This window comes from Jiangella muralis, from assembly GCF_001270745.1.
Taxonomy (GTDB): Bacteria; Actinomycetota; Actinomycetes; order Jiangellales; family Jiangellaceae; genus Jiangella; species Jiangella muralis.
Genome location: NZ_LFXL01000031.1, coordinates 114491 through 160775, shown reverse-complemented (window position 1 = coordinate 160775; position 46285 = coordinate 114491). Strand labels below are relative to the sequence as shown.

General features: G+C 72.2%; 47 protein-coding genes and 1 pseudogene (1 of these 48 only partly in view). 38 read left to right on the top strand and 10 right to left on the bottom strand.

Annotated features, from left to right (window positions below; genetic code table 11):
• Nucleotides 1-143: 143 nt before the first annotated feature.
• From ACW62_RS25090 to ACW62_RS25015, 16 genes and pseudogenes are all read left to right on the top strand, one after another.
• Nucleotides 144-788, top strand: coding sequence for a winged helix-turn-helix domain-containing protein (locus ACW62_RS25090; RefSeq protein WP_053206831.1), 645 nt, complete (start codon nucleotides 144-146; stop codon nucleotides 786-788).
• A 9-nt stretch (nucleotides 789-797) separates the two neighbouring features.
• Nucleotides 798-1025 carry a hypothetical protein gene (locus ACW62_RS25085; protein WP_053206830.1) on the top strand — a complete coding sequence of 76 codons (228 nt, stop codon included), beginning with the start codon at nucleotides 798-800 and terminating at the stop codon, nucleotides 1023-1025.
• Between the two features lie 4 nt (nucleotides 1026-1029).
• Nucleotides 1030-2250: an MFS transporter gene (locus ACW62_RS25080; RefSeq protein ID WP_053206829.1), complete on the top strand. Its 1221-nt coding sequence runs from the start codon at nucleotides 1030-1032 to the stop codon at nucleotides 2248-2250.
• A 165-nt stretch (nucleotides 2251-2415) separates the two neighbouring features.
• Nucleotides 2416-2958, top strand: a pseudogene (gene rpsP, locus ACW62_RS25075) (30S ribosomal protein S16); the annotation flags it as partial.
• Between the two features lie 128 nt (nucleotides 2959-3086).
• On the top strand, nucleotides 3087-3326 hold the full coding sequence (locus tag ACW62_RS25070; RefSeq protein WP_053206828.1) for an RNA-binding protein: 240 nt from the start codon (nucleotides 3087-3089) through the stop codon (nucleotides 3324-3326).
• Nucleotides 3327-3333: 7 nt separating this feature from the next.
• On the top strand, nucleotides 3334-3843 hold the full coding sequence (gene rimM / locus ACW62_RS25065; RefSeq protein WP_053206827.1) for a ribosome maturation factor RimM: 510 nt from the start codon (nucleotides 3334-3336) through the stop codon (nucleotides 3841-3843).
• An 8-nt stretch (nucleotides 3844-3851) separates the two neighbouring features.
• Nucleotides 3852-4634 (top strand): tRNA (guanosine(37)-N1)-methyltransferase TrmD, encoded by a 783-nt coding sequence (trmD, locus tag ACW62_RS25060; protein ID WP_053206826.1) that lies wholly within the window; start codon nucleotides 3852-3854, stop codon nucleotides 4632-4634.
• A gap of 130 nt (nucleotides 4635-4764) precedes the next feature.
• Complete coding sequence (gene rplS / locus ACW62_RS25055) at nucleotides 4765-5115, top strand: 50S ribosomal protein L19 (RefSeq protein ID WP_205629580.1); 351 nt, start codon at nucleotides 4765-4767, stop codon at nucleotides 5113-5115.
• A 134-nt stretch (nucleotides 5116-5249) separates the two neighbouring features.
• On the top strand, nucleotides 5250-5987 hold the full coding sequence (lepB, locus tag ACW62_RS25050) for a signal peptidase I (RefSeq protein WP_053206825.1): 738 nt from the start codon (nucleotides 5250-5252) through the stop codon (nucleotides 5985-5987).
• 6 nt (nucleotides 5988-5993) lie between these two features.
• Entirely contained in the window at nucleotides 5994-6683 is a 690-nt protein-coding gene (locus tag ACW62_RS25045) for a ribonuclease HII (RefSeq protein WP_053206824.1), read from the top strand.
• On the top strand, nucleotides 6680-6988 hold the full coding sequence (locus ACW62_RS25040; RefSeq protein ID WP_046772400.1) for a DUF2469 domain-containing protein: 309 nt from the start codon (nucleotides 6680-6682) through the stop codon (nucleotides 6986-6988). Before ACW62_RS25045 ends, ACW62_RS25040 begins: the two co-directional genes overlap by 4 nt.
• A 297-nt stretch (nucleotides 6989-7285) precedes the next feature.
• A complete protein-coding gene (locus tag ACW62_RS25035) occupies nucleotides 7286-7642 on the top strand; it encodes a YraN family protein (RefSeq protein ID WP_053206823.1) in 357 nt (118 codons plus the stop codon).
• 23 nt (nucleotides 7643-7665) lie between these two features.
• Nucleotides 7666-9171, top strand: coding sequence for a YifB family Mg chelatase-like AAA ATPase (locus tag ACW62_RS25030; protein ID WP_240477411.1), 1506 nt, complete (start codon nucleotides 7666-7668; stop codon nucleotides 9169-9171).
• The gene (dprA, locus tag ACW62_RS25025) at nucleotides 9168-10343 is read left to right on the top strand and encodes a DNA-processing protein DprA (protein ID WP_053206821.1); all 1176 of its coding nucleotides are present in this window, start codon (nucleotides 9168-9170) and stop codon (nucleotides 10341-10343) included. Before ACW62_RS25030 ends, dprA begins: the two co-directional genes overlap by 4 nt.
• A 78-nt stretch (nucleotides 10344-10421) precedes the next feature.
• Nucleotides 10422-10628 carry a dodecin family protein gene (locus ACW62_RS25020; protein WP_053206820.1) on the top strand — a complete coding sequence of 69 codons (207 nt, stop codon included), beginning with the start codon at nucleotides 10422-10424 and terminating at the stop codon, nucleotides 10626-10628.
• A gap of 252 nt (nucleotides 10629-10880) precedes the next feature.
• A complete protein-coding gene (locus tag ACW62_RS25015) occupies nucleotides 10881-11810 on the top strand; it encodes a tyrosine recombinase XerC (RefSeq protein WP_053206819.1) in 930 nt (309 codons plus the stop codon).
• A gap of 393 nt (nucleotides 11811-12203) precedes the next feature.
• Here the strand turns inward: ACW62_RS25015 and ACW62_RS25010 are convergent, their stop codons facing one another.
• The 4 genes from ACW62_RS25010 to ACW62_RS33390 form a co-directional block, all read right to left on the bottom strand.
• Nucleotides 12204-13496 carry a pyridoxal phosphate-dependent aminotransferase gene (locus ACW62_RS25010; RefSeq protein WP_083460143.1) on the bottom strand — a complete coding sequence of 431 codons (1293 nt, stop codon included), beginning with the start codon at nucleotides 13494-13496 and terminating at the stop codon, nucleotides 12204-12206.
• Nucleotides 13497-13650: 154 nt separating this feature from the next.
• Nucleotides 13651-13923, bottom strand: a complete 273-nt coding sequence (locus tag ACW62_RS25005; RefSeq protein ID WP_053206855.1) for a hypothetical protein — start codon at nucleotides 13921-13923, stop codon at nucleotides 13651-13653.
• A 5-nt stretch (nucleotides 13924-13928) separates the two neighbouring features.
• A complete protein-coding gene (locus tag ACW62_RS34325; protein ID WP_157574961.1) occupies nucleotides 13929-14156 on the bottom strand; it encodes a hypothetical protein in 228 nt (75 codons plus the stop codon).
• Complete coding sequence (locus ACW62_RS33390) at nucleotides 14153-15304, bottom strand: peptidoglycan DD-metalloendopeptidase family protein (RefSeq protein WP_083460142.1); 1152 nt, start codon at nucleotides 15302-15304, stop codon at nucleotides 14153-14155. Before ACW62_RS33390 ends, ACW62_RS34325 begins: the two co-directional genes overlap by 4 nt.
• Nucleotides 15305-15574: 270 nt before the next feature.
• On the opposite strand from ACW62_RS33390, the gene ACW62_RS24995 reads away from it, so the two are divergent.
• The 12 genes from ACW62_RS24995 to ACW62_RS33385 all read left to right on the top strand — a co-directional run bounded on the left by ACW62_RS24995 (nucleotide 15575) and on the right by ACW62_RS33385 (nucleotide 28671).
• Nucleotides 15575-17149, top strand: a complete 1575-nt coding sequence (locus tag ACW62_RS24995; RefSeq protein WP_053206817.1) for an ABC transporter substrate-binding protein — start codon at nucleotides 15575-15577, stop codon at nucleotides 17147-17149.
• Nucleotides 17146-18099 carry an ABC transporter permease gene (locus tag ACW62_RS24990; protein WP_053206816.1) on the top strand — a complete coding sequence of 318 codons (954 nt, stop codon included), beginning with the start codon at nucleotides 17146-17148 and terminating at the stop codon, nucleotides 18097-18099. The genes ACW62_RS24995 and ACW62_RS24990 overlap by 4 nt, the downstream gene beginning before the upstream one ends.
• Nucleotides 18096-18959, top strand: coding sequence for an ABC transporter permease (locus tag ACW62_RS24985; RefSeq protein ID WP_053206815.1), 864 nt, complete (start codon nucleotides 18096-18098; stop codon nucleotides 18957-18959). Before ACW62_RS24990 ends, ACW62_RS24985 begins: the two co-directional genes overlap by 4 nt.
• Nucleotides 18956-19966: an ABC transporter ATP-binding protein gene (locus ACW62_RS24980; protein ID WP_053206814.1), complete on the top strand. Its 1011-nt coding sequence runs from the start codon at nucleotides 18956-18958 to the stop codon at nucleotides 19964-19966. The genes ACW62_RS24985 and ACW62_RS24980 overlap by 4 nt, the downstream gene beginning before the upstream one ends.
• Complete coding sequence (locus ACW62_RS24975; protein ID WP_053206813.1) at nucleotides 19959-20915, top strand: ABC transporter ATP-binding protein; 957 nt, start codon at nucleotides 19959-19961, stop codon at nucleotides 20913-20915. The genes ACW62_RS24980 and ACW62_RS24975 overlap by 8 nt, the downstream gene beginning before the upstream one ends.
• Nucleotides 20916-21259: 344 nt before the next feature.
• Complete coding sequence (rpsB, locus tag ACW62_RS24970) at nucleotides 21260-22333, top strand: 30S ribosomal protein S2 (RefSeq protein ID WP_053206812.1); 1074 nt, start codon at nucleotides 21260-21262, stop codon at nucleotides 22331-22333.
• An 82-nt stretch (nucleotides 22334-22415) separates the two neighbouring features.
• Nucleotides 22416-23240 carry a translation elongation factor Ts gene (gene tsf, locus ACW62_RS24965; RefSeq protein ID WP_053206811.1) on the top strand — a complete coding sequence of 275 codons (825 nt, stop codon included), beginning with the start codon at nucleotides 22416-22418 and terminating at the stop codon, nucleotides 23238-23240.
• A 52-nt stretch (nucleotides 23241-23292) separates the two neighbouring features.
• Nucleotides 23293-24093, top strand: coding sequence for a UMP kinase (pyrH, locus tag ACW62_RS24960; protein WP_083460141.1), 801 nt, complete (start codon nucleotides 23293-23295; stop codon nucleotides 24091-24093).
• A gap of 65 nt (nucleotides 24094-24158) precedes the next feature.
• A complete protein-coding gene (frr, locus tag ACW62_RS24955; protein ID WP_053206853.1) occupies nucleotides 24159-24716 on the top strand; it encodes a ribosome recycling factor in 558 nt (185 codons plus the stop codon).
• A gap of 26 nt (nucleotides 24717-24742) precedes the next feature.
• Nucleotides 24743-25588, top strand: coding sequence for a phosphatidate cytidylyltransferase (locus ACW62_RS24950; protein ID WP_053206852.1), 846 nt, complete (start codon nucleotides 24743-24745; stop codon nucleotides 25586-25588).
• A gap of 717 nt (nucleotides 25589-26305) precedes the next feature.
• Nucleotides 26306-27427 carry a dual-specificity RNA methyltransferase RlmN gene (rlmN, locus tag ACW62_RS24945; RefSeq protein ID WP_053206851.1) on the top strand — a complete coding sequence of 374 codons (1122 nt, stop codon included), beginning with the start codon at nucleotides 26306-26308 and terminating at the stop codon, nucleotides 27425-27427.
• Between the two features lie 128 nt (nucleotides 27428-27555).
• Nucleotides 27556-28671: a DivIVA domain-containing protein gene (locus ACW62_RS33385; RefSeq protein WP_276202970.1), complete on the top strand. Its 1116-nt coding sequence runs from the start codon at nucleotides 27556-27558 to the stop codon at nucleotides 28669-28671.
• On the opposite strand, the gene ACW62_RS24935 is transcribed toward ACW62_RS33385, so the two are convergent.
• Entirely contained in the window at nucleotides 28668-29402 is a 735-nt protein-coding gene (locus ACW62_RS24935; RefSeq protein ID WP_053206810.1) for an SDR family oxidoreductase, read from the bottom strand. The genes ACW62_RS33385 and ACW62_RS24935 overlap by 4 nt on opposite strands.
• Nucleotides 29403-29432: 30 nt before the next feature.
• Here ACW62_RS24935 and ACW62_RS24930 point away from each other — a divergent pair, with 30 nt between their 5' ends.
• The 9 genes from ACW62_RS24930 to ACW62_RS24890 all read left to right on the top strand — a co-directional run bounded on the left by ACW62_RS24930 (nucleotide 29433) and on the right by ACW62_RS24890 (nucleotide 39490).
• Nucleotides 29433-29975: a MarR family winged helix-turn-helix transcriptional regulator gene (locus tag ACW62_RS24930; protein WP_240477410.1), complete on the top strand. Its 543-nt coding sequence runs from the start codon at nucleotides 29433-29435 to the stop codon at nucleotides 29973-29975.
• 6 nt (nucleotides 29976-29981) lie between these two features.
• A complete protein-coding gene (locus tag ACW62_RS24925) occupies nucleotides 29982-30818 on the top strand; it encodes a M55 family metallopeptidase (protein ID WP_053206808.1) in 837 nt (278 codons plus the stop codon).
• Nucleotides 30811-32097: a M20/M25/M40 family metallo-hydrolase gene (locus tag ACW62_RS24920; protein WP_053206807.1), complete on the top strand. Its 1287-nt coding sequence runs from the start codon at nucleotides 30811-30813 to the stop codon at nucleotides 32095-32097. Before ACW62_RS24925 ends, ACW62_RS24920 begins: the two co-directional genes overlap by 8 nt.
• Nucleotides 32098-32123: 26 nt before the next feature.
• Nucleotides 32124-34046 carry a dipeptidyl-peptidase 5 gene (locus ACW62_RS24915; protein ID WP_205629578.1) on the top strand — a complete coding sequence of 641 codons (1923 nt, stop codon included), beginning with the start codon at nucleotides 32124-32126 and terminating at the stop codon, nucleotides 34044-34046.
• Nucleotides 34043-34984, top strand: coding sequence for a S66 peptidase family protein (locus tag ACW62_RS24910; protein WP_053206805.1), 942 nt, complete (start codon nucleotides 34043-34045; stop codon nucleotides 34982-34984). The genes ACW62_RS24915 and ACW62_RS24910 overlap by 4 nt, the downstream gene beginning before the upstream one ends.
• Before the next feature lie 30 nt (nucleotides 34985-35014).
• Nucleotides 35015-35314: a PIN domain-containing protein gene (locus ACW62_RS24905; RefSeq protein WP_205629577.1), complete on the top strand. Its 300-nt coding sequence runs from the start codon at nucleotides 35015-35017 to the stop codon at nucleotides 35312-35314.
• 36 nt (nucleotides 35315-35350) lie between these two features.
• Nucleotides 35351-36076 carry a ZIP family metal transporter gene (locus ACW62_RS24900; RefSeq protein WP_053206803.1) on the top strand — a complete coding sequence of 242 codons (726 nt, stop codon included), beginning with the start codon at nucleotides 35351-35353 and terminating at the stop codon, nucleotides 36074-36076.
• 376 nt (nucleotides 36077-36452) lie between these two features.
• Nucleotides 36453-38672, top strand: a complete 2220-nt coding sequence (locus ACW62_RS24895; protein ID WP_053206802.1) for an MMPL family transporter — start codon at nucleotides 36453-36455, stop codon at nucleotides 38670-38672.
• 212 nt (nucleotides 38673-38884) lie between these two features.
• Nucleotides 38885-39490 (top strand): TetR/AcrR family transcriptional regulator, encoded by a 606-nt coding sequence (locus ACW62_RS24890; protein ID WP_053206801.1) that lies wholly within the window; start codon nucleotides 38885-38887, stop codon nucleotides 39488-39490.
• Here ACW62_RS24890 and ACW62_RS24885 read toward each other — a convergent pair.
• Genes ACW62_RS24885 through ACW62_RS24865 form a run of 5 tightly spaced genes read right to left on the bottom strand, consistent with a single transcriptional unit; the run spans nucleotide 39459 to nucleotide 45324 of the window.
• Entirely contained in the window at nucleotides 39459-40475 is a 1017-nt protein-coding gene (locus tag ACW62_RS24885) for an ABC transporter ATP-binding protein (protein ID WP_053206800.1), read from the bottom strand. The genes ACW62_RS24890 and ACW62_RS24885 overlap by 32 nt on opposite strands.
• The gene (locus ACW62_RS24880) at nucleotides 40472-41470 is read right to left on the bottom strand and encodes an ABC transporter ATP-binding protein (protein WP_053206799.1); all 999 of its coding nucleotides are present in this window, start codon (nucleotides 41468-41470) and stop codon (nucleotides 40472-40474) included. Before ACW62_RS24880 ends, ACW62_RS24885 begins: the two co-directional genes overlap by 4 nt.
• Entirely contained in the window at nucleotides 41470-42354 is an 885-nt protein-coding gene (locus tag ACW62_RS24875) for an ABC transporter permease (protein ID WP_053206798.1), read from the bottom strand. Before ACW62_RS24875 ends, ACW62_RS24880 begins: the two co-directional genes overlap by 1 nt.
• Nucleotides 42351-43385 carry an ABC transporter permease gene (locus ACW62_RS24870; protein ID WP_053206797.1) on the bottom strand — a complete coding sequence of 345 codons (1035 nt, stop codon included), beginning with the start codon at nucleotides 43383-43385 and terminating at the stop codon, nucleotides 42351-42353. The genes ACW62_RS24875 and ACW62_RS24870 overlap by 4 nt, the downstream gene beginning before the upstream one ends.
• A 7-nt stretch (nucleotides 43386-43392) precedes the next feature.
• Nucleotides 43393-45324, bottom strand: coding sequence for an ABC transporter substrate-binding protein (locus ACW62_RS24865; protein WP_053206796.1), 1932 nt, complete (start codon nucleotides 45322-45324; stop codon nucleotides 43393-43395).
• 402 nt (nucleotides 45325-45726) lie between these two features.
• Here ACW62_RS24865 and dxr point away from each other — a divergent pair, with 402 nt between their 5' ends.
• Nucleotides 45727-46285: the start of a 1-deoxy-D-xylulose-5-phosphate reductoisomerase gene (gene dxr, locus ACW62_RS24860; protein WP_053206795.1), read on the top strand. It continues 647 nt past the right edge of the window; only the first 559 of its 1206 coding nucleotides appear in the window; its start codon is at nucleotides 45727-45729; its stop codon lies off the right edge, out of view.

Here is a 46285-nt window from a genome sequence, read left to right as displayed (position 1 = left end):
CTTGACAGAGAGATCATCAACCTTTTGCGACGTCATAGCGTCGCAAAAGGTTGATGATCATGGGGTTGGTCGGCCAACCTTGAGCAAGACTTCTTGCTCAACAACCCTTGCTAAAGAACTCTTTAGCAAGGTACCTTTACCTCATGCCCAGCGAACACCCGCAGAAGGTCACCGACCCGCAGTCGATGCGGGCTCTCGCGCACCCGCTCCGCCTCCAGCTCATGGATCTCCTGGGCATCGAGCCGGAGCTGACCGCCACCGAGTGCGCCGAACGCACCGGCGAGAGCGTCGCCAGCTGCTCGTTCCACCTGCGCATGCTGGCGAAGTACGGCTACGTCGAGCTGGGGGAGCCGCGCGGGCGGGAGAAGCCGTGGCAGCTGGTGAGCCGCAACCGCACCGTCGGGCCTGACGTCGAGAACCCCGAGTCGGTGCGGGAGGCGTCGGCGTTCGCGCGGATCGTCGTCGAGCGCGAGGCCGACCGCCTGCTGCGCACCATCGGCCGGGCGGCGGATCTCGGGCCCGGGTGGGGCCAGTCCATGGTGATCAACACGTCCAGCTTCTGGCTGACCCGCGACGAGCTCGAGGAGGCCATCGAGCGGCTCGGCGGGTTCGTCGACGACATCGTGGCGCGGTACGGGCAGCGCCGCGACGATCCCGCGTCCCGGCCCGACGACGCCCGCGTCGTGCACTTCCTCGGCGCCCTGAGCCCCGACCCCGACCTCGACTCCCACCGCACAGCACCCGCCGCAGCCGACGCCGCGGCCGACACCGCCCCTGACGAGCAGTAGGAGACCGCCATGTTCATCGAGCCCAGCCTCCACCACGACACGCACGCCGAGCGCCGCACGTCCGCCGCCCGCTACCGGGCCCGCCGCGACCTCGTCCGGGCGCGCCGGTTACGCCGCTGGGCCGACCGGTCCGCCCGGCTCGCCGCCCGCCTCGATCGCGAGGCCAGCTCCGCGCGCGGTGGAGCCGACGCGGCGGGCGCGCCGTCCGCCGTCATCCGGCTGATCAGCGCGGCCTGAGCCGGTGCCGTCCGCGCTGGCGCACCGGCCGTTCCGCCGGCTCACCGTCGCCTGGACGTTCAGCAATTTCGGCGACAGCGCGCTGTACCTGACGGTCGCGATCTGGGCCAAGGATCTCACCGGCAGCAACGCCGCCGCGGGCATGGTGTTCCTGATGCTCGGCCTTCCGGTGTTCCTGGCGCCGCTGGCCGGGCAGCTGGCCGACCGCCTGTCGCGCCGGCGGCTGGTCGCGGGCGTCAACGTGGTCGCGGCGGCCGGGGTGCTGGCGCTGCTGGCCGTCGACGACGCCGCCGACCTGTGGCTGATCTACCTGGTGACGTTCGGGTACGGCTGGGTCGGCTACGTCACCAGCGCGGCGCAGTCCGGGCTGCTCAAGGACATGCTCGACGACGACGACCTGGCCGGCGCGAACGGGCTGCTCACCACGCTCGACCAGGGGCTGCGGCTGCTCACACCGCTGGCCGGCGCCGGCGTCTACGCGCTCTACGGGGGCGGCGCGGTGGCCGTCCTGACGGCGTCCATGCTGGTCATCGCCGCGCTGGTGGTCCTGACGGTGCGCGTCGACGAGAGTGCGCCGACGCCCGCCGCCGAGCGCGAGGGCTTCCGGCGCGAGCTGACCGCCGGGTTCCGGCACCTGCGCGCCACGCCGCAGCTGGCCGACCTGATGCTGCTGCTGGCCATCGCGGTCGCGATCACCGGCATCGCGAACTCCACGACGTTCGCCATCGTCGAGGCGCTGGGCCTGCCGAGCGAGTTCTTCGGCGTCCTCGCCAGCATCCAGGGCGGCGGCTCGATCGTCGGCGGGCTGACGGTGGCGCTGCTGATCAGGCGGACGGGGGAGCGGACGGCGGTGGGCGTCGGGCTCGCGGCGGTCGCCGCCGGGCTGGCCGCCGCGCTGGCGCCGTCGGTCGCCGTCGTGGTGGCCGGGGCGGTCGTGCTCGGGCTGGGCGTGGTGTGGGCGGTCGTCGGCATGGTGACGCTGCGGCAGCGGCTCACCCCCACCCGGCTGCAGGGCCGCACGTCCGCCGCGACGAACATGGTGCTGAACGGGCCGCAGGTCGCGGGCACTGCCGCGGGAGCCGCGCTGATCTCCGTCGTCGACTTCCGCCTGCTCGTCGCCGCCATGGCTGCCACGGTCCTGACCTGCGGCGTCGTCCTCCTCGCCCGCCGCGTCGCCGCGCCCGCCGCCGTCACAGACGAGCAGCCGGCCGCCCAGACGGTGTAGGAGTTGGGTCCGCGCGCCACGATCTGGCACAATGGCCTGCTGAACCGGCGGACGTGCGGCCCTCTCACCCTCGAACACCGGATCCATCGAACCGTCGTGGCCGGTGCCCCACTCAGGTGACGGCGGCTCACCCGTGCGTGAACATTCCAAGGAGACTCCACCCCAGTGGCTGTCAAGATCAAGCTGAAGCGGATGGGCAAGATCCGCGCGCCGCACTACCGCATCATCGTGGCCGACTCGCGCACCAAGCGCGACGGCCGGGCCATCGAGGAGATCGGCCTGTACAACCCGAAGCTCGAGCCGAGCCTCATCCAGGTCGACTCCGAGCGCGCGCAGTACTGGCTGGGCGTCGGCGCGCAGCCGACCGAGCCGGTGCTGGCGATCCTCAAGGTCACGGGCGACTGGCAGAAGCACAAGGGCCTCCCGGGCGCCGAGGGCACGCTGAAGGTCGCCGAGCCGAAGGCCGAGAAGCGGGCCGCGTTCGACGCCGCGCTGGCCGAGGTGCACGGCGAGCCGAAGTCCGAGGCCACCACGGCGAAGAAGAGGCCGGCCAAGAAGTCCGCCGCCAAGAAGTCCGAGGCCAAGGCCGACGCGAAGGCCGACGAGCCCAAGGCGCCGAAGGCCGACGAGCCGAAGGCGGACGAGCCGAAGGCCGACGCGAAGGCGGAGGAGCCCAAGGCGGACGAGGTCAAGGCCGACGAGGCCAAGGCCGAGGCGCCGAAGGCCGACGAGCCGAAGGCCGACGAGCCGAAGGCCGACGAGCCGAAGGCTGACGAGGCGCCCGAGGCCAAGGCCGACGACGCGCCGGCCGCCGAGGCGAAGGCTGACGAGTCCTGATGCTGGCCGAGGCGCTGGAGCACCTGGTCGCCGGGGTGGTCGACCACCCCGACGACGTCAGCGTGCGCACGCGTCAGCTCCGCCGCGGCCGGCTGCTCGAGGTCCGGGTCCACCCCGACGACCTCGGCAAGGTCATCGGCCGCGGCGGCCGCACGGCCACGTCGTTCCGCACGGTCGTCGCGGCGCTGTCGTCCGACGGCGGCGTCCGCATCGACTTCGTCGACGTCGACGGGCGCTGACCCCGCGGTGATCGTCACCGTCGGGCGCATCGGGCGCGCGCACGGCGTCCGCGGCGAGGTTTCCGTGGACGTCCGCACGGACACCCCCGACGAGCGGTTCGCCGACGGCGCCGTCCTCGCCACCGATCCCGCCCAGCGGGGCCCGCTGACTGTTCTCGGGTCCCGCTGGCACAGCGGGCGGTTGCTGGTGACGTTCGACGCCGTCCCCGACCGCACCGTCGCCGAAGGGCTGCGCGGCACGCTGCTGCTGGCCGAGATCCCCAACGGCGCCACCACCGACGACCCGGACGAGTTCTTCGACCATCAGTTGGTCGGGCTGGCCGTCGTCGGCGTCGACGGCGCCGAGCTGGGCGTCGTCCGCGAGATCATCCACGGACCCGGCCAGGACCTCATCTCCATCGGACGGCCCGGCGGCGGCGAGGCGCTGGTGCCGTTCGTCACCGAGATCGTGCCGGAGGTCGACGTCGCGGCGTCCCGGCTGGTCGTCGACCCGCCGCCCGGACTGTTCGAGGACTGATTGTTCGCATGCGGATCGACGTCGTCACGATCTTCCCGGACTATCTGACGCCACTGGACCTCTCCCTGGTCGGGAAGGCCCGAGAAGCCGGCGTCCTGGACCTGCGCGTCCACGACCTGCGCGATTGGGCCACCGACCGCCACCGCACCGTCGACGACACCCCGTACGGCGGCGGCGCCGGCATGGTGATGAAGCCCGACGTGTGGGGCGCGGCGCTCGACGACGTCATCGGCTCCGGCGCGTCCGGTCGCGTGCCGCGGCTGCTGGTGCCGACGCCGTCCGGCCGGCCGTTCACCCAGGACATCGCGCACGAGCTGGCCGGTGAGCCGTGGCTGGTGTTCGCCTGCGGGCGGTACGAGGGCATCGACGCGCGCCTCGTCGAGGACGCCGCCACCCGGCTGCCCGTCACCGAGCTGTCGCTGGGCGACTACGTGCTCAACGGCGGCGAGGTCGCCGCGCTGGTCGTCGTCGAGGCGGTCGCGCGGCTGCTGCCCGGCGTCGTCGGCAACCCGGAGTCGCTGGTCGAGGAGTCGCACGGCGCCGACGGCCTGCTCGAATACCCCGTCTACACCAAGCCGCCGACGTGGCGCGGGCTGGACGTCCCCGAGGTGCTGCTCTCCGGCCACCACGGCAACGTCGCCCGGTGGCGGCGCGACCAGGCGCTGCGCCGCACCGCCGAGCGCCGTCCGGACCTCGTCGCCCGGCTCGACCCCGCCGTGCTGGACGCCCGCGACCGCGAGGTTCTCGACGCGGCCGGGTTTCCGGTTCCGCCGCCGTCTGTGGCAGACTGACCCGCTGGTGCCCGGCTCGCGACGCCCCTGCCACAGGGGGAGCGCCGACGCGAAGGTCCGGGCACGTCGACCCTGACAACACTTGAATCCGCAGGCGACCTGTGGCGCCCCGCGAGAGAGCGAACCCATCATGCACCTGCTCGACTCCGTCGACTCCGCGCAGCTGCGCGACGACATCCCCGCCTTCCGCGCCGGCGACAACCTCAAGGTCCACGTCCGCGTCGTCGAGGGCAACCGCTCCCGTATCCAGATCTTCCAGGGCGTCGTCATCCGCCGCCAGGGCTCGGGCATCCGCGAGACGTTCACCGTCCGCAAGGTGAGCTTCGGCGTCGGCGTCGAGCGCACGTTCCCGGTGCACACCCCCGTCATCGAGAGGATCGAGCTGGTCACCCGCGGCGACGTCCGCCGGGCGAAGCTCTACTACCTGCGCAACCTGCGTGGCAAGGCCGCCAAGATCCGCGAGAAGCGCGAGACGGTCTGACGCTCCCCTGACGGGAACCCGGTGGCACGGCACCGCCACCGGGTAGCGTGCCCGAGGCACGTATTGTTGCTCACGTGCCACCGGAAGCGTTCGACTCTTCGCCGGGCTCGCCCCGGAAACCCCAGGGAGATGCCGTGACCGAGGAGAACGTGCCTCGGGAAGGCGACGGGAGCCCGCGTCGCGGCGGCGACGACACCGAGACGCCCGGCGGCGGCACTCGGAACGGGTTGGCCGCCTTCTTCAAGGAGACCGCCATCGTGGTGGCGCTCTCCTTGCTCATCGCCACGGTCGTGCGGATCTTCCTCGTGCAGGCGTTCCTCATCCCGTCCGGGTCGATGGAAGACACCCTGCTGGTGGGCGACCGCGTGCTGGTGTCGAAGATCAGCCTGCAGTTCGGCGACATCCACCGCGGCGACGTCGTCGTGTTCGAGGACCCCGACCGCTGGCTGGGCGACCAAGCGCCGTCCGGCGGCACCGGCGTCGGCGGCGCCATCAAGGACGTCTTCGAGTTCGTCGGCGTGCTGCCCGACGACTCCGAGGAGCACCTGATCAAGCGCGTCATCGGCGTCGGCGGCGACACCGTGGCCTGCTGCGACGACGCCGGGCAGCTCACCGTCAACGGCACCGCCATCGACGAGACGTCGTACCTGTACCCGGGCGACTCCCCGTCGCTGAACGAGTTCGAGCGCACGGTCCCCGACGGCGAGCTGTTCGTCATGGGCGACCACCGCTCCAACTCCGGCGACTCCCGCATCCACGGCACGTTCTCCGCCGACCTCGTCGTCGGGCGGGCGTTCGCCATCGCCTGGCCGTTCAGCCGCTGGGGCGGCCTCGGCAGCAACGGCGTGTTCGACGACGTCCCCGAATCCTGATCCGTCATGCCCACACTCGCCCGACGACGCATCCTGGTCCGGCGCGACGCCGGACTGTACGCCTATGAGCGGACGCTGGCCCGGTCCGGGTTCGCGCCGGTCGCGGGCGCCGACGAGGCCGGACGGGGCGCCTGCGCCGGCCCGCTCGTCGTCGGCGCCGCCGTCCTCGCGCCGGGCAAGCGGGGCGAGGTGCCCGGCCTGGCCGACTCCAAGCTGCTGACGCCGGCGGCCCGCGAACGTGCCTACGACCACGTCCTCGCCCGCGCCGTCGCCTGGTCCGTCATCATCGTCCCGCCCGACGAGGTCGACCGCGTCGGGCTGCACCGCAGCAACATCATCGCCATGCGCCGGGCCCTCGCCCGCCTCGACCCCGCGCCGTCGTACGTTCTCACCGACGGCTTCCCGGTCACCGGACTCGGCGTGCCCGGGCTCGCAATGTGGAAGGGTGACCAAGTGGCGGCCTGCATCGCCGCGGCGTCCGTCATCGCCAAGGTCACCCGCGACCGGATCATGTGTGACCTGCACGAACAGTGGCCCGCCTACGGGTTCGACGCACACAAGGGCTACGTGACCGACGATCATCAGCAGGCGTTGACCGCGAACGGGCCCAGCCCCGTTCACCGTCGGTCCTACGCCAACGTCGCGCGCGTGGTATCCCTTGGAGACGAAGGCTGGAAAGGGGAACCCGACCTATGAGTGCTGAGGATCTCGAGAAGTACGAGACCGAGATGGAGCTTTCCCTCTACCGCGAGTACCGCGACGTGGTCGGCCTGTTCTCGTACGTGGTGGAGACCGAACGCCGCTTCTACCTCACCAACAACGTCGACTTCCAGGTACGCGGCGAAGGCGGCGACGTCTACTTCGAGGTCACCATGAGCGACGCCTGGGTCTGGGACATGTACCGCCCGGCCCGCTTCGTCAAGAACGTCAAGGTCGTCACGTTCAAGGACGTGAACGTCGAGGAGCTGGCGAAGAGCGACCTGGAGATCCCCAAGACCTGACGAGCCGCGCCGCCCTGGTCGTCCTGCCGGCCGGCCCGTTCCGGGGCGAGCGCTCGGGCCTGGGCGACGCCGTGCTTCCGTGGCGAACGCTCGGCCCGAGCGGCCCCGTGGTTGCCCGGGCGGCGCCGTGCTTCCGTGGGGTCGCCAGCACGACACCGTGCCTCCACATGGCCGCGGCGCCGTCGCGGTAGCCGCTCGTCCACAGCCTCACCCGATTCCTCCGGTTATCCACATTCGGCGATTTCGGGGTCGAACCGGCCGCCCGATCCGGCGAGGCTCGTGGCGGAGGTGAGGCCGGTGCGACTCAAGGACAGCGTCGGCGTCTACGGCGAACGGGTCGCCGTGGCGTATCTGCAAGAGACCGGGTTCGTCGTGCTGGCGCGCAACTGGCGCTGCGACATCGGCGAGATCGACATCGTCGCGCTCGACGGCGCCACCGTCGTCGTGTGCGAGGTCAAGACACGTAGTGCTCTGGGGTTCGGCTCGGGGCTCGAGGCCGTCACGCCGCGGAAGCTGGCCAGGCTCCATCGCCTCGCCCGCCGCTGGCGCGACGAGACCGGGCGCGCGACCACCGACCTGCGGGTGGACGTCATAGCGGTGCACTGCCGTCCAGCTGGCGAGCCACAGGTCGTCCACGTGCGAGGTGCGCAATGACACGGCCGTCCCGTTGTCGGAGCGTGGCGATCGTCGGCGTGCGCGGCACCATCGTCGACATCGAGGTGCACCTCGGCGGCATGCCCGGGTTCTCGCTGGTCGGGCTGCCGGACGCGTCGTTGTACGAGTCGCGCGACCGCGTCCGCGCCGCCGTCCTGTCCAGCCGCGAGACGTGGCCGTTGCAGCGCATCACCGTCAGCCTGTCGCCGGCGGCATTGCCCAAACGCGGCAGCCACTTCGACCTCGGCGTCGCCGTGGCCATCCTCGCCGCGGCCGAACGGGTGCCGCTCGCCGCGGCCGACGGCGTGCTGTTCCTCGGCGAACTGGCGCTCGACGGGCGCCTGCACCCGGTCCGTGGCGTGCTGCCCGCCGTCCTGGCCGCCGAGCGGGCCGGCCTGACCCACGCCGTCGTTCCCGAGCCCAACGCAGCTGAGGCGCGGCTGATCCCGGGCATGCGCGTGTTCGGCGCCCGGTCGCTGCGGCAGGTGCTCGCCTATCTTCGCGGCGTCGAGATTCCCGACGAGCCGCTCGACGAGCTCGACGGGAGCGTCAACATCCTGGCGCCGCTCGACGACGACACGCTCGACCTCGCCGACGTTGCCGGCCAGGACACCGCGAAGCGCGCGGTCGAGATCGCCGCCGCAGGCCATCACCACCTGCTGCTCTCCGGTACGCCGGGCTCCGGCAAGACCATGCTGGCGCGGCGGCTGCCGTCGCTGCTGCCCGACCTGTCCATCGACGAATCGCTGGAGGTCACGTCCATCCACTCGATCGCGGGTGTGCTGCCACCCGGCCGTCCGCTGGTCGTCCGGCCGCCGTTCGTCGACCCGCACCACACCGCGTCGCCGGTCGCGATCGTCGGTGGCGGCCAGCGGATCCCGCATCCCGGCGCGGCCAGCCTGGCGCATCGCGGCACGCTGTTCCTCGACGAGGTCCCGGAGTTCCAGGCGCGCGTGCTCGACGCCCTGCGCCAGCCGCTCGAGAGCGGCGTCCTCACGCTGTCCCGCTCGGAGGCGACGGCGATGTTCCCGGCGCGCTTCCTGCTGGTCATGGCGCAGAATCCGTGCCCGTGCGGCAACCACGGCAGCACCGTCCGCGAGTGCACCTGCAGGCCCGACGCCGTCCGCCGGTACGGCCGGCGATTGTCCGGCCCGGTCCGCGACCGCATCGACCTCCGCGTCGGCGTCGAACCGCCCACCATGGCCGAGCTCGACACCGACGCCGAGCCCAGCAAGGTCGTCGCCGATCGCGTGGCCGAGGCCCGCGCGCGTCAGGAGCGGCGGCTGCGCGGCACACCGTGGCGCTGCAACGGCGAGTTGCCCGGCCCCTACCTGCGGCGCGAGCTGAAACTCTCCGGCGACGTCACCGCTCCGGCGTTCGCCGGGGTCCGCAACGGCAGCCTGACCCTGCGCGGCGTCGACCGTGTCTTGCGGGTCGCCTGGACCATCGCGGACCTCGCCGGCCGCGACCGTCCGACCGCCGACGACGTGGGCGCGGCGCTGCTGTTCCGGCTGGGGGAGGCGGTATGAGCCCCGAACAGCTGCACGTTGCCAAGTCGTCCGCCGAACGGGCTGCCCGGGCCGCGCTGTCCGCGGTCACCGAGCCGGGCGACGTACGCATCGCCCTCCGTGTGCGCGACGACGGCGCCGAGGCGACGTGGCAGGCCGTCCTCGGCGGCGACGACTCCCTCGACCTGTCCCGGATGTTGCGGCGGCGGGCCGAGTATGTCGACGGCGCGGAGGTGCTGGAACGGGCCGATGACCTCGACATCCGCTACCTGTGTCCGGGCGAGCCGGGGTGGCCGCCGCCGCTGGACGACATGACGTCCACGCTCGACTACGCCGACCGCGTCCCGCCGCCGCTGGGGCTGTGGCTGTTCGGCGACGGCGACCTCGCGGCGCTGGCCGAGTCGGCGGTCGCGATGGTCGGATCGCGGGCCTGCTCGCGCTACGGCGGGCGGGTCGCGTCCGACCTGGCGACGGACCTCGCGCTGGCCGGCCGGACGGTGGTGTCCGGCGCCGCGTACGGCATCGACGCCGCCGCGCACCGGGGCGCCCTCGGCGTCGGCGGCCCGACGATCGCCGTCCTCGCCTGCGGCGTCGACGTGCCGTATCCGCGCATCCACGCCCAGCTGCTCGAACGCATCGCGGCCGACGGGCTGATCATCAGCGAGGTGCCGCCGGGCAGCCGGCCGATGCGCGCGTGGTTCCTCGCCCGCAACCGCATCATCGCCGCGCTGAGCGCCGGCACGGTCGTCGTCGAGGCGGCGCCGCGGTCCGGTGCGCTCAGCACGGCCGGGTGGGCACAGAAGCTCAGCCGCGAGACGCTCGTCGTGCCCGGGCCCGTCACGTCGGCGCTCTCCGCGGGCTGTCACCGGCTGGTCCGCGACGGCGCCGGCACGCTGGTCACCGGCGTGGCGGACGTCCTCGAGGCGATCGGCCGCATCGGCGAGCACATGTCGCCCGATCCCGAGCGCGAGTCCCGGCCCATCGACGACCTCCTGCCCGCGCACGCGATGGTCCGCGAGTGGATGCAGGCCGGCGCCGTCGAGACCGCCGCAGTTCTCGCCCGCCGCACCGGTCTGCCCGCCCGGACGGTCGCGACGGCGCTGCGCGAGCTGGCCGCCGTCGGCTGGGTGACCCGCGAGGAGGGTGGCTGGCGGCTCGGTTCGACGATCAGTCCGCCGGAAACCCGCACATGACCAGCCTGGAAGGGGTATGCATGGACGCAATGGGCGCCACGCCATCGGGCGGCGCCGGCAGGGAGAGGGGAACCGCTCATGGGCTCTGTCGCACGTATCACCAATATCAGCGCTCGCTCCGAGACGAGCTTCGACGACGCGGTGCGCCTGGGCATCGCGCGCGCCAACCAGACGCTGCGCAACGTCTCCGGCGCCTGGGTCAAGGACCAGAAGGTCGAGATCCGCGACGGCGAGATCGTCGCGTACCAGGTGGCCTTGGAAGTCACCTTCGTCCTCGACGACTGACACCGCTGCTCGCCCGGCGGTGTCGGCTGACGCTGGTCGGCACCGCCGCTGACAACTACCCCGCTACCCCGTTACCCCGTGGCCGGCCGCGGTGCGCGGTTCGCCGGTGAGGTCACGGTCGGCCGGTGAGGTCAGTCGGCCGCCGTTCCGGGTGGTGGTCCGCTGGTGAGGTCACGGTCAGCCGGCAGGGTGGGCCGGCAGCCGTCCGCGTGGCGGCGCCGTCCGAACGCGTCGGCGGGTGATCCTTGAGGCATGGACGCCGACGTGGAGCTGCCCGAGGCGCTGGCCGGCGCGATCGTGGAGTTCGCGCGGCATCTGGAGTCGGAGCGCGATCGGTCCGAACACACGATCCGCGCCTACACCGGCGACATCGCGGCGTTGATGGAGCACCTGGCGAAGCTGGGGCGCAGCGAGGTCGGCCAACTCGATCTCGCCGCGCTGCGCAGCTGGCTTGCGCGGCAGAGCACGCTGGGCAGGTCGCGCGCCACGATCGCCCGGCGGGCGTCGGCGGCGCGGGTGTTCACGGCGTGGGCGCACCGCAGCGGGCTGCTCGGCGAAGACGTCGGCGCGGCGCTCGCGACACCGAAGGCGCGCCGCGCGCTGCCCGAGGTGCTGCGCGCAGGCGAGGCTTCGACGCTGATGGACGCGGCTGCCGACGACGCCTCGGACGGCGATCCGGTGAACCTGCGCGACCACGCGCTGCTGGAACTGCTGTACGCCACCGGCATCCGGGTCGGCGAGCTGGTCGGCCTGGACGTCGACGACCTCGACGACGGCCGTCGGGTCGTGCGCGTTCTCGGCAAGGGGCGCAAGGAGCGGACGGTGCCCTACGGCGTGCCCGCGGCCGAGGCACTCGACGCGTGGTTGCGTGCGGGCCGGCCGGAGCTGGCCACGCCCGCCGCGGGCCCCGCCTTGTTCGTCGGCGTCCGTGGTGGCCGGCTCGACCAGCGCACTGCCCGCACCATCGTGCACCGTCGGCTGCGAGCGGTGCCCGGCGCGCCCGACCTCGGCCCGCACGGGCTCCGCCACACCGCCGCGACGCATCTCCTCGAAGGCGGCGCCGATCTGCGCAGCGTCCAGGAACTGCTCGGCCACGCTTCCCTCGGCACGACGCAGATCTACACCCACGTCTCGGTCGACCGATTGCGCAAGGCGTACAAGCAGGCTCATCCGCGCGCCTGACCCCGCCGACGGCTCAACGACGCGCTGGCAGACACCCGGGACGGCGACGGCGCTGCGGGGGCGGCGGACGCCCGGGACGGCGACGGCTCGCTCCGGAGCGGTCGGCTCCCAAGGCACCGGGCGACTCAACCCTCACTCGCCGGTGGACGCCCGGGACGGCGGCGGCTCGCGCCCCGGAGCGGCCGGCTCCCAAGACGCCGGCGACTCACCCCAACCCGCCGGCAGACGACCGCGACCGCGACGGCCCGCCCACCCAGCCGACCTGGCGTCGGCTGAGCGTGGCACCGGTTGAGCGTGGCACCGGTTCATCGCGACGTCGGCCGGGTCGAGGTCGCCTGACCGGGGCGTCGGCCGGTCGAAGCGTTGGCTGGTCGAGGCGTCGGCCGATCGGAGTCAGCAGGCCCAGCCGCGAGCCTGGACCGGGTCGGCGTGGCGAGCGAGGTCGGTCAAGATCTCGTCGAGGCGATCGAGGTGCGCCCGGATCCAGGGCAACCGCGTCGGGTCGTCGGCGGCGAGGGCGGCGTAGCGCTGCACGTCGGTGTCGCCGTACAGCAGGCTGGTCGCCAGCCGGAGCCGCAGCGCGTCGTGGCCGCCCTCGAAGTCGGCCGCGGGCAGGCCGCCGAGCCCGTACGCGTCGAGCAGGTGCGCCGCCAGTTGCCGGCCGGTCGTGATGCCGTGCTCGCGCTCGAGGTAGCCGCTCCAACCGCCGAAGTCGGGGTAGAGGTAGAAGCCGGCCCGCGGAGTCGGGAAGTCGGCGCCCGCGCGCCGCAGCCGGTCGGCCACGGCCCGAACCACGGCGCCGTGCAGGCGGCGGCTGCGCTCGACCCGTTCGGTCAGCTCCTCGGGCTCGCCGAACGCGTACGCGGCGGCGTACTGAACCGGCGCCGCTGGGCTGGACCACACCTCGCTCGCAACGCCCAGCAGGTCCGACAGCAGCGACCGGCCGAGCGGGCCGTCCGGCAAGCGCATGACGCCGAGGCGCCAGCCGCAGAGGGCGAGGCTCTTCGAGAGGCTGGTCGTGACGATCGTCCGCTCTGGCGCGAACTCGGCCGGGCTGTGCACGAACGTGCTGGGATCGTGGACGAGGTCGCGGTAGATCTCGTTGGAGACGATGGCGAGGTCCAACTCGCGAGCCACGTCGGTGAGCCGCTCGACGGCGTTGCGCGACGCGACGTCGCCAGTGGGGTTGTCCGGAGTCGTGACGACAACGCTGCGGACGGTGCGCCCGGCCGCCCGTGCCGCGCGCACCGCATCGGCGACGAGATCGGGCTGCGGTACACCGCCCTGGCCCGGCACCGTCGGCACGTGGATGGGGCGGTGGCCGGTCAGCCGCGCCTGCGCCCGGTAGCTCACCCAGCCCGGCGACGGCGCGACGATGTCGCCGCCGAGGGCGAGCAGCAGTCCGTAGAGCAGCGGCTTGCTGCCGGGGCCTGCCACGACCAGCTCCGGGTCCGTCGGCAGACCGCGGCGCGCCCAGTAGCCGGCGGCCGCCTCGCGCAGCTCGGCCGTCCCCGCGACCGGCCCGTAGGCGTTGCGGCTGCTCCCGATCGCCAGCGCCTCGCGCAGCGCCGGGTGGACCGGCAACCCGGCCTCGCCGAATCCGAGCGGCAGGACGGGCAGGCCGTGGCGCCGCTTCTGCGCCAGGGCTTCGTTGAGGGCGAGGGTCGGGGACACAGGGACGGACATGGCGGACGTCAGCTCCGGACGCGAGAGTCGCGGACGCAGTCGTGCCCCGCGAAGATCGTTGGATCTCTCCAGAGTGCCCAGCAGCGACCCGCCGCACAACCGATTCGGCTCGATACGTCCGAACGTGACGGCGCCGAAACGCCGGTGACACGGCTCAGGCGGCGATGAGCTTGCTGTAGCGCTGACGAGCGGCCTCACCAGACGTGCCCAGATACGACCCGATCAGCCACCAGGGCAGCCCGACGCTCCGGGCCTCGGTCACGGCTTCGACGATGTCGCGATCGGCCCGGGCGCGCGCCTGAACCGCTTGGTACATGGCGGCCAGCGACCGCGCGTCCTTGAAGTCGCTCGGATCGGGCTCGCGCTCCTCGACGCGGCGCGCGAGTTCATCGGCGTGGTCCAGGGCTTCCTGGAGGGACATGGGCATGGGCATCACCACAGGTGCTTCGGTCGGGCGGCCATCGCGTGGATGATCACTGGTCCGCTGGTGGTTCGGAGGATGGCCAGCTCCAGCAGCTGTGCTGACCCGTCAGGCCCGATCAGCAGGAAGATCTGCTCGTCCTGCTCTTCGAAGCTGATCGCGCAGCGGTAGGCGTGGAGCATGTCGTCGTCGGCGATCCCGTGTTTGCGGGCGCTGGGTGCGATGAATGGGTCTGTCAACGACGGTACCCTTCGCGAAGGGCCTTCGCAAGGTAACTTGTCGCGGCGGTCGAGGCCGTGGGAAGCCAGGGCACGGGGTCGGTGACCCGGCCGGCGGCGTAGAGCATGAAGTGCAGGTGGCAGCCGGTCGAGAGTCCGGTGGTGCCGGCGCGCCCGATGACCTGGCCGGCCCGGACCGACTGGCCGGCGGTCACCGAGAACGCGGACAGATGGCTGTAGGACGTGCTGAGCGGGGCGCCGTGGATGCGGCCGTGGTCGACGGTGAGTTGCAGTCCGTACGCCCCCCGCTCCCCGGCGTCGGTCACCCGCCCGGCGGCGGCCGCGCGGATCGGCGCCCCGCACGCAGCGGCCAGATCGGTACCGTCGTGCAACTTGTGCTCGCCGGTGATCGGGTGCACCCGCATGCCGTACGGCGACGTGATGCGAGGCGCCGCGACCGGCCAGGCCAGCCCGCCCGACTGGGGTGGCTGCGACGGTGGCGGCGGTGGGTCGCCCGTGAGGGTGCGCGGGCCGAGCGGGAGCAGCCGCACCGATCCGCCGCCGACCAGTGCGAGCGGATCGGTGTACCGCTCGCCCTCCCGTGCGCCCCAGTGGAGGCAGGCGGCGGGCGCGCAGTGGCTGCCGGCCGACTCGAGGACGCCGACCGGCCGGCCCGCGCCCACCTCGTCGCCGACGCCGACGGTCGGCGTGACGGGTTCGTAGGTGGTGCGCAGCCCGCCATGATCGATGACGACGACCCCCCGACCGGCGATCGGGCCGGCGTACGTGACCGTGCCGGGGCCGGCCGCGCGCACCTCGGCGCCGGCGGTCGCGGCGAGGTCGACGCCGCGGTGACCGGCGGACCAGGCGTGCTCCGGCGGATCGAACCCGTTGACGACCTCGGCTGGACCGCCCGGCGGGCCGACGGGATGGACCCAGCCGGCGGCCGGCGGGATCGAGGAGCGTGGGGCAGCGGCGGGCCATGGGTCGCCGGCGGCCGCGGCCACGGCTGGAGCGGCGGCCGGGGCGCCAGCGGCCGGTGGGGCGGCGAGGGGTGGGCTGGGCGCAGCCGGCGGGGAGGCGGCCGATGGAGGGCCGCCAGCGGCCGCCGGGGCGGCGGCGGGCACGAGGGCGGCGAGGGCGAGGACTGCGGCGAGAAGTGGGGTCATGTCTGCGAGCCAACGCGGCGAGCCGGGGCGGCGCAGCGGGGCGGAGCGGATTTGGGGACAACTCGGCGAACTGGACGGGGCTGTGGATAACGGAGCGCCAGCGACACGCCGGGCGATCCGCTCACAGGTGCATCACGAAGTCGCAACGAAGGCGGGGCGGCGCGGGGCTCGACTGGACGACCCCACCCCCCGGGCCGGAAGGGTCGAGGGTGAGACCGGTGTGACGAGACCGACGTGAGCGATGCGAGAAGAACGGGTATGGGTGCTGCTATGAATCGTGGAAAGGTCCGTGGTCATGCGGTCGCTCTCGCGGTGATCGCGCTGGTCAGCGCGGGATGCGGCGGCGGGGACGACGTCAACGTCGACGATCCGGGGGGCGACGGCGAGAGCGCCGGGAGTGGCGCGGGCGACAACCAGGGCGGCGACGGCGGCACCCTCATCGCCGCCATCTCGGCGCAGCCGGACCAGTTCGACCCGCACAAGACCCAGGCCTACGCCAGCTTCCAGATCCTCGAGAACGTCTACGACACCCTCGTCGTGCCCGACGCGGAGGGGGAGTTCCAGCCCAGCCTCGCGACCGAGTGGACGACCAGCGAGGACGGCCTGACGTGGACCTTCACCCTCCGCGAGGGGGTCACGTTCCACGACGGCAGCAGCTTCGACTCCGCGGACGTCGTCTACTCGTACAACCGCATCATCGACGAGCAGCTGGCCAACGCCTACCGGTTCGCCAGCGTCGCGAGCGTCGAGGCGACCGACCCGCAGACGGTGACGATCACGCTGACCGCGCCGACCCCGGCGCTGCTGGACAACATCGGCGGCTTCAAGGGCATGTCGATCATCCCGGAGGGCGCGGCGGAGGCGACCGACCTCGCGACCACGGCGGTCGGCACCGGCCCGTTCACGCTGGAGGACACCGGCGCCAACGGCGTCACCCTCGCCCGCTACGACGACTACTGGGGCGACCCCGCGCTGGTCGACAGTGTGGAGTTCCAGTACGTCAGCGAGCCGGCGGCGGCCCTGACGGCGCTGCGTTCGGGCGACGTCCACTGGACGGACAACGTGCCGCCGCAGGACATCGAGGGCCTCGAAGGCGACGACGAGGTGGAGCTGGGCGTCACGCCGAGCGTCGATTACTGGTACCTCGCGATGAACCAGACGAAGCCGCCGTTCGACAACCGCGACTTCCGCCGCGGCGTCGCGTTCGGCATCGACCGTGACGAAGTGACGGAGGCGGCCCGGTTCGGCGCGGCGACGACGAACCAGGCGGCGATCCCGGAGCAGAGCCGCTGGTACCACGAGTACGCCCCGTTCGAGCACGACCCGGACCAGGCGGCCGAGCTCATCGGGGCCAACGCCGCGGCCACGCCGCAGCCGATGGCGCTCATGGTCACCGACGAATACCCCGAGACCGTCCAGGCCGCCCAGGTGATCCAGGCGCAGCTGGCCGAGGTCGGCGTCGAGGTCGGCATCGAGCAGGAGGCGTTCGCCACCTGGCTGGACCGCCAGGCCGCCGGCGACTACGACGCGTTCCTGCTCGGCTGGCTGGGCAACCTGGACCCGTTCGGCTTCTACCACGCCCAGCACGTCTGCGAGGGCACCTCGAACTTCCAGGGCTACTGCAACCCCGAGGTCGACACGCTGCTCCAAAGCGCGGCGGCCGAGACCGACCAGGACGCCCGCAAGACGCTCTACGACCAGGCGGCCGAGCTGATCGTCGACGACGTCAGCTACCTGTACCTGTACAACCCGGACGTCGTGCAGGCGTGGGCGCCGGGGATGGAGGGCTACGAGATCCGCGCGGACAAGGCGATCAACTTCGAGACCGTGAGGCTGCCGGAGTGACTCGCTACGCCCTGCGGCGGCTGGCTCAGTCGATCGCGGTGCTGCTCGGCGTCAGCGTGCTGGCCTTCGCGATCATGCAGCTGGTGCCGGGCGACCCGATCCGTGCCGCCCTGGGCCAGCAGGCCGACCCGGCGACGTACGAGGCGCTGCGCGAGCGCGCGGGCCTCGACGACCCGGTGCCGGTGCAGTTCGTGACGTGGATCGGCAACGCGGCGGTCGGCGACTTCGGGGTCAGCTTCCGTTCCGGCGAGACGGTGCTGTCGCTGATCCTGGAGCGCCTCCCGGCCACGCTGAGCCTAGCCGTCGCGGCGATCATCGTGGCGCTGCTGATCGCGATCCCGCTGGGCACGCTGTCGGCGCTCAACCCGCGCAAGCCGGTCGACTGGTTCGCCAGCCTGTCCAGCCAGGCCGGGCTGAGCGTGCCCGACTTCTGGCTCGGCATCATGCTGATCCTGGTGTTCGCCGGGACGCTGGGCTGGCTGCCGTCGTCGGGCTACGTCCCGCTGACGGAGGACCCGGTCGAGTGGGCCCGGCACCTGATCCTGCCTGCCATCGCGGCTGGCGTGTCCAGCGGCGCGATCCTCACCCGGTTCGTCCGCTCGTCGGTCCTGGAGTCACTCGGCCAGGACCACGTGCGGACCGCCCGGGCGAAGGGAATGCGCGCCCGCGACGTGCTGACGTGGCACGTGCTGCGCAACGCGCTGGTGCCGCTGGTGACGGTGGGCGGCGTGCAGCTGGCCTACCTGCTGTCCGGCGTCGTGGTGGTCGAGTACGTGTTCGCCTGGCCGGGGCTCGGTCAGCTGGCCTTCCAGGCGGTCGAGTCGCGCGACTACCCGGTGCTGCAGGGCACGGTGCTGCTGTTCGCCGTCATCTTCCTGCTGGTCAACCTGGTCGTGGACCTTGCGTACGCACGGCTGGACCCGCGCATCACGTATCGGAGCGCGCGATGAGAGCCGCCGAAACCGTCAAACTGCTGTTCCGCGGCCCGACGGCGATCGTGGCGGCCGCGGTGCTGGTCGTCCTGATCGTGACGGCGTTCCTCGGCGAGCAACTCGCCCCGTACGACGCCACCGCGACCGACGTCAGCAACCGGCTGCAGAGCCCGAGCGCCGACCACTGGTTCGGCACCGACGAGCTCGGCCGCGACGTGCTGTCGCGGGTGATCCTGGGCGCGGAGGTGTCGCTGCGGGTCGGCGCCGTCGCCGTCGGGATCTCGCTGGTCGCGGGCGTGCTGATCGGCCTGCTGGCCGGCTACTACGGCCGCTGGGTCGACGACGTGCTGATGCGGATCTCGGACGTGCTGTTCGCGTTCCCGGCGATGCTGATGGCGATCGCCGTGCTGGCGATCCTCGGCCCCGGCTCGACGAACGCGATGATCGCCATCGGCATCGTCTACACCCCGATCTTCGCCCGCATCACCCGGGCCAGCGTGCTCAGCGTCCGCGAGGAGGTCTACGTGAAGGCGGCCCGCTCGGCCGGCGCCGGCGACCTGCGCATCATCGGCCGGCACGTGCTGCCGAACGTGACGGCGCCGATCATCGTCCAGACGTCGATCAGCCTGGCGTTCGCGATCCTGTCCGAGGCGGCGCTGAGCTTCGTCGGCCTCGGCACCCAGCCGCCGGACCCGTCGTGGGGGCGCATGCTGGCCGAGGGCCGCGGCTTCGTGGAACAGGCCTGGTGGATGGCGGTCTTCCCGGGCCTGGCGATCTTCGTGACGGTGCTCGCGTTCAACGTGCTGGGCGACGCGCTGCGCGACGTGCTGGACCCGCGGCAACGTCAGGCGATGGCCGGGACGGGAGTCACCGCATGACGACGCCGCTGCTCGCCGTCGACGACCTGCACGTCGCGTTCCGCACCCGCCGCGGCCCGGCCCGCGTCGTCAACGGGCTCTCGTTCGAACTGCACCCGGGCCGCACGCTCGCCGTCGTCGGGGAGTCGGGGTCGGGCAAGAGCGTCAGCTCGCTCGCGCTCCTCGGTCTGTTGCCGGGCACCGCGCAGGTGCGAGGTAGCGCGATCTTCGACGGCGACGAGCTGATCGGCCGGTCCGAGGAGGAGCTGCGCAAGGTCCGCGGCGCCGGCATCGGCGTCGTCTTCCAGGACCCGATGACCTCGCTCAACCCGGTGCTGACGATCGAGCGGCAGATCGGCGAGGCGCTGCGGGCGCACGAGAAGGTGTCCGACGACGGTATCCGCTCGCGCGCCGCGGAGCTGCTCACCGAGGTCGGCATCCCCGACGCGTCCGCCCGGCTGCGCGCGTTCCCGCACCAGCTCTCCGGCGGCATGCGGCAGCGGGTGATGATCGCCATCGCGCTGGCCGGCAACCCGAAGGTGCTGATCGCCGACGAGGCGACGACGGCGCTCGACGTCACCGTCCAGGCGCAGATCCTGGAGCTGATCGAGCGGCTGCAGGACGAGCACGGCATGGGCGTCGTCTGGATCACCCACGACCTCGGCGTCGTCGCCGGCATCGCCGACCACGTCGTCGTCATGTATGCGGGCCGCTGCGTCGAGGAGGGCGCCGTCGACGAGCTGTTCGGCCGGCCCGCGCACCCGTACACCCGCGGGCTGCTCGGCGCGCTGCCGGTGGTGGACGACCCGCGGCCGGCGCGCGAGCGGGACGAGCTGGTGACGATGCCCGGCCTGCCACCGGACCCCGCCGCACTGCCGCCCGGCTGCGCCTTCCACCCGCGCTGCCCGGTCCGTGCCGACGCCCGGTGCGCGACGGAGCCGCCGCCGCTTGCGCCCGTGCCCGGCAGCGCCGCCGCGCATCGGGCCGCGACCTTCTACGCCGTCGGCGGGGTGAGCAGCGGTGAGTGATGTGCTGGTGCGGGCGAGCGGCCTGCGCGTCCACTTCGGCGACGTCCGCGCCGTCGACGGCGTCGACCTCGAGGTGCGCCGCGGCGAGACGCTGGGGCTGGTGGGCGAGTCCGGCTGCGGCAAGTCGACGCTGGGCAACGCCCTGCTGCGGCTGGTCGAGCCGTCCGACGGGACGGTGGAGTTCGACGGCCTGGACGTGACGGCGGCCGGACGGCGCGAGCTGCGGGCGCTGCGCCGGCGCACGGCGATGATCTTCCAGGACCCGTACGCGTCGCTGGACCCGCGGCGCACCGTCGCCGAGTCGATCGGCGAGCCGCTGGCCATCCACGGGCTGCACAAGGGACGGACCGCGCGGCGGGCCCGGGTCGGCGAGTTGATGGAGGTCGTCGGGCTGAACCCGGACCACGGCGGCCGGTACCCGCACGAGTTCTCCGGCGGCCAGCGGCAGCGGGTCGGCATCGCGCGGGCGCTGGCCGGCGAGCCGGAGTTCGTCGTGTGCGACGAGCCGATCGCCTCGCTGGACGTGTCCGTGCAGGCGCAGGTGGTGAACCTGCTGGTGCGGCTGCAGCGCGAGTTCGGGCTGACCTACCTGTTCGTCTCGCACGACCTCGCGGCCGTGCGGCAGGTGGCCGACCGCGTCGCCGTCATGTACCTGGGCCGCGTGGTCGAGCTCGGCGCGGGGGTCTCGGTGTCGTCCGCTCCCGCGCACCCGTACACGGAGGCGCTGGTGTCGGCGGTCCCGGTCCCGGAGCCGACGCGGGAACGGACCCGGCAGCGCATCGTGCTGCGCGGCGACGTGCCCAGCCCGGCCGACCCGCCGTCGGGCTGCCGGTTCCGGACCCGCTGCCCGAAGGCGTTCGAGCCGTGCCCGGACCACGACCCCGTCCTGCAGCCGACCGGGCCGGAGCAGGCCGCGGCCTGCCACCTGCACGGCGTCACGGACCTGTGACCGGGGCGGTCGCCTCGGCGGCGACCAGCTGCGGGTTCCATGATCATCAACCCTTTGTGCCGTCATAGCGTCGCAAAAGGTTGATGATCATGGGCGCGTTGCTGCGCGGTTGGGTGGCGCCTCCACGCCCGGTACACTGGTGAGCGGCCCAGTTTCCCTGGGTCAAATTCGCGTGCCCTGAGCACGGTCTTCGTCGTCGGTCCTGACGTCCGCATTCGAGTGGACGGCGGGTGGCGGTAGGCCGGTGGGCACCAGGCGCGGCGGTCGACCACCGTCGCGATGAACCGGAACGAGCGTGCCGGAGTGCGAGTCTTCGCGCCGGCGCGAGAGGAGGGGACGAGGCCATGGCCGTCGTCACCATGCGTCAGCTGCTCGAGAGCGGCGTGCACTTCGGGCACCAGACCCGCCGCTGGAACCCGAAGATGAAGCGCTTCATCTTCACCGAGCGCAACGGCATCTACATCATCGACCTCCAGCAGTCGCTGTCCTACATCGACCGCGCCTACGAGTTCGTCAAGGAGACCGTCGCCCACGGCGGCACGGTGCTCTTCGTCGGAACCAAGAAGCAGGCGCAGGAGGCCGTGAAGGAGCAGGCGACCCGCGTCAACATGCCCTACGTCACCGAGCGGTGGCTGGGCGGCATGCTGACCAACTTCCAGACCGTCAACAAGCGCCTGCAGCGGCTCAAGGAGCTCGAGGAGCTCGACTTCGACGACGTCGCCGGTTCCGGCTTCACGAAGAAGGAACTGCTCATGCGCAAGCGTGAGAAGGACAAGCTCGAGCGCACCCTCGGCGGCGTCCGCAACATGGCCAAGGTGCCCAGCGCGGTGTGGATCGTCGACACCAAGAAGGAGCACCTGGCCGTCGACGAGGCCCGCAAGCTCGGCATCCCGATCGTGGCCATCCTCGACACCAACTGCGACCCCGACGAGGTCGACTTCCCGATCCCGGGCAACGACGACGCCATCCGCGCGGTCAGCCTGCTGACCCGCGTCGTCGCCGACTCCGTCGCCGACGGCCTGCTGGGCCGCTCGGGTCAGCGTGGCGAGGCGGCCGAGGGCGCCGAGCTGGCGTCCGACGAGCCGCTGGCCGAGTGGGAGAAGGAGCTGCTCCAGTCGCAGCCCGTGGCCGAGGCGCCCGCCGCCGAGGCGGCTCCGGCTCCCGAGGCCGACGCGGCTCCCGAGGCTGAGGCACCGGCCGCAGACGAAGCTCCGGCCGCCGAGGCGGCGCCGGCCCCCGAGGCCGACGCGGCTGCCGAGGTTCCCGAGGCCGAGGCCCCCGCGGCCGAGGCTCCCGCCGCCGACGAGCCGGTCGCTGCCGAGCCGGTCGCTGAGCCCGCCGCCGAGCCGGTCGCCGAGGCGCCGGCCGAGGCCGCGGCTGAGACCCCGGCCGACGAGCCGGCCACTCAGCAGGCCTGACGATCATCCCGGCCCGGGCGGACGTCCGCCCGGGCCGGTCACCAGACCACGCCAGCAAACTGATTCAGAGAGAAGTGTGAGGATGCCGAACGTCACTGCGGCCGACGTCAAGCGGCTGCGCGATGCCACCGGTGCGGGCATGATGGACGCCAAGAAGGCGCTCGAAGCGGCCGGCGGCGACTTCGACCAGGCCATCGAAGGGCTGCGCATCAAGGGCGCGGCCAAGGCGGCCAAGCGGGCCGCCGAGCGCACCACGGCCAACGGGCTGGTCGCGGCCGAGGGCCCGGCCATGATCGTGCTGGCCTGTGAGACCGACTTCGTCGCGAAGAACGAGGACTTCCAGAAGCTGGCCGCCGACATCGTGGCCGCCGCGGCGCAGGCCAAGCCGGCCGACGTCGACGCGCTGCTGGGCGCGCCGCTGGCCGACGGCCGCAAGGTCGGCGAGGCGGTCGACGCCGCCGCAGTCGTCATGGGCGAGAAGATCGAGATCGGCGGCGTGGCCGTCGTCGACGGCGAGTACGCCACCTACCTGCACCGCCGCGCCGCCGACCTGCCGTACCAGGTGGGTTCGTACGTCGTGTACACCTCCAACGGCTCCGACGCGGCCCAGCAGGCCGCCCGCGACGCCGCCATGCAGGTCGTCGCGCTGAAGGCCACCTACGCCACCCGCGACGAGGTCCCCGCCGACGTCGTCGAGAACGAGCGGCGCATCGCCGAGGCCACCGCCCGCGAGGAGGGCAAGCCCGAGCAGGCGCTGCCGAAGATCATCGAGGGCCGGGTCAACGGCTTCTTCAAGGAGACCGTGCTGGTCGACCAGCCGTCCGTGAAGGAGTCGAAGAAGTCGGTCGGCGCGGTGCTGGCCGAGGCCGGCGTCACCGTCCAGCGGATCGTCCGCCTCGAGGCCTGACGGCCAGGCGACCCCAGGACCCGCCCATCTCGACGCATAGGAGGCCGGCACCGTGACGGAGACAGACGGAACCGCACCGGTGCCGGCCTCGGCCGCGCCCGACCCCGAGCCCGCGACGGCGCCGCCCACCCGGGTGCTGCTGAAGCTGTCCGGCGAGGTGTTCGGCGGCGGCGCCGTCGGCGTCGACCCCGAGGTGGTCAAGGGCATCGCCGGGCAGATCGCCGAGGTCGTGGTCAAGGACGGCGTGCAGGTGGCCATCGTCGTCGGCGGCGGCAACTTCTTCCGCGGCGCGGAGCTGCAGCACCACGGCATGGACCGCGCCCGCGGCGACTACATGGGCATGCTGGGCACGGTGATGAACTGCCTGGCCCTGCAGGACTTCCTCGAACACCTCGACGTCGACACCCGGGTGCAGACCGCCATCACCATGGGGCAGGTCGCCGAGCCGTACATCCCGCGCCGCGCCGCCCGGCACCTGGAGAAGGGCCGCGTCGTCATCTTCGGCGCCGGCGCCGGCATGCCGTACTTCACCACCGACACCGTCGCCGCGCAGCGCGCGCTGGAGATCGGCTGCGACCGCCTGCTCATGGGCAAGAACGGCGTCGACGGCGTCTACGAGGCCGACCCCCGCAAGGACCCGTCGGCCCGCAAGTACAGCAGCATCACCTACGCCGACGTCCTGCGGCAGCGGCTCAACGTCGCCGACCCGGCCGCCTTCAGCCTGTGCATGGACAACCAGCTGCCCATCGTCGTGTTCGGGCTCGGTGAGCCGAACGGCATCGCGCGCGCCATCCGGGGCGAGCGCATCGGTACCTTGGTCGCCTCGAACATCGAGACGGTCGTCGAGGGCTGAAAGACGGCGGCAGCGCCAGGGCGGTCCTCTAGGATCGTCGCCACACAGCAAGCGAAGGAGTAGTGGTGATCGACGAGACCCTCCTCGAGGCCGAGGAGAAGATGGAGAAGGCCGTCACCGTCGGCAAGGATGACTTCGCCACCATCCGCACCGGCCGGGCGCATCCGTCGCTGTTCAACAAGATCGTGGTCGACTACTACGGTGCGCCGACCCCGGTCAATCAGCTCGCGTCGTTCCATGTCGCCGACGCCCGCATGATCACCATTCAGCCCTACGACAAGGGCTCGCTCGGGGCCATCGAGCGGGCCATCCGCGACTCCGACCTCGGCGTCAACCCCACCAACGACGGCAACATCCTGCGCGTCGTGTTGCCGGCCCTCACCGAGGAGCGGCGCCGCGAGTACATCAAGCTGGCGCGAGAGAAGGCCGAAGGCTCCAAGGTGTCCATCCGCAGCGTGCGCCGGCACGCCAAAGAGACGCTCGACAAGCTGGCCCGCGACGGCGAGGCCGGTGAGGACGAGGTCGCGCGCGCGGAGAAGCAGCTGGAGTCGGTGACCAAGACCTACGTCGAGCAGATCGACGACCTACTCAAGCACAAGGAAGCCGAGCTCCTCGAGGTCTGAGGGTGCCGGCGAATACACACGTGGTGATGACGGACGAAGCGCCGGGCAACAGGTCACGCCGGCACGGGCGGACCGGGCGCGACCTCAGGGCCGCGACGCTGGTCGGGCTCGGCCTGGGCGCCATCGTGCTCAGCACGCTGTTCCTGCTGGAGCAGGCGTTCGCGGGCTTCGTCGTCATCGTCATGGTGGTGGCGGTCTGGGAGCTGGCGACGGCGCTGGGCGGGCGGGCCATCCAGGTCCCGGTGGTCCCGGTGGTACTGGGCACGGTGCTCATGCTGGCCGGGGCGTACCTCGGCGGCGGCTCGCCGCTGCTGGTGGGCCTCGGGCTGACGGTGGCCGCGGTGTGCGCGTGGCGGCTGGGCGATCCCCGTCCGGGCTATCTGCGCGACGTATCGGCGGGCATCTTCACCAGCGTCTACGTGCCGTTCCTGGCCGGGTTCGCGATGCTCATGCTGCGTCCCGACGACGGCGCCTGGCGGGTGTTCGCGCTGCTCGTCGTCGTGGTGGCGTCCGACACCGGCGGCCTGCTGGCCGGCGTGCTGGCCGGGCGGCACCCGATGGCGCCGAGCGTCAGCCCGAAGAAGTCGTGGGAGGGGTTCGGCGGCTCGCTGCTGCTCGGCATCGGCGTGGCCGTCGCGGTGGCGGTGTACGCGTTCGACGCGCCCTGGTGGACCGGCGTCGTGCTCGGCGTCACCGGCGTCATCGGGGCCACGCTGGGCGATCTGGGGGAGTCGCTGATCAAGCGCGACCTCGGCATCAAGGACATGAGCCAACTGCTGCCCGGCCACGGCGGCCTGATGGACCGCCTCGACTCCCTGCTGCCGACGGCGCCGCTGGTGTGGCTGGTGCTCGAGTACGTCGTCGCGACCTAGCTCCGCTTGGTCTACGAAATTCCGACACTTGAACTGTGCGCCCACCCCCGGCTCGGCACTGGGTGCGATCACTGTGCTTGCTGGGTGGCGTTGCTGTTGCCAGGGGAACAGTGATCCGCCCCACTCGGCGCAGCGATCTCACACGGTGGCGTGGGGGATCGTGTAACGGTTCGCCGTTGTCCCGCCGTTGGCCGTTGTGCGGTAGTGGGTCGTCCCCCTGCTGCCCATTTTCTTAGCCGCGGCACCGCGGCCAAGAACGGGCAGCTATCAGGGGGACGGGGGAGTGCGGGCAGAGCCCGCCCCGCGCCCGGTGCACCGTTCGTCGTTCGTGGGCACGTCACCCGCCGCAGCACCGGATGACGGTCGTCATCGGCGGCCATGCGGTCCTGGCGCGGGTGAGGTGATCCCGGCGCGGGTGAAGTGAGGCGTGCCCAGACTGCCCCCGTCCCCCTGATAGGTGCCAAGAACGGGCGCCAGGGGGACGGCCAACGCGGCAGACCCCCGGCGCACGGTCGGCAGACCCGGGCGAACGGCCGGCCAGCCAACGAGAACCCCGGCCGACCACCCAGGCCGCGTAGCCAAGATCAATCGGACTCACTCATCCAGCCGGTGTCCGACACCCCCTGGGGCGTTCAGGCGGCGGGGTACCGGCCGATCGGCCCCCTCGACCTCGACATACGGCATCAGCGCACCGAACGTGGGACAATGGTCGACATCATGCCCAGACCCGGTGAGCTCACGCTCGTTCCCGCCCGGCGTGGCAAGCCGCCCCGCCATCTCGCCGACCTCGACGTCGATGCCCGCCGCCAGGCGGTGGCCGAACTGGGCGAGCAGCCCTTCCGGGCCGACCAGCTCTCGCGGCACTATTTCGCCCGTCACGTCAACGACCCCGCGCAGATGACGGACGTCCCGGCGGCCGTGCGCGACACGCTGGCGGCGACCATGCTGCCGACGCTGACCACCGCGGTGAAGCACCTCGAGACCGACGGCGGCACCACCCGAAAGACGCTGTGGCGGCTGTTCGACGGCGCGCTGGTCGAGAGCGTGCTCATGCGCTACACCGGCGACCGCCCGCGGGTCACGCTGTGCGTGTCGAGCCAGGCCGGCTGCGGCATGAACTGCCCGTTCTGCGCCACCGGCCAGCAGGGGCTGACCCGCAACATGTCGGCGGCCGAGATCATCGAACAGGTCGTGGCGGCCGAGCGCATGCTGGCCGGCGGCGAGATCGCCGGGGGAACTGGACGGGTCACCAACGTCGTCTTCATGGGCATGGGCGAACCGCTGGCCAACTACAAGGCCGTCGTCACCGCCGTGCGCCGCATGACCGACCCCGCGCCGTCGGGGCTGGGCATCGGCCGGCGCGGGGTGACGGTGTCCACCGTCGGGCTGGTGCCGGCCATCGACAAGCTGGCCGCCGAGAACCTCGGCGTCCGGCTGGCGCTGTCGCTGCACGCGCCCGACGACGAACTGCGCGACGAGCTGGTGCCGGTGAACACCCGCTGGAAGGTCGGCGAGGCGCTGGACGCCGCGCGCGCCTACTTCGAGAAGACCGGGCGGCGGGTGTCCATCGAGTACGCGCTGATCCGCGAGATCAACGACCACGCGTGGCGCGGTGACCTGCTGGGCAAGCTGCTGAACGAGCGCGGCCGCGGCTGGGTGCACGTCAACCCGATCCCGCTCAACCCGACCCCGGGCTCGAAGTGGACCGCGTCGCGCCCGGAGGACGAGGCGGCGTTCGTCGCCGCGCTGGAGGAAAGGGGTGTTCCGGTGACCATCAGGGACACCCGCGGAAGCGACATCGACGGGGCATGTGGTCAGTTGGCTACCGTTGGTGATTAGTATGCATTGCGCTTTGCTCGGCCGGTCTCGGGGGATATCGGCTTCGCGAGTGGTGAGCTGGCTGGACTCGCCACCCGCGGAATCGCCCGAAGCCGGCCGTTCTGTGTTCGGGAGGAGAGTGACACCTGGTGGCCGTCAGTCGCGAGCCTGAGTTCCGTACCACTCGTATGCGTGAGGGCTATGACCTCGACGCCGTCGACGACTTCGTCGATCTGGTGATCGACGCGCTCGATGGCCGGCCCTCGGGGCGCAGTGTGACGCCGGAGCAGATCGAGGCCGAGGAGTTCAAGGTCGTCCGCATGCGTGAGGGCTACGTCATGGACGACGTCGACGACTGGCTCGACGTCGCCGCGACGGAGCTGCGAGCGCGCCGTAAGGCGGCCGCGCAGCAGTCGCAGCAGCACCAGCAGGTGCCGGCGAACGCGTACGCGCAGGGCGCCGGGCTCCCGCCGGGATCGCCCGGCCTGCCCGCCGGCGCGCCGTCCATGGGCGCCCCGGCCGCGCCGCCGGTGGCGCAGCCGCCCGCCGCGCCGCCGGTCATGCCGCCGCCCGCGGCCGCCGGCTACGGCCAGCCGCCCGCCCCGGCCGGCCCGCCGTCGAACCCGTCCTACCAGGCGGCCTACTACGACACCTCGCACGGCACAGCGCACGGCAACAGCCAGTACGACACCCAGGCGTACGACCCGCTGACAGACTCCGCGGTGAGCGAACTCGATCCCGTGCTGCGCGCGCTCGACCCGTCCTACGGCCAGACGCCCCCGCCGGCCGCGCCGCCGCAGCAGCAGGAGCAGTACCAGCGGGCGCCCGAGCCGGGCCCCGAAGACGCCTCGCTGGCGCCGTCCAGCACGCCGTCGACCGGCCTGCACCACATCGAGATCTGGGTCCGCGACCTCGACGCCGCCACCCGCTCGTTCGGCTGGCTGTTCGAGCGGCTGGGCTGGACGCTGTTCCAGGCGTGGGAGAACGGCCGGTCCTGGCAGGCGCCGGGCGGCGGCCCGTACGTCGTCATCGAGTGCTCGCCCGACCTCAGCTGGGTCGCCTACGACCGCAAGGCCCCCGGCCTGAACCACCTGGCGCTGGCGGTGCCGGAGCAGTGGATGGTCGACCGCATCGTGTCCGAGGCGCCTTCGTACGGCTGGCACCTGATGTTCGCCGACCGCCACCCGCACGCCGGCGGCCCGCACCACTACGCGGCCTACATGGAGAACGAGGACGGCTACGAGGTCGAGGTCGTCGCGCCCTAGCGGCCGAGGTACGCGCCGCCGTTCACGTGCAGCACCTGGCCGGTGACGTGCCCGGCGGCGGGCGCCGCGAGGTACTGGACGGCCGCCGCGACGTCCTCGGTGGTGCCCTCGCGCTTGGTCATGGTCTCGCCGACCAGGCGCTCGCGGCGGGCGTCGGTGAGCCGGCCGCGGAAGAACTCGGTGCCGACGGTGAGGCCGGGGGAGACGACGTTCACGGTGACGCCGCGCGGCCCGATCTCGGCCGCCAGCGACGCCGTCCACGCCTCGATCGCCGCCTTGGCCGCGCCGTAGTCGCCGCCACCACGCCGGGCGGCGATGGACCCGATGGTGACGATGCGCCCGCCGGACGGCATCCGCGGCAGCAGCGCCGTGGTGACCAGCACCGCCGTCAGCACGTTGGCGTCGAAGTTGGCCCGCCAGGCCGCCGCTTCGGCGGCGAGGTCGCCGGGCTCCGGCGCCGGTTGGCCCATGCCGGTGTTGCCGCCGGCCGCGTTGACCAGGACGTCGATCGTGGCGGGCAGCCGGTCCAGCGCCTCGGTGACGGCGGCCGGGTCGGCCGCGTCGAAGTCGACCGCGCTGCTCCTGGGGCCCAGCCCGGCGACCGCCTCGTCCAGCTTCGAACGCCGCCGCCCGGTCACGACGACGGTGTCGCCGGCGGCCGCGAAGCCCGCGGCCACGGCCCGTCCGATGCCGGTGCCGCCGCCGGTGACGACGATGGTGCGTGTAGTCATCGAAAACTCCTTAAGCGCTAAACTATCTCCGTGGAGAGAATACCCGGCGATGACGGCTCCGACCGCATCCAGGCGGCCTGGCGCCGCGAACTGCCCGGCGTTCCGGTCGAGTCGATCGGCGTCATCACCCGCGTGTGGCGGATCGGCCAGCTGCTGGCCGACGAGCGCCGCCGCACGCTGGACCGGCTGGGCATCGACAACCCGACGCTCGACCTGCTCAGCACGTTGCGCCGCAGCGGTGCGCCGTACCGGCTGACGCCCGGGCAGATCGCCGCGCGCAGCTTCGTCACCGCCGGGGCCGTGTCGCAGCGCATCGCCCGGGCCGAGGCGGCCGGGCTGGTGCGGCGCGAACGGTCCGCGGCGGACGGCCGTTCGGCGGTCGTCGTCCTCACCGACGAGGGGCGGGCGCTGAACGAGCGGGTCGTCGCCGACCTGCTGCGGCACGAGGAGACTCTGCTCGACGGCATCGACGCCGCCCAGCGCGCGGCTCTGGCCGGGCTGCTCAAGACGCTGCTGGGCGACCTCACCCAGCGGTTCGGTGCGGAGGACCGGCCGGGGGCCGATGTACCGTAGCCCCCTATGAAGGTGCTGATCTCGGCCGATATGGAAGGGGCCACCGGCGTCACCTGGCCCGCCGACGTCGAGCCGGGGACGGAGCAGTGGCAACGCTGCCGGACGATGTTCACGTCCGACGTCAACGGCGCCATCGCCGGCCTGTTCGAGGGCGGCGCCGACGAGGTGCTGGTCAACGAGGCACACGCCACCATGCGCAACCTGCTGCTCGAGCAGCTGGACGAGCGCGCGACCATGATCACCGGGCGGCACAAGGCGCTGACGATGGTCGAAGGCATCCAGAGCGGCGACGTCGACGGCGTCGTCTTCCTCGGCTACCATGCGGGCGCCGGCGCCGAGGGCGTCCTGGCGCACACGTACCTGCCGAACTCCATCACCGGGGTCTGGGTCGACGGCGAGCCGGCCAGCGAGGGCCGGCTGAACGCGCTGGTCGCGGCCGAGTACGGCACGCCGGTCATCCTCGTCACCGGCGACGACCGCGCCTGCGCCGACGCCGTCACGTACGCGCCGCTGGCCCGCACCGTCGCCGTCAAGGACTACGTGTCACGGTACGCGGCCCGCTGCCGCCCGCCGGCGCGCACGTTCGAGGACGTCCGCGCCGAGGCGAAGGCGGCCGCCGCGCTCGCCCTCCGGCACGAACCGGCCACGGGCCGCGGGCCGTACACCGTCGAGATCGAGGTCGACGCCACCCAGCTGGCCGACTTCGCCGGTATGGTCCCGACGGTGGAACGCGTCGCCGAGCGCCGGGTGCGCTACACCGCCGCGACCGCGCACGACCTCATCCGCTGCTTCAAGGCGGTCACGACCCTGATCTCCAACGGCATCGAGAACCACTATGGCTGACCCCGACGTCCTGACCCTCGCCGCCGACCTCATCCGCATCGACACCACCAACCCGGGCGACGGCACCGGCCGGGAGCGGCCCGCCGCCGAGTACGTCGCGGCGAAGCTGGGCGAGGCCGGCATCGACGCCACGCTGATCGAGTCGGCGCCCAACCGCGCCAACGTCGTCGCCCGCATCGAGGGCAGCGACCCCGGCCGCGACCCGATCCTCGTCCACGGTCACCTCGACGTCGTCCCGGCCGAGGCGGCCGACTGGTCGGTGCACCCGTTCTCCGGTGAGGTCCGCGACGGCATGCTGTGGGGCCGCGGCGCCATCGACATGAAGGGCATGGACGCGATGATGCTCGCCGTCGCGCGGGCCTGGGCACGCGAGGGCCGCCGGCCGGCCCGCGACGTCGTCCTCGCGTTCACCGCCGACGAGGAGGCCAGCGCCGCGCACGGCTCGACCTGGCTGGTCACCAAGCACGCCGACCTGTTCGAGGGCGTCACCGAGGGAATCAGCGAGTCCGGCGGCTACACCTTCCACGCAGGCGGGACGCGGCTGTACCCCGTGTCTGCCGGTGAGCGGGGGACCGCCTGGCTGCGGCTGACGGCGCGCGGCCGGGCCGGGCACGGGTCGCGCGTCAACGGCGACAACGCGGTGGCCGCGCTGGCCGGGGCGGTGCACCGGCTGGCCGAGTACGAGTGGCCGGTGCGGCTGACGCGGACGGTGCGTGCGTCGCTGGAGTCGATCGGCGCCGCCCTGGGCGTGCCGGTCGACCTCTCCGACGTCGCCGGGACGATCGCGCGGTTCGGCGAAGCGCGCGAGCTGGTCGAGGCCGTCCTGCGCAACAGCACCAACCCGACCGTGCTGAGCGCCGGCTACAAGGTGAACGTCATCCCCGAGACCGCGACGGCGCTGGTCGACGGCCGGGTCGTGCCCGAGGCCCGCGACGAGTTCGAGGCCACCGTCACGTCTCTGGTGGGGCCGGACGTGAGCTGGGAGTACGAGCACGCCGAGGTCGCGCTGTCCGCCGACCCCGCGTCGCCGACGTTCGCCGCGATGGCCGGCGCGCTGCTGGCCGAGGACCCGGGCGCGCACGTCGTCCCCGTCTGCATGGCCGGCGGCACCGACGCGAAGCAGTTCTCCCGGCTCGGCATCACCGGCTACGGCTTCTCGCCGCTGCGGCTGCCGCCCGACCTCGACTACTCGGCCCTGTTCCACGGCGTCGACGAGCGCGTGCCCGTCGACGCGCTGGAGTTCGGCGTCCGGGTACTTGACCGGTTCCTGACCACCTGACCTCGTCTTTCTCCCTGGGGGAGTCCGTGCCCGAATCCGCACCGTACGGTAGCTGGCCGTCGCCGGTGACCGCCGAGATCGTCGCCGAGAACGACGGCCGGCCCGGCTGGGTGAGCCATGCCGGCGACGCGCTGTGGTGGACCCTGCCGCAGCCGGCGGAGGGCGGACGGGTCGCGCTGCTGCGGCTGCCGCCGGGCGCCGACGAGCCCGAGATGGTGCTGCCGGCGCCGTGGAACGTGCGCACCCGCGTGCACGAGTACGGCGGGCTGGCGTACGTCGCTCTCGCCGACGGCGCCGTCGTGTTCGCCGAGTTCTCCGACCAGCGGCTGTACCGGTTCCTCCCGGGTTCCGGCGACGATCCCGTGCCGCTGACGCCGTCGCCCGCGATCCCCTCGGGGCTGCGGTACGCCGAGCCGGTGCCGGCGCCGTCGGGCACCGAGATCTGGTGCATCCGCGAGGAGCACACGGGCCCGGCTCCGACGGACCTGCGGCGGGCGCTGGTGGCGGTGCCGCTGGACGGCTCCGGCGACGTGCGGGTGCTGGTCGAGGACACCCACTTCCTCGCCTGCCCGCGGCCGTCGCCGGACGGGCAGCGGCTGGCGTGGATCGGCTGGGAGCACCCGGACATGCCGTGGGACGGCACGCTCGTGCGGGTCGCGCCCGTGGCGCCGGACGGGTCCGTGGGCGCGCCCGTGACCGTCGCCGGCGGGGAGTCGGAGTCGATCCCGCAGATCGAGTGGGAGACACCGGACGCGCTGCTCGCCGCGTCCGACCGGACCGGCTGGTGGAACCTGCACCGCGTCCGGCTCGACGGCTCCGAGCCGGAGGTGCTGGGGGAGCGGGCCGAGGAGTTCGCCGGGCCGCTCTGGCAGCTGGGGCTGCGCTGGTTCGCACCGCTCGGCGACGGTGAGGTGGCGGTGATCCGCGGCCGGGCGTCGGCGCGGCTGAACCTGCTCGACACCACGACCGGCCTGCTCTACGACCTGCTCGAGGACGCTCACACCGAGTGGGCGCCGACACTGGCGGTGTCCGGACGCACGGTGTACGGCGTAGCTGCCTCGCCGGTGTCGCCGTTCGAAGTGGTCGCGGCGTCCGTCGGCACGGTGTCGGCGGTGGCGCGGTCGACGCTGCCCGTGCCGGCGACGTCGCTGCCGCGGCCGCAGCCGCGGACGTTCGCCGGGACGGGCGGGCGCGACGTCCACGCCATCGTCTACCCGCCCACGGGGTCGCGGTTCGGCGGCGTCGGCGGGGAGAAGCCGCCGTACGTCGTGTTCGTGCACGGCGGGCCGACCGGCCGGACGCCGATGGTGCACGACCTCGAGGTCGCCTACTTCACCAGCCGCGGCCTGGGCGTCGTCGAGGTCAACTACGGCGGGTCGACCGGGTTCGGGCGGTCCTACCGCGACCGGCTGCGCGAGCAGTGGGGCATCGTCGACGTCGAGGACTGCGTGGCGGCGGCGAAGGCGCTGGTCGACGAGGGGATCGCGGACGGCGCGCGGCTGGCGATCCGCGGTGGCTCGGCCGGGGGCTGGACCGCGGCGGCCGCGTTGGCGTTCACCGACGTGTTCGCCTGCGCGACGATCATGTACCCGGTGCTGGACCTGGTGGCGTTCCGCACCGGCGAGACGCACGACTTCGAGTCGCAGTACCTGGAGGGCCTGGTCGGGCCGTGGCCGGAGACGGAGGAGCGGTACCGCGAACGGTCGCCGATCAACGTCCCGGAGAAGTTCACCGTCCCGTTCCTGCTGCTCCAGGGGTTGGAGGACGAGGTCTGCCCGCCCGGCCCGACGGCACGGTTCGCGGAGCGGGTGGCAGAGCTCGGGGTGGAGCACGAGTACGTCGCATTCGAGGGGGAACAACACGGCTTCCGGCGCAAGGAGACGATCGTGACCGCACTGGAGAAGGAACTCGGGCTGTACGCCAAGGTCTTCGGGTTCACGGCCTCGTGACGGGGCGGCCGTCCGTGGTGCCGCTGCGGCGGCCCCGCCGCCTCGTCGAGGGCGACCGTGTCGCCGTCGTCGCCCCGGCCGGTCCGGTGCCGAAGGACCGGCTGGACTCGGGGTGCGCGATCCTGCGCTCCTGGGGCCTCGACGTCGTCGTCATGCCGCACGTGCTGTCCGTCCACCCCTCGTTCGAGTACCTCGCCGGCACCGACGCCGAGCGCGCCGCCGACCTGCAGGAGGCCTGGTGCTCGCCGGACTTCGCGGCGGTGCTGTGCGCGCGGGGCGGGTACGGCGTGCAGCGGGTGTCCTCGCTGCTGGACTGGACGGCGATGGCCGCGGCCGCGCCCAAGGCATTCGTCGGCTACAGCGACATCACGGCGCTGCACTCGGCCTTCGCGCGTCTCCTCGGAGTCGCGACGCTGCACGGCCCGATGATCGGGACGGAGGCGTTCGTCACCTCCCCGTCCACGGCCGAAGGGCTGCGGTCGATGCTGTTCGGCGGCGCGGCCGGCACCGTGCTGACGTCGCCGCCGGCCCGGGCGCTGGTCCCCGGGGTCGCGTCCGGCGTCACCGTCGGCGGATGCCTGGCGCTGGTGGCCGCCGAGATCGGGACGCCGACCGGGCTGCCGTCCGCCGCCGGGGCGCTGGTCCTGCTGGAGGACGTCGGGGAGAAGGCGTACCGGCTGGACGGGTTCCTCACCCATCTGCTGCGGTCCGGCTGGCTGTCCGGCGCGGCCGGCATCGCGCTGGGATCGTGGCACGACTGCGAGCCGGTGGAGGAGCTGCTGCTGGATCGGCTGGGTGGGCTGGGCGTGCCCGTGCTGACCGACCTGGGCTTCGGCCACGGCCCGGCCAGCATCACCGTCCCGCTGGGCGTGCCGGCGACGCTGGACGCCGAGGCCGGGACCCTGACCCTGGACGCCGACGCACTGGTCGAGCCGTAGCACCTGCTCGACACCTCCGTGCTGAGCGCCGTGACCATCGCCGAGCTGTCCTACGGCGTCGACGTCGACGACCCGGTCGAGCGACTGGCCCGAACACGGCGGCTGGAGCGGGCGCTCACCGCGTTCGAGATCTTGTCGTTCGGCGTCGAGGCTGCCCGGCTCCACGGAACCCTGGCGTCGCTCGTGCGGCACAACGGACGCGATCCTCGTCCCCGGCGCCTCGATCTGCAGATCGCCGCGACCGCGGGAATCCATGGCCTGCCCCTGCTGACGCGCAACCCGGCCGACTTCGCCGACGTCGTCCGCCTCGTCGAGGTGATCGAAATCTGAGGTGGGCGGCGGCCGGACGGGCTATCGTCCGGTGCTGTGAGCGCGTTGCTCTGGGGCCTGCTGGCCAGCTCGTCGCTGATCATCGGAGCGCTGATCGTCATGGCGCGGCCGCTGCCGCAGCGGGTGGTGGCGCTGGTCATGGCGTTCGGCGCCGGCGTCCTCATCAGCGCCGTCGCGTACGACCTCGTCCAGGACGCGTTCGAGCAGAGCAACGGCCGGGTGCTGCTCGCCGGCCTGACCGCCGGCGCCGTCACGTTCTACGCCGGTGACCTGCTGATCGACCGTCTCGGCGGTGCGGACCGGAAGCGCTCGACCGGCGTCCAGGCCGGTGGCGCGGGCACGGCGATCGCGTTCGGCACCGTGCTCGACGGCATCCCGGAGTCCGTGGTGCTCGGCACGACGCTGGCCGGTGGTGGCGGCGTCAGCGTGGCGATGCTGGCCGCGGTGTTCCTGTCGAACCTGCCCGAGGCGATGTCCGCTTCGGCCGGCCTGCTGAAGTCCGGCACGTCCCGCCGCTCCGTCCTCCTGCTGTGGCTGGGCACCACCGCCGTCGCCGGCGTCGCCTCGTGGGCCGGCTGGTACTTCGTCGGCTCGTCGGGCGGCGCCACGGTGGCGCTGGTGCAGGCGTTCGCGGCGGGCGCGCTGCTGACCATGCTCACCGACACGATGGTCCCCGAAGCCTACGAATTCGGTGGCCCGTCGACCGGCCTGGTGACGGTGCTCGGCTTCAGCGTGGCGTTCGGGTTGAGCACGCTCGCCTGACCTGCCCCCTTCCATGATCACCAACCTTTTGTGTCGTCCTGGCAGCTCAAAAGGTTGATGATCATGAGGCGCGGCGGGCTCAGTCGTCGCGGGGCTCGCGGTCGGCCAGGATCTCGTCGACGGCGGCCGGACACCACCGTCCGGGCGGCCCCGTCATAGCAGCGATACCAGCGGCCGTCCTGCCGGTCGGGAAAACTTGCCCGATAAGAAGATTTGCGTGATGTGCAAGAAGTCAGTTAGTGTCATCTTGCGGACGGGGCAGGCTGGTAGTTGCAGTCTCACATCGGAGTGGGCCGCGGCACACGTCGCTCTCAGGCTGTTCACAGGTTTGCCGTGGTGTTCTGACGTCGCTCTTCTCACACGCTTGGAGTCTTTGGTGGCGACATTCCTCTACCGGCTCGGCCGGTTCTCCTATCGGCGCCGCGGGGTGGTGCTGGCCATCTGGCTCGGCCTCGTCGCGCTCTTCGGGGTGGGCGCCTCGACGCTGTCCGGGCCCACGTCCGACACGTTCTCCATCCCCGGCACCGAGTCCCAGGAGGCGTTCGACCTCCTCGAGGAGCGGTTCCCGGGCGGCAACACCGACGGCGCCACGGCGCGTGTGGTGTTCGCCGCCCCCGACGGCCAGACGCTGACCGACCCGGCCAACCAGGCCGCGGTCGAGGACGTCCTCACCGATCTCTCGACGGCGCCGCAGGTCGCCGACGTGCCCGACCCGTTCGAGGCGGGCACCGTGTCCGAGGACGGCACCATCGCGTTCTCGCAGGTCACCTACGCCGTCCCGTTCTTCGACCTCACCGACGAGGCGCGCGAGGCGCTCACCGAGGCCGCCGATGTCGGCCGCGACGCCGGCCTGACGGTCGAGCTCGGCGGCGAGGCGGCCATGAGCGACGAGGAGCCGGCCGGCACCGAGATCATCGGCATCGGCGTCGCCGCCGTGGTGCTGATCCTCACGTTCGGCTCGCTGATCGCCGCCGGACTGCCGCTGCTCACCGCCATCCTCGGCATCGTCATCGGCATGTCCGCCATCACCGCGGCCAGCGGCTTCATGGACATCGGCTCCAGCACACCGACCCTGGCGCTGATGCTCGGCCTGGCCGTCGGCATCGACTACGCGCTGTTCATCGTGTCGCGGTTCCGGCACGAGCTGGCCGTCGGCCGCGACGGTGAGGAGGCGGCCGGCCGCGCCGTCGGCACCGCCGGGTCCGCGGTCGTGTTCGCCGGCCTCACCGTCATGATCGCGCTGGCCGGCCTGTTCGTCGTCAACATCCCGATGCTGACGGAGATGGGCCTGGCCGCCGCGCTCACCGTGGGCATCGCCGTCATCATCGCGCTCAGCCTGCTGCCGGCGCTGCTCGGCTTCGCCAAGCACCGGGTGCTGGGCGGCAAGATCCCGGGCCTGCGCCGGATCCGCGAGCGGGCGGACGACGACGGTAAGCCCACCTTGGGCCGGCGCTGGGCGAACCTGGTGACCCGGCGGCCGGTCGCCGTGCTCACCGTCGCCGTCGTCGGCATGCTGGCGCTCGCCGCGCCGCTGCTCGATCTGCGGCTCGGCCTGCCCGACGAAGGCAGCTCGCCGCCAGCCAGCACGCAGCGTCAGGCCTACGACCTCACCGTCGAGGGCTTCGGCGCCGGCTTCAACGGCCCGCTCATGGTGGTCGTCGACGGTGCCGACAGCCCCGACCCGCAGGCTGCCGCCGACGCCGTCGCGGCGTCGCTTCAGGACCTGGACGGCGTCGTGAGCGTCACGGAGCCCGTGCCGAACGAGGCCGGCGACACCGCGATCATCAACGTGGTGCCCGAGTTCGGCCCGGGCAGCGCCGAGACGGAGGATCTCGTCGCCGACATCCGCGACCAGGTCGGCGCCGTCGGCGACGATGCCGGCGCGGCCGTGTCGGTCACCGGCACCACGGCCATCAACATCGACTTCTCCGAGCGCATGGCCGAGGCGCTGCTGCCGTACCTGGCGCTCGTGGTCGGGTTGTCGTTCGTGCTGCTGATGCTGGTGTTCCGGTCGCTCCTGGTGCCGCTGAAGGCCGCGCTGGGCTTCCTGCTGACGATGGGCGCGACGTTCGGCGCCATCGTGGCGGTGTTCCAGTGGGGCTGGTTCAACGGAGTGCTGGGCATCGAGCAGACCGGGCCGATCATCAGCATGCTGCCGATCTTCCTCATCGGCGTCGTGTTCGGTCTCGCCATGGACTACCAGGTGTTCCTGGTCACACGGATGCGCGAGGAACACGTCCACGGCGCGTCGCCGACCGACTCCGTGGTCATCGGCTTCCAGCACGGCGCGCGAGTGGTGAGCGCCGCGGCCATGATCATGATCAGCGTGTTCGCCGCCTTCATCTTCGGCGGCGAGGACGTCATCATGCAGATCGGCCTCGCGCTGGCCGCCGCGGTCGCCTTCGACGCGTTCGTCGTCCGCATGACCATCGTGCCGGCGGTCATGACGCTGCTGGGCAGCCGGGCCTGGTTCCTGCCGCGCTGGCTGGACCGCCTGCTCCCGAACGTCGACGTCGAGGGTGAGAAGCTGGCCCGCCACCTCCGGGACGAGTCGGCACCCGCGCCGGAACCGGAGCCGGAGCCGGCGCAACGCTAGACCCCCGGTGAAAGAGGACGGGCGGCCGGACGGAGAGGTCCCGGCCGCCCGTCCGCCTGTCCGGCGTCGCTGCCGGCGCGGTGACGTAGACGCCAACTGTTGGCGAGGCCGTCAACACCCCTGATCACGACCGGGCACCCACCTGGCCGGCGCGCAACTTTTCTTACTCAGAACTTTTGCGGTATCTGCAATTTTTCGTTAAACTATTTGACATGACAGCCGAAGTGGGTCTGCGTGAGCGCAAGAAGGCGGCCACCCGTGCCGCCCTCGCCGGCGCCGCCAACCGGCTCGCCGTCGAGCTGGGGGTCGAGCACGTCACCGTCGAGGCCATCGCCGCGGCCGCCGACGTGTCGCCGCGGACGTTCCACAACTACTTCTCCAGTCGCGAGGAGGCCATTGTGGCCTCGATCATCGACTGGGCCGAGCGACTCACCGACGACATCGAGGCGCGGCCGGCCGACGAGCCGATCTGGGACAGCCTGCTGGCGGTGTTCATGGAGTCGGTCGAGGACGGCGCCGCGGCGCACGCCCGCATGATGGCACAGATCGAGATGGTGCTGGCCCATCCGTCGGTCATCGCGAACCAATTGGCCGCGCTCGACACCATGCGCCGCCGGTTCGCCGAGGCCATCGCCGTCCGCACCGGCACCGACACCGCCCGCGACCTCTACCCGCACCTCATCGCGGGCGCCGCCGGGCTGGCGTTCAAGACGGCCGTCGACATCTGGGCGTCCGGGCCGCCCGAGCGCTCGCTGCACGAGCTGGTGGCCGACGGGTTCGCGCAGATCAGGGCCGGGCTGCCGCAGCCGGGTCGGTGACCGCCAGAGCGTAGTGGCAGGCCACCTGGGTGGCCGTCCCACCGGCCAGCACGCCGAGGTCGGCGCCGCGGCAGGCGCCGTCGACACCGGCGGCGGCCGCGGCGCCGGACGCGAGCACCGGGCAGCGCAGGTGGAACCGGCAGCCGGACGGGATCCGGGTCGGGTCGGGCGGCTCGCCCTGCAGCACGACGGGTGAGCCGGGCGCGTCCGGCAGCACCGACAGCAGCGCCTGCGTGTACGGGTGCTCAGGCGCGGTCAGGATCTTCTCCACCGGCCCGGTCTCGACGATCCGGCCCAGGTACATGACGGCGACCCGGTCGGCGATGTTCCACGCCAGCCCGAGGTCGTGCGTGACGACGAGCGCGGCCAGCCCGAGTTCGTCCCGCAGCCGCAGCATGAGCGCCAGGATCTCGCCGCGCACCGACGCGTCGAGGGAGGCGACCGGCTCGTCGGCGACGATCACGTTCGGGTCCAGTACCAGCGCGCCGGCGATGACGACGCGCTGCCGCTGCCCGCCCGACAGCTCGTGCGGGAAGCGCAGGAAGAACCGTTCCGGCGGACGCAGCCCGGCCCGCGACAGCGCGTCCGCGACCCGCTCCCGCTCGTTCGGCACGTCGCCGTGGATGCGAAGCCCTTCGGCGACGGCGTCGTAGACGGTGTGCCGCGGGTTCAGCGAGCCGCTCGGGTCCTGCAGGACGAGCTGGACGTCGCGGCGGAACGCCTTGAGCGCCTTCGAGGTGTAGGCCAGGGGAGTGCCGCGGTGCAGCACCCGGCCCGAGGTCGGCTTCTCCAGTCCGAGCAGCGTCCGCGCCAGCGTCGTCTTCCCGCAGCCGGACTCGCCGACGAGCGCGACGATCTCGCCCGGCGCGATGTCGAGGTTGACGCCGTCGACGGCGCGGGCACGGCCGCCGCCCCGGCGGGCCTCGAACTCGACGTGGACGTCCTCGGCGGCCAGAATCGGTGCACTCCGTGTCGGCTCGCTCACGCGGACTCCTTCGCCACCAGGGACAGCCCTTCGTCGGGGAGGACGCGGACGCGGGCGCCCCGCCGCTCGCCGGCGCCGGCCGGCCACAGCGACGGGTCGACGGCGTCGCAGTGCTCCAGCCGCACGGCGCAGCGCGGATGGAACGCGCAGCCGGACGGCAGGTCGGCCGGGTCGGGTGGGTCGCCCGCCAGCCCCTGCGGCCGCCGTCGCGACGCCGGGTCGCCGATGCGCGGGAACGCCGCCGCCAGCGCCTCGCCGTACGGGTGCCGGGCCGCGCCGAACACCGCCGCGGCCGGCCCCTCCTCGACGATCCGCCCGGCGTACATGACGGCCAGCCGGTCGCAGGTGTCGGCGAGGACGGACAGGTCGTGGCTGATCATCAGCAGGCTGATGCCCTGCTCGGCGACCAGCGACTCGATCAGGGTCAGGATCTGCGCCTGGATCATGACGTCCAGCGCCGTCGTCGGCTCGTCGGCGACGATCAGCTGCGGGTCGCAGGCCAGCGCCATCGCGATCATCACCCGCTGCCGCTGCCCGCCGGACAGCTCGTGCGGGTAGGCGTCGGCGCGCCGGGCCGGCAGGCCGACCTGCTCCAGCAGTTCGCCGGTCTTCCGCCGGACCTCGGCGTCGGTGGCCTTCGAGTGCAGCCGGATCGGCTCGGCGATCTGCGCGCCGATCCGCTGGACGGCGTTCAGCGAGTGCATGGCGCCCTGGAAGACGATCGACGCGCCGGCCCAGCGGACCGCTCGCAGCCGCCCCCACGGCATCGTCAGGATATCCTCACCATTGAAACGGATTTCACCGGTGAAGCGGGCGGTCCCCGGCAGCAGCCGCAGCAGCGCGAGCGCCATCGTCGACTTGCCGCAGCCGGACTCGCCGGCCAGCCCGAGCTTCTGGCTGGCCTCCAGCGCGAAGGACACGCCGCGGACGGCCGGCACGTCGCCGCCGGCGGTCCGGTAGGTCACGGTCAGGTCCTCGACCTCGAGCAGGGCCATCAGCGGCGCTCCCTCAGCTTCGGGTTCAGTACGCCCTCGATGGCCCGGCCGACCAGCGTGAAGGCGAGCACGACCAGCACGATCGCGATGCCCGGCGGCAGGATGTACCACCACATGCGGGAGCTGACGGCGCCGACGTCGCGCGCCGCCTGGATGGTCGCGCCCCACGACGCCGTCGTCGGGTCGCCCAGCCCCAGGAACGCGAACGTCGACTCGACCAGGATCGCCGTCCCCACCATCAGCGTCGTCTGCGCCAGCACGATCGGCATCACGTTCGGCATCACGTGGTTCGACATGACGTGCAGGTGCCCGCCGCCCAGCGCCTTGGCCCGCTCGATGTACGGACGCGCCTCGACGGCGAGCGTCTGGGCCCGCACCAAGCGGGCCGTCGTCGGCCAGGACGTCACCCCGATCGCCACGATGATCGTCGTGAGGCTGCGGCCCATGACCGCGGCCAGCACGACGCCCAGCACCAGCGACGGCATGACGAGGAACCAGTCGGTCACCCGCATCAGCACCATCGACGGCCAGCCGCCGAAGTGCCCCGCCAGGATCCCGAACAGGGTGCCGAACGTGATCGAGATGAACGTCGCCCAGAACCCGACCGTCAGCGAGACCCGCGACCCCCAGATGATCATGTCGATCATCGAGCGGCCGGAGCGGTCCGTGCCCAGCGGGAAGTCCGCGCTCGGCCCCTCCAGCGGCGACCCCGGCGGACGGGTGACGCTCAGCGCGTTGTCGGCCGTGATGACCGGCGCCAGCAGCGCCGTCAGCACGAACAACGCCAGCACGACCAGCCCGAACACGCCGGCCTTGTTCTGCCGGAACTGCGACCAGAACCGCGCGACGGTGCGCCGGCGCCGCGCCCACACGAGGGCGTTCACGGCCGCACTCGCGGGTCGAGGACGGGGTAGAGCAGGTCGGCCACCAGGTTCATCAGGATCACCGCCGCGGAGAACAGGATGAACAGCCCCTGCACCAGCGGCAGGTCCGGCACGCTCAGCCCGGAGTAGAACAGCTGGCCCAGGCCCGGCCAGCTGAAGATCGTCTCGACCAGCACCGCGCCGAACACGACGAAGCCGAGGTTGACGAAGATCAGCGTCACGGTCGGCAGCAGCGCGTTCGGGACGGCGTGCCGGCGGCGCACGACGATGTCGCGCAACCCCTTCGCGCGCGCCGTCACGATGTAGTCGCTGCCCATCTCGTCCAGCAGCGACGACCGCATGATCATCAGGTACTGCGCGTAGACCACCGCCACCAGCGTGGCCAGCGGCAGCACCATGTGGTGCGCGACGTCCGGGATGCGTTCCCAGCCCTCGACGCCGGTGCTCTCCATGCCGCTGGTGGGGAACCAGCCGAGGCCGGAGGCGAAGATCACGATGAGGATGAGCCCCAGCCAGAAGCTCGGCACCGACCACAGCGTCAGCGCGACGCCGGTGTTGACGCGGTCGCTGAGGCTGCCGTGGTTCCAGGCGCCGCGGACGCCGAGCCACAGCCCGAGCGCCGCAGAGATCACCACGCTGGTGCCGACCAACAGCACCGTCGGCCAGATCCGGTCGCTGATGAGATCGGTGACCGGCCGGTTGAACTGGAACGACTCGCCGAAGTCCAGCCGCAGCGCGCCGGTCAGGTACGACCAGAACTGCTCGGCCAGCGACTTGTCCAGGCCGAAGTCGCGGCGCAGTTGCTCCTGCTGCTCGATGCTCACCGGACGGCCGTGCGTCATCGTCCGCACGGGGTCGCCCGGGATGACGCGGAACAGGAAGAAGCTGGTCAGGATGACGGCGAAGAGCGAGATCAGCGACCCGCCGAGCTTCTCGCCGTAGTACCGGAGCCTGCGCCGGACGCCGGACCGGTCCCGCACGCTCGGGGTGAGTTGCGGGACCGGTGCGGTCGGCAGTGCCGAATCAGCCATCCGGCCGCTATTCGCGGTCGTCGGCGGTGGTCGTCCGCCGGCGGAGCAGCAGTACGACCAGCAGCAGCACGACGACCGCGGCTGCGACGATGCCGATGATCAGCCCGGTGTTCGAGCCGCCGTCGTCGTCGCTGCCGCCGTCATCGGAGCCGCCGGCGGCGTCGTCCTCCTCGCCGACGGGGACCGCGGACCACCAGCTCCAGTAGCCGTCCTGGCCGTAGTAGTTGCCGCCCGGGTCCGGCTGCGGGGTCATCGACGCGATGACGTCGCTGCGGTAGGCCTCGAGCGCGTCGGCGTAGCCCCAGACCACGAAGACGTTGTCGTCGTACAGCGTCTGCTGCATCTCCTTGACGATCTCCGCGCGGGCGTCGACGTCGAGCTCGGACAGCTGCTCGGCGTAGAGCTGGTCGTAGGCGTCGTTGCAGTAGTAGGCGTCGGACAGGTACGGCCCGCCGAGCTCCGTCGGGAGCCCGCTGCACAGGTTGATCGACAGGACGTAGTTCGGGTCCGGGTTGACGTTCCAGCCGGTGGTCAGGATGTCGTAGGTGCCCTCGTCGAGCAGCGAGCCGACCTCGGACACCGGCTCGACCCGCAGTTCCATGCCGGCCTCGCGGGCCCACTCGGCCATCATCTCGGCCGCCTGGATGTACTGCGGGTTGTCGCCGTGCACGTTGAAGCGGAACGACAACGGCCGCCCGTCGGGGCCGACGCGGATGCCGTCGCCGCCGGGCGCGTACCCGGCCTCGTCGAGCAGCCGGTTCGCCTCGTCGATGTCGAACGCGGTCTGCTCGTCCTCCGACGGCTCCCAGTGGAAGGTGTCGTAGCGCGACGGGATGTAGCCGCCGTTGGCCTCGCCGAGGCCGCCGTACGCGACCTCGTAGATGGCGTCGCGGTCGATGGTGTGCACCAGCGCCTCTCGGACGACGGGGTCCTGCAGCGCCGGGTGCCCGTCGCCGAACGGGGTGCCGTCCTGCAGCCGGGCGCCGGGGTTCAGCGTGATGGCCTGGAACCGCTTGCCCTTGGCGGCGCTGACGGTGATGTTCTCCTCGCTCTGCAGCGACTGGTACTGCGCCGGCGTCAGGTTGAACACGAAGTCGACCTCGCCGCTGCGCAGCGCCTCGACCTGTGCGTCCGGGTCGTCGATGTAGCGCAGGATCAGCTGGTCGAACTTCGGCTCGCCGCGCCAGTAGTCCGGGTTGGCCTCCAGCGTGACCGACACGTTCGGCTCGTAGGCGGTGAGGATGAACGGGCCGCTGCCCACGATCGGGAACTCGGTGTCATTGTTGAACGCCCCGAAGTCGTCGACCTGCGACCAGATGTGTTCCGGCAGGATCGGCACGTCCAGCGCGAGCATGGTGACCTGCGGCTCGTTGAGGACGATCTCGACGGTCTGCTCATCGGTGGCGGTGACGGAGGCGAAGTTCTCGACGAAGTTGCCGTTCGCCTCGGCGGCGGCCGGGTCCGTCATCATCGTGTTGAACGTCCACGCGACGTCGTCGGCGGTGACCGGCTCGCCGTCGGTCCAGGTGGCGTCCTCGCGGAGGTTGTAGGTCCAGGTGAGTCCGTCCTCGGACGTTTCCCAGGACTCCGCCAGCGCCGGGATCGTCTCACCGGTCTTCGGGTCATAGTTGGTGAGGAAGTCGTACATCCAGCGGCCGATGTTGGTCGTCAGCAGCCGCACCGCGATGAACGGGCTGAGCGAGTCGACCTCCTGCGACACCGCGATCGTCAACGACGTCGGCTCCGCGTCGTCGGTCGCGTCGTCCGTGGCGGCGTTCGCGGGCAGCCCCGCGGCCGCCAGCCCGGACACGGCCAGCCCGGCGGCCGCGATGCCGGCGGCGAACCTTGCGGCCCTTCCTCGACGGGTCCGGTGGCCGCCGGATGCCCGCTCGGGGTGCTGCGTCCGGTGCGTTCGGACGCGGGGAACGGATGTCGCCATGGGGGTACCTCGCATTCGACACGCAGAGAGTCGCGCCAGTAGACCTATTGGCCGGTTGGTCTACCACTGGCCCGGATGTGGCGTCAATGGTCTGGACCTCTGGCGCGGGTGAATGTCCAGCGGCCTTTGCGGGATCGAAACCGAACGGCAGATCTTCCCGTGACTCCGGAAACATTCAGGACATTCGACTGTGTGGCGCGGAAACGACTGGAAACGGACGCGTTTGCGTGCGTTGCCCGGAAATGCGCCGCCCTGCGAGGGCGATGGGACCCGCCCTCTTCATGATCATCCACGTTTCGGGGTGTGATAGCGACCAAAAAGGTTGATGATCATGAAGAAGGCGGCGACCGGCCGGGGCGGCACGATCACCCTTCTCTCAGGTTCGCCGTGGAGAATGGGGCCATGCCTAGCGTCCGCGACGTCGTCATCCTGGGTTCGACCGGGTCGGTGGGCACGCAGGCCATCGACGTGATCAGGCGGAATCCGGACCGGTTGCGGGTCACCGGGCTGGCCGCGGGCGGGTCCGACCCGGCGCAGCTGGCCAGGCAGGCGCTGGAGCTGGGCGCCGAGACCGTGGCCGTGGCGAAGGCGGGCGCCGCTGAGGACCTGCTGCTCGCCTTCTATCAGGAGGCCAGGAACAGCGGTTACGAGTCGGGCCAGTACCGCGTCCCTAAGGTCCTCGCCGGCCCCGACGCGGCGGCGGAGCTGGCGGCCACGCAGGAGGCCGACGTCGTGTTGAACGCCGTCACGGGGTCGATCGGCCTGGCTCCGACGCTGGCGGCCCTGGACGCGGGGCGGATGCTGGCGCTGGCCAACAAGGAGTCGCTCATCGCGGGCGGGCCGCTGGTGAAAGCCAGGGCCAAGCCCGGCCAGATCGTCCCGGTCGACAGCGAGCACAGCGCGCTCGCCCAGTGCCTGCGCTCCGGAAGCCCGCAGGAGGTGCGGAAGCTGGTCCTGACGG

Bases quoted from the DNA above. Each gene is read 5' to 3' on its own strand.
- ACW62_RS25045 (WP_053206824.1), top strand. From the start codon at position 5,994: ATGCCCACACTCGCCCGACGACGCATCCTGGTCCGGCGCGACGCCGGA.
- ACW62_RS24890 (WP_053206801.1), top strand. From the start codon at position 38,885: ATGACAGCCGAAGTGGGTCTGCGTGAGCGCAAGAAGGCGGCCACCCGT.
- ACW62_RS24985 (WP_053206815.1), top strand. From the start codon at position 18,096: ATGAGAGCCGCCGAAACCGTCAAACTGCTGTTCCGCGGCCCGACGGCG.
- ACW62_RS24950 (WP_053206852.1), top strand. From the start codon at position 24,743: ATGACGGACGAAGCGCCGGGCAACAGGTCACGCCGGCACGGGCGGACC.
- ACW62_RS24880 (WP_053206799.1), bottom strand. From the start codon at position 41,470: ATGGCCCTGCTCGAGGTCGAGGACCTGACCGTGACCTACCGGACCGCC.
- ACW62_RS24865 (WP_053206796.1), bottom strand. From the start codon at position 45,324: ATGGCGACATCCGTTCCCCGCGTCCGAACGCACCGGACGCAGCACCCC.
- ACW62_RS24935 (WP_053206810.1), bottom strand. From the start codon at position 29,402: ATGACTACACGCACCATCGTCGTCACCGGCGGCGGCACCGGCATCGGA.
- ACW62_RS25015 (WP_053206819.1), top strand. From the start codon at position 10,881: ATGGACGCCGACGTGGAGCTGCCCGAGGCGCTGGCCGGCGCGATCGTG.
- ACW62_RS24980 (WP_053206814.1), top strand. From the start codon at position 18,956: ATGACGACGCCGCTGCTCGCCGTCGACGACCTGCACGTCGCGTTCCGC.
- rpsB (WP_053206812.1), top strand. From the start codon at position 21,260: ATGGCCGTCGTCACCATGCGTCAGCTGCTCGAGAGCGGCGTGCACTTC.
- ACW62_RS24870 (WP_053206797.1), bottom strand. From the start codon at position 43,385: ATGGCTGATTCGGCACTGCCGACCGCACCGGTCCCGCAACTCACCCCG.
- ACW62_RS25070 (WP_053206828.1), top strand. From the start codon at position 3,087: ATGCTGGCCGAGGCGCTGGAGCACCTGGTCGCCGGGGTGGTCGACCAC.
- ACW62_RS25005 (WP_053206855.1), bottom strand. From the start codon at position 13,923: ATGCCCATGTCCCTCCAGGAAGCCCTGGACCACGCCGATGAACTCGCG.
- ACW62_RS24995 (WP_053206817.1), top strand. From the start codon at position 15,575: ATGAATCGTGGAAAGGTCCGTGGTCATGCGGTCGCTCTCGCGGTGATC.
- ACW62_RS25020 (WP_053206820.1), top strand. From the start codon at position 10,422: ATGGGCTCTGTCGCACGTATCACCAATATCAGCGCTCGCTCCGAGACG.
- rlmN (WP_053206851.1), top strand. From the start codon at position 26,306: ATGCCCAGACCCGGTGAGCTCACGCTCGTTCCCGCCCGGCGTGGCAAG.
- ACW62_RS24920 (WP_053206807.1), top strand. From the start codon at position 30,811: ATGGCTGACCCCGACGTCCTGACCCTCGCCGCCGACCTCATCCGCATC.
- ACW62_RS25085 (WP_053206830.1), top strand. From the start codon at position 798: ATGTTCATCGAGCCCAGCCTCCACCACGACACGCACGCCGAGCGCCGC.
- ACW62_RS25040 (WP_046772400.1), top strand. From the start codon at position 6,680: ATGAGTGCTGAGGATCTCGAGAAGTACGAGACCGAGATGGAGCTTTCC.
- ACW62_RS24925 (WP_053206808.1), top strand. From the start codon at position 29,982: ATGAAGGTGCTGATCTCGGCCGATATGGAAGGGGCCACCGGCGTCACC.
- dprA (WP_053206821.1), top strand. From the start codon at position 9,168: ATGAGCCCCGAACAGCTGCACGTTGCCAAGTCGTCCGCCGAACGGGCT.
- ACW62_RS33390 (WP_083460142.1), bottom strand. From the start codon at position 15,304: ATGACCCCACTTCTCGCCGCAGTCCTCGCCCTCGCCGCCCTCGTGCCC.
- ACW62_RS25090 (WP_053206831.1), top strand. From the start codon at position 144: ATGCCCAGCGAACACCCGCAGAAGGTCACCGACCCGCAGTCGATGCGG.
- ACW62_RS25010 (WP_083460143.1), bottom strand. From the start codon at position 13,496: ATGTCCGTCCCTGTGTCCCCGACCCTCGCCCTCAACGAAGCCCTGGCG.
- rplS (WP_205629580.1), top strand. From the start codon at position 4,765: ATGCACCTGCTCGACTCCGTCGACTCCGCGCAGCTGCGCGACGACATC.
- trmD (WP_053206826.1), top strand. From the start codon at position 3,852: ATGCGGATCGACGTCGTCACGATCTTCCCGGACTATCTGACGCCACTG.
- tsf (WP_053206811.1), top strand. From the start codon at position 22,416: ATGCCGAACGTCACTGCGGCCGACGTCAAGCGGCTGCGCGATGCCACC.